50 protein-coding genes (2 of these 50 running past the window's edge) are annotated in these 56097 nt (G+C 73.5%); 25 read left to right on the top strand and 25 right to left on the bottom strand.

Translation table 11 applies throughout. The features are described 5' to 3' along the window. The 4 genes from AB0F01_RS02295 to AB0F01_RS02280 form a co-directional block, all read left to right on the top strand. Positions 1-946, top strand: partial view of an ABC transporter substrate-binding protein gene (locus AB0F01_RS02295; protein ID WP_362089215.1) — the 3' portion only. 44 nt of this gene lie to the left of the window's left edge; the window shows 946 of its 990 coding nt (coding positions 45-990); the start codon falls outside the window, past its left edge; it ends in the stop codon at positions 944-946. Positions 947-1041: 95 nt separating this feature from the next. Continuing rightward, positions 1042-1761: an ABC transporter permease subunit gene (locus tag AB0F01_RS02290; RefSeq protein ID WP_362090190.1), complete on the top strand. Its 720-nt coding sequence runs from the start codon at positions 1042-1044 to the stop codon at positions 1759-1761. Between the two features lie 275 nt (positions 1762-2036). Continuing rightward, a complete protein-coding gene (locus tag AB0F01_RS02285; protein ID WP_362090189.1) occupies positions 2037-2810 on the top strand; it encodes an ABC transporter permease subunit in 774 nt (257 codons plus the stop codon). A 305-nt stretch (positions 2811-3115) separates the two neighbouring features. Beyond that, positions 3116-3994, top strand: a complete 879-nt coding sequence (locus tag AB0F01_RS02280) for an ABC transporter ATP-binding protein (RefSeq protein ID WP_362089214.1) — start codon at positions 3116-3118, stop codon at positions 3992-3994. A gap of 53 nt (positions 3995-4047) precedes the next feature. Here the strand turns inward: AB0F01_RS02280 and AB0F01_RS02275 are convergent, their stop codons facing one another. Continuing rightward, positions 4048-4461, bottom strand: a complete 414-nt coding sequence (locus AB0F01_RS02275) for a MazG-like family protein (protein ID WP_362089213.1) — start codon at positions 4459-4461, stop codon at positions 4048-4050. A 323-nt stretch (positions 4462-4784) separates the two neighbouring features. Continuing rightward, positions 4785-5330, bottom strand: coding sequence for a DoxX family membrane protein (locus AB0F01_RS02270; RefSeq protein ID WP_362089212.1), 546 nt, complete (start codon positions 5328-5330; stop codon positions 4785-4787). Between the two features lie 144 nt (positions 5331-5474). Between AB0F01_RS02270 and AB0F01_RS02265 the strand changes: the two genes are divergently transcribed. Continuing rightward, a complete protein-coding gene (locus AB0F01_RS02265; RefSeq protein ID WP_362089211.1) occupies positions 5475-5801 on the top strand; it encodes a nuclear transport factor 2 family protein in 327 nt (108 codons plus the stop codon). 740 nt (positions 5802-6541) lie between these two features. Here the strand turns inward: AB0F01_RS02265 and AB0F01_RS02260 are convergent. Continuing rightward, on the bottom strand, positions 6542-7543 hold the full coding sequence (locus tag AB0F01_RS02260; RefSeq protein ID WP_362089210.1) for a Gfo/Idh/MocA family oxidoreductase: 1002 nt from the start codon (positions 7541-7543) through the stop codon (positions 6542-6544). A 690-nt stretch (positions 7544-8233) separates the two neighbouring features. Here AB0F01_RS02260 and AB0F01_RS02255 point away from each other — a divergent pair. The 3 genes from AB0F01_RS02255 (at position 8234) to AB0F01_RS02245 (ending at position 12003) form a co-directional block, all read left to right on the top strand. Continuing rightward, a complete protein-coding gene (locus tag AB0F01_RS02255) occupies positions 8234-9721 on the top strand; it encodes a multidrug effflux MFS transporter (RefSeq protein WP_362090187.1) in 1488 nt (495 codons plus the stop codon). Positions 9722-9786: 65 nt separating this feature from the next. Then, the gene (locus tag AB0F01_RS02250; RefSeq protein ID WP_362089209.1) at positions 9787-10851 is read left to right on the top strand and encodes a serine hydrolase domain-containing protein; all 1065 of its coding nucleotides are present in this window, start codon (positions 9787-9789) and stop codon (positions 10849-10851) included. Positions 10852-11004: 153 nt separating this feature from the next. Further along, on the top strand, positions 11005-12003 hold the full coding sequence (locus tag AB0F01_RS02245) for a small ribosomal subunit Rsm22 family protein (RefSeq protein WP_362089208.1): 999 nt from the start codon (positions 11005-11007) through the stop codon (positions 12001-12003). A gap of 274 nt (positions 12004-12277) precedes the next feature. Here the strand turns inward: AB0F01_RS02245 and AB0F01_RS02240 are convergent, their stop codons facing one another. Next, positions 12278-12538: a DUF6243 family protein gene (locus tag AB0F01_RS02240; RefSeq protein ID WP_362089207.1), complete on the bottom strand. Its 261-nt coding sequence runs from the start codon at positions 12536-12538 to the stop codon at positions 12278-12280. 156 nt (positions 12539-12694) lie between these two features. Between AB0F01_RS02240 and AB0F01_RS02235 the strand changes: the two genes are divergently transcribed. Both AB0F01_RS02235 and AB0F01_RS02230 read left to right on the top strand, forming a co-directional pair. Further along, positions 12695-13360 carry a TetR/AcrR family transcriptional regulator gene (locus AB0F01_RS02235; RefSeq protein WP_362089206.1) on the top strand — a complete coding sequence of 222 codons (666 nt, stop codon included), beginning with the start codon at positions 12695-12697 and terminating at the stop codon, positions 13358-13360. A 441-nt stretch (positions 13361-13801) separates the two neighbouring features. Then, a complete protein-coding gene (locus AB0F01_RS02230) occupies positions 13802-14536 on the top strand; it encodes a bifunctional DNA primase/polymerase (protein WP_362089205.1) in 735 nt (244 codons plus the stop codon). Positions 14537-14783: 247 nt separating this feature from the next. Here AB0F01_RS02230 and AB0F01_RS02225 read toward each other — a convergent pair whose 3' ends face one another. From AB0F01_RS02225 to AB0F01_RS02210, 4 genes are all read right to left on the bottom strand, one after another. After that, positions 14784-15785 carry a hypothetical protein gene (locus tag AB0F01_RS02225; protein WP_362089204.1) on the bottom strand — a complete coding sequence of 334 codons (1002 nt, stop codon included), beginning with the start codon at positions 15783-15785 and terminating at the stop codon, positions 14784-14786. A 178-nt stretch (positions 15786-15963) separates the two neighbouring features. Continuing rightward, complete coding sequence (locus tag AB0F01_RS02220) at positions 15964-16785, bottom strand: heme ABC transporter ATP-binding protein (protein ID WP_362089203.1); 822 nt, start codon at positions 16783-16785, stop codon at positions 15964-15966. Then, on the bottom strand, positions 16782-17792 hold the full coding sequence (locus tag AB0F01_RS02215) for an iron ABC transporter permease (RefSeq protein ID WP_362090185.1): 1011 nt from the start codon (positions 17790-17792) through the stop codon (positions 16782-16784). The genes AB0F01_RS02220 and AB0F01_RS02215 overlap by 4 nt, the downstream gene beginning before the upstream one ends. Positions 17793-17875: 83 nt before the next feature. Further along, positions 17876-18886, bottom strand: coding sequence for an ABC transporter substrate-binding protein (locus AB0F01_RS02210; RefSeq protein WP_362089202.1), 1011 nt, complete (start codon positions 18884-18886; stop codon positions 17876-17878). A gap of 111 nt (positions 18887-18997) precedes the next feature. On the opposite strand from AB0F01_RS02210, the gene AB0F01_RS02205 reads away from it, so the two are divergent. The 4 genes from AB0F01_RS02205 (at position 18998) to AB0F01_RS02190 (ending at position 23512) form a co-directional block, all read left to right on the top strand. Beyond that, on the top strand, positions 18998-20422 hold the full coding sequence (locus AB0F01_RS02205) for an HtaA domain-containing protein (RefSeq protein ID WP_362089201.1): 1425 nt from the start codon (positions 18998-19000) through the stop codon (positions 20420-20422). 43 nt (positions 20423-20465) lie between these two features. After that, entirely contained in the window at positions 20466-22010 is a 1545-nt protein-coding gene (locus tag AB0F01_RS02200) for an HtaA domain-containing protein (protein ID WP_362089200.1), read from the top strand. 431 nt (positions 22011-22441) lie between these two features. Continuing rightward, positions 22442-23200, top strand: a complete 759-nt coding sequence (locus AB0F01_RS02195) for a PhzF family phenazine biosynthesis protein (RefSeq protein ID WP_362089199.1) — start codon at positions 22442-22444, stop codon at positions 23198-23200. A gap of 120 nt (positions 23201-23320) precedes the next feature. Continuing rightward, the gene (locus AB0F01_RS02190) at positions 23321-23512 is read left to right on the top strand and encodes a hypothetical protein (RefSeq protein WP_362089198.1); all 192 of its coding nucleotides are present in this window, start codon (positions 23321-23323) and stop codon (positions 23510-23512) included. 85 nt (positions 23513-23597) lie between these two features. Here AB0F01_RS02190 and AB0F01_RS02185 read toward each other — a convergent pair whose 3' ends face one another. Together AB0F01_RS02185 and map are read right to left on the bottom strand one after the other, a co-directional pair. Further along, the gene (locus AB0F01_RS02185) at positions 23598-24245 is read right to left on the bottom strand and encodes a biliverdin-producing heme oxygenase (protein WP_362089197.1); all 648 of its coding nucleotides are present in this window, start codon (positions 24243-24245) and stop codon (positions 23598-23600) included. A gap of 154 nt (positions 24246-24399) precedes the next feature. Next, positions 24400-25257 carry a type I methionyl aminopeptidase gene (gene map / locus AB0F01_RS02180; protein ID WP_362089196.1) on the bottom strand — a complete coding sequence of 286 codons (858 nt, stop codon included), beginning with the start codon at positions 25255-25257 and terminating at the stop codon, positions 24400-24402. Positions 25258-25317: 60 nt separating this feature from the next. Here map and AB0F01_RS02175 point away from each other — a divergent pair, with 60 nt between their 5' ends. Beyond that, positions 25318-25548, top strand: coding sequence for a hypothetical protein (locus tag AB0F01_RS02175; RefSeq protein WP_362089195.1), 231 nt, complete (start codon positions 25318-25320; stop codon positions 25546-25548). A gap of 135 nt (positions 25549-25683) precedes the next feature. Here AB0F01_RS02175 and AB0F01_RS02170 read toward each other — a convergent pair whose 3' ends face one another. Next, entirely contained in the window at positions 25684-26286 is a 603-nt protein-coding gene (locus AB0F01_RS02170; RefSeq protein WP_362089194.1) for a hypothetical protein, read from the bottom strand. A 151-nt stretch (positions 26287-26437) separates the two neighbouring features. Here AB0F01_RS02170 and npdG point away from each other — a divergent pair, with 151 nt between their 5' ends. Together npdG and AB0F01_RS02160 are read left to right on the top strand one after the other, a co-directional pair. After that, a complete protein-coding gene (gene npdG / locus AB0F01_RS02165; protein ID WP_362089193.1) occupies positions 26438-27163 on the top strand; it encodes an NADPH-dependent F420 reductase in 726 nt (241 codons plus the stop codon). A 74-nt stretch (positions 27164-27237) separates the two neighbouring features. Beyond that, positions 27238-27453: a hypothetical protein gene (locus AB0F01_RS02160; protein WP_362089192.1), complete on the top strand. Its 216-nt coding sequence runs from the start codon at positions 27238-27240 to the stop codon at positions 27451-27453. 29 nt (positions 27454-27482) lie between these two features. Here the strand turns inward: AB0F01_RS02160 and AB0F01_RS02155 are convergent, their stop codons facing one another. Then, positions 27483-28283, bottom strand: a complete 801-nt coding sequence (locus AB0F01_RS02155; RefSeq protein WP_362089191.1) for a site-2 protease family protein — start codon at positions 28281-28283, stop codon at positions 27483-27485. A 336-nt stretch (positions 28284-28619) separates the two neighbouring features. On the opposite strand from AB0F01_RS02155, the gene AB0F01_RS02150 reads away from it, so the two are divergent. After that, positions 28620-32120, top strand: a complete 3501-nt coding sequence (locus AB0F01_RS02150; protein ID WP_362089190.1) for a BTAD domain-containing putative transcriptional regulator — start codon at positions 28620-28622, stop codon at positions 32118-32120. A gap of 211 nt (positions 32121-32331) precedes the next feature. Here AB0F01_RS02150 and AB0F01_RS02145 read toward each other — a convergent pair whose 3' ends face one another. From AB0F01_RS02145 to panB, 3 genes are all read right to left on the bottom strand, one after another. Next, entirely contained in the window at positions 32332-33201 is an 870-nt protein-coding gene (locus AB0F01_RS02145) for an ABC transporter permease (protein WP_362089189.1), read from the bottom strand. Next, on the bottom strand, positions 33198-34226 hold the full coding sequence (locus AB0F01_RS02140) for an ATP-binding cassette domain-containing protein (RefSeq protein ID WP_362089188.1): 1029 nt from the start codon (positions 34224-34226) through the stop codon (positions 33198-33200). The genes AB0F01_RS02145 and AB0F01_RS02140 overlap by 4 nt, the downstream gene beginning before the upstream one ends. Positions 34227-34806: 580 nt before the next feature. After that, positions 34807-35682 carry a 3-methyl-2-oxobutanoate hydroxymethyltransferase gene (gene panB, locus AB0F01_RS02135; protein WP_362089187.1) on the bottom strand — a complete coding sequence of 292 codons (876 nt, stop codon included), beginning with the start codon at positions 35680-35682 and terminating at the stop codon, positions 34807-34809. 462 nt (positions 35683-36144) lie between these two features. On the opposite strand from panB, the gene AB0F01_RS02130 reads away from it, so the two are divergent. The 3 genes from AB0F01_RS02130 (at position 36145) to AB0F01_RS02120 (ending at position 39683) form a co-directional block, all read left to right on the top strand. Next, positions 36145-37758: an MFS transporter gene (locus AB0F01_RS02130; RefSeq protein WP_362089186.1), complete on the top strand. Its 1614-nt coding sequence runs from the start codon at positions 36145-36147 to the stop codon at positions 37756-37758. After that, positions 37755-38381: a TetR/AcrR family transcriptional regulator gene (locus tag AB0F01_RS02125; RefSeq protein ID WP_362089185.1), complete on the top strand. Its 627-nt coding sequence runs from the start codon at positions 37755-37757 to the stop codon at positions 38379-38381. The genes AB0F01_RS02130 and AB0F01_RS02125 overlap by 4 nt, the downstream gene beginning before the upstream one ends. Before the next feature lie 246 nt (positions 38382-38627). Continuing rightward, positions 38628-39683, top strand: coding sequence for an endonuclease/exonuclease/phosphatase family protein (locus tag AB0F01_RS02120; protein ID WP_362089184.1), 1056 nt, complete (start codon positions 38628-38630; stop codon positions 39681-39683). A gap of 363 nt (positions 39684-40046) precedes the next feature. Here AB0F01_RS02120 and AB0F01_RS02115 read toward each other — a convergent pair whose 3' ends face one another. The 3 genes from AB0F01_RS02115 to AB0F01_RS02105 all read right to left on the bottom strand — a co-directional run bounded on the left by AB0F01_RS02115 (position 40047) and on the right by AB0F01_RS02105 (position 43458). Next, positions 40047-41813, bottom strand: coding sequence for an NAD+ synthase (locus tag AB0F01_RS02115; RefSeq protein WP_362089183.1), 1767 nt, complete (start codon positions 41811-41813; stop codon positions 40047-40049). A gap of 320 nt (positions 41814-42133) precedes the next feature. Beyond that, a complete protein-coding gene (locus AB0F01_RS02110; protein WP_362089182.1) occupies positions 42134-42769 on the bottom strand; it encodes a DUF305 domain-containing protein in 636 nt (211 codons plus the stop codon). Continuing rightward, positions 42766-43458 (bottom strand): DUF3105 domain-containing protein, encoded by a 693-nt coding sequence (locus AB0F01_RS02105; RefSeq protein ID WP_362089181.1) that lies wholly within the window; start codon positions 43456-43458, stop codon positions 42766-42768. The genes AB0F01_RS02110 and AB0F01_RS02105 overlap by 4 nt, the downstream gene beginning before the upstream one ends. Positions 43459-43938: 480 nt before the next feature. Here AB0F01_RS02105 and AB0F01_RS02100 point away from each other — a divergent pair, with 480 nt between their 5' ends. Further along, complete coding sequence (locus AB0F01_RS02100; RefSeq protein WP_362089180.1) at positions 43939-44397, top strand: Rrf2 family transcriptional regulator; 459 nt, start codon at positions 43939-43941, stop codon at positions 44395-44397. Between the two features lie 114 nt (positions 44398-44511). Here AB0F01_RS02100 and AB0F01_RS02095 read toward each other — a convergent pair whose 3' ends face one another. Continuing rightward, positions 44512-45699, bottom strand: a complete 1188-nt coding sequence (locus AB0F01_RS02095) for a globin domain-containing protein (RefSeq protein WP_362089179.1) — start codon at positions 45697-45699, stop codon at positions 44512-44514. A gap of 457 nt (positions 45700-46156) precedes the next feature. Between AB0F01_RS02095 and glnA the strand changes: the two genes are divergently transcribed. After that, a complete protein-coding gene (glnA, locus tag AB0F01_RS02090) occupies positions 46157-47518 on the top strand; it encodes a type I glutamate--ammonia ligase (protein ID WP_362089178.1) in 1362 nt (453 codons plus the stop codon). A gap of 118 nt (positions 47519-47636) precedes the next feature. Here glnA and AB0F01_RS02085 read toward each other — a convergent pair whose 3' ends face one another. Beyond that, positions 47637-48032 carry an ATP-binding protein gene (locus AB0F01_RS02085; protein WP_362089177.1) on the bottom strand — a complete coding sequence of 132 codons (396 nt, stop codon included), beginning with the start codon at positions 48030-48032 and terminating at the stop codon, positions 47637-47639. A 290-nt stretch (positions 48033-48322) separates the two neighbouring features. Here AB0F01_RS02085 and AB0F01_RS02080 point away from each other — a divergent pair, with 290 nt between their 5' ends. Then, positions 48323-49132: a GntR family transcriptional regulator gene (locus AB0F01_RS02080; protein ID WP_362089176.1), complete on the top strand. Its 810-nt coding sequence runs from the start codon at positions 48323-48325 to the stop codon at positions 49130-49132. A 379-nt stretch (positions 49133-49511) separates the two neighbouring features. Here AB0F01_RS02080 and AB0F01_RS02075 read toward each other — a convergent pair whose 3' ends face one another. The 5 genes from AB0F01_RS02075 to AB0F01_RS02055 form a co-directional block, all read right to left on the bottom strand. Further along, positions 49512-49973: a helix-turn-helix domain-containing protein gene (locus tag AB0F01_RS02075; RefSeq protein WP_362089175.1), complete on the bottom strand. Its 462-nt coding sequence runs from the start codon at positions 49971-49973 to the stop codon at positions 49512-49514. A gap of 613 nt (positions 49974-50586) precedes the next feature. Next, positions 50587-51285: a DUF3618 domain-containing protein gene (locus AB0F01_RS02070; protein ID WP_362089174.1), complete on the bottom strand. Its 699-nt coding sequence runs from the start codon at positions 51283-51285 to the stop codon at positions 50587-50589. Continuing rightward, the gene (locus AB0F01_RS02065; RefSeq protein WP_362089173.1) at positions 51261-51626 is read right to left on the bottom strand and encodes a phage holin family protein; all 366 of its coding nucleotides are present in this window, start codon (positions 51624-51626) and stop codon (positions 51261-51263) included. Before AB0F01_RS02065 ends, AB0F01_RS02070 begins: the two co-directional genes overlap by 25 nt. Positions 51627-51729: 103 nt before the next feature. Continuing rightward, on the bottom strand, positions 51730-52377 hold the full coding sequence (locus tag AB0F01_RS02060) for a hypothetical protein (RefSeq protein WP_362089172.1): 648 nt from the start codon (positions 52375-52377) through the stop codon (positions 51730-51732). A gap of 376 nt (positions 52378-52753) precedes the next feature. Beyond that, a complete protein-coding gene (locus tag AB0F01_RS02055; RefSeq protein WP_362089171.1) occupies positions 52754-53197 on the bottom strand; it encodes a VOC family protein in 444 nt (147 codons plus the stop codon). A 452-nt stretch (positions 53198-53649) separates the two neighbouring features. Here AB0F01_RS02055 and AB0F01_RS02050 point away from each other — a divergent pair, with 452 nt between their 5' ends. Continuing rightward, positions 53650-56097 carry the 5' portion of a bifunctional [glutamine synthetase] adenylyltransferase/[glutamine synthetase]-adenylyl-L-tyrosine phosphorylase gene (locus AB0F01_RS02050; RefSeq protein WP_362089170.1) on the top strand. It continues 555 nt past the right edge of the window, so the window shows 2448 of its 3003 coding nt (coding positions 1-2448); the start codon lies at positions 53650-53652; its stop codon lies beyond the right edge, outside the window.

Raw genomic sequence — 56097 nt, 5'->3', positions numbered from 1 at the left:
CCTCACCGCGACGGCCTGCGGTTCCTCCTCGTCCGACTCCGGTTCCGGCTCCGGTTCCGGTTCGTCCGGCACGTCCTCGGGCGGCCTGACCACCGTGAAGGTCGGCGTGATCCCCATCGTCGACGTGGCCCCGGTCTACCTGGGGGAGAAGCAGGGCTTCTACCGCGAACGCGGGCTCGACCTCACCCTGGAGACCGGCCAGGGCGGAGCGGCGATCGTGCCGGGCGTGGTCAGCGGCCAGTTCCAGTTCGGGTTCAGCAACACGACCTCGCTCATGATCGCCCAGAGCCGGAACGTGCCCGTGCGGGCCGTCGCCAACGGGGTCGCCTCGACCGGGAAGGCCGGGGCGGACTTCGGCGGCGTCGTCGTCAAGGGCGACAGCCCCGTCAAGTCGCCGAAGGATCTGGCCGGCAAGAAGGTCGCGGTCAACACCCTGCAGAACATCGGTGACACCTCGGTGCGGGAATCCGTGCGCAAGGCGGGCGGCGACCCGACGAAGGTCGAGTTCGTGGAACTCGCCTTCGACCGCATGCCCGCCGCCCTCGACGCCGGACAGGTCGACGCCGCCTGGGTCGTCGAACCCTCGCTCGCGGTGGTCAAGGAGCAGGGCGGCCGGGTCGTCGCCTCCAACTTCGTCGACGTCTCGCCCGACCTCACGATCGCCCTCTACTTCACCTCCGACAAGCTGGCCCAGCAGGACCCGGAACTGGTGGAGAAGTTCGCCGAAGCGACCCGCGAATCCCTCGCCTACGCCAACAGTCACCCGGACGAGGTCCGCGACATCCTCACCACCTACACCAAGATCCCCGAGAAGACCCTGGCGGCCATGACCCTCCCCGAGTGGCCCGAGGAACCGGACCGCGCCTCCCTGGAACGTCTGGGCGAACTCGGCCGCGCGGACGGGCTGTTCGAGAAGGCTCCCGACCTGGACGCGCTGCTGCCGTGACCCGGGCACCGGTGCGGACCGGACCGCCGGGCACCCACCGGCGGGGACCGGTCCACGCCCTCCTCGGCCTCGGCGGGCTCTGCGGCCTCCTCGCCCTGGTCGAGGCGGTGCCCCGGCTCGGCCTGGTCTCCGTCGACCACTTACCGCCCACCAGTTCCATCGCCGTCGCGCTGGTCGACGAGGTGTCGGACGCCGCGTTCTGGACCGCGCTCGCCGACACCCTGACCGGCTGGGCCCTCGGGCTGCTCATCGCCACCGCCGCCGGCATCGCAGCGGGCGTACTCATCGGCGTCGTCCCGTACCTGCGCGAGGCGACGGCCGCCACGGTCGAGTTCCTGCGGCCCATCCCGTCCGTGGCCCTGATCCCCCTCGCGGTGCTGCTCTTCGGCACCGATCTCCGCTCCACCCTGCTGCTGGTGGTGTACGCGTCCTTCTGGCAGGTGCTCGTGCAGGTCCTGTACGGCGTCCAGGACGTCGACCCCGTGGCGGACGAGACCGCCCGCTCCTTCGGCCTCGGCACCTGGGCCCGCGTCCGCCACGTGCTGTGGCCGACCGCCCTGCCCTACGTCATGACCGGCGTGCGGCTCGCCGCGGCCGTCGCCCTCGTGCTCGCGATCACCGCCGAACTCGTCATCGGCACGCCCGGCCTCGGCTCCCGCATCGCCGTCGCACAGACCTCCCACGCCGTGCCCGACATGTACGCGCTGGTCGCGGTCACCGGGCTGATCGGCGTCCTGATCAACGTGGGCGCCCGCGCCGTCGAACGCCGTGCGCTGGCCTGGCACCAGTCCGTCCGGGGCGAGGTGGCCACGTGAAACGCCCCCACCCCCCGCGCCCGCCCCGGCGTCCTCCCACCCCGCCGCCCGTCGTCGACGGCCCCGCGGCTCCGGCCCCCGGTGGCCCAGCGGCTCCGGCCTCGGGTGGCGCCGCGGCTCCGGCCTCGGGTGGCCGGGTGGTTCCGTCGACCACCGGCCGTGGGGCTCCCTTCGCCGACAGGCTCACGGGGCCAGGCTCCGCCGGCCCGCCGTCCGGCCCCGCGGCCCGGCGTCCGTGGGTCGCGGCCCGGCGTCTGCGCGCCGCAGCCCGGCGTCTGCGCGTCGCAGTGCTGCGGCTGCTGCTCGTCGCGGGCCTGCCCGTCCTCCTCGCCACCGTCTGGTGGTTCGCCTCCGCCGACAGCACCGACGTCTACTGGCCTCCGCTGAGCACCATCCTGGAGGCCGGCCGCGAGGTGTGGACGGCCGAGCGGATCGCGACCGACGTCGTGCCGAGCGTCACCCGGCTCCTCCTCGGATATGCCGCCGCGGCCGTCATCGGTGTGACTCTCGGCGTCGCCATCGGCTCCTTCCCCCGCGCGCGGGCCACCACGGAACCGGTGCTGGAGTTCCTGCGGGCCGTGCCGCCGCCCGTCCTGGTGCCCGTCATCATGCTCTTCGCCGGGATCGGCGACACCATGAAGGTCGCCGTCATCGCCTCCGGGTGCGTCTGGCCGATGCTGCTCAACACCGTGGAGGGCGTACGGGCCGTCGACGGGGTACTGGCCGAGACGGCCCGCTCGTACGGCATCACGGGCCCCGCGCGCCTCCGCCACCTGGTCCTGCCGTCGGCCGGCCCGCAGATCTTCGCCGGTCTCCGGCAGGCGTTGTCCATCGGCGTCATCCTGATGGTCATCAGCGAGATGTTCGCGGCCAGCAACGGCCTGGGCTTCGCCGTCGTGCAGTTCCAACGCGGCTTCGCGATACCGGAGATGTGGAGCGGCATCCTGCTGCTCGGGCTGCTCGGTGTCCTGCTCGCGGTGGTGTTCCGCGCCGTCGAACGCCGGGCCCTGTCCTGGTACCACGGCCTGCGACGGTCCCGGAGGAGGTGAGGGGTGCGACGGATGCGATGTGGGAGGCCCTGTCGCCTCGGCTGCCCAGTCGCCTCGGTCGCCTTGGTCGCCTCGGTTGTCTCAGCCGCGGGAGTTGCGTGGGCCGCGCACCCGTGGACGAGCGGGGCGACCGGGGCATCAGGTACGGGGCACCGGAGAGGTCCCGAGACGGGACGCGGACAAGGGTGGGCGCGCAGGCGGCAACCGGGGCAGGGGGCAACCGGGGCAGGGGCAGGGATGGGAATGGGGATGGGGATGGGGATGGGGACGAGGAACGCCGACGGGGGCGGGGACGGGGACGGCAGATGCTCGATGTCAGAGGGTTGCGGAAGGTCTACGAGGGGCACGGCCGGCACATCGAGGCGGTGCGCGATCTCACCTTCTCCCTGGACGCCGGCGAACTCGTCTGCGTCGTCGGCCCGTCGGGGTGCGGCAAGACGACGCTCCTCAAGTGCGTCGCCGGCCTGCTCCCCCCCACCTCCGGCGACGTCCTGCTGAATGGTCACCGGGTCACTGGGCCGCCGCCCGGCATGGCCGTGGTCTTCCAGGAGTACGGGCGCAGCCTCTTCCCCTGGCTGCGGGTGCGCGCCAACGTCGAACTGCCGCTGCGTCAGAAGAAGCACCTGTCGAAGGCCCGCCGCCGCGCACTGGTCGACCACGCCCTGCACGCCGTCGGTCTGAGCGACGTCGGGGGCGCCTACCCGTGGCAGTTGTCCGGCGGCATGCAGCAGCGCGTCGCCATCGCGCGGGCCGTCGCCCACGAGCCCGAAGTGCTGCTCATGGACGAGCCGTTCGCCGCCGTCGACGCCCAGACCCGAGCCGATCTGGAGGACCTCGTCCGGCAGCTCTGGCAGGAACTCGGCGTGACCGTCCTGTTCGTCACCCATGACATCGACGAGGCCGTCTACCTGGGGGAACGGGTCGTCGTCCTGTCCTCGTCGCCGACCGTGGTCCAGGAACAGCTGACCATCGACCTCCCCGCCCGCCGCGACCAACTCCGCACGCGGGCGGATCCACGTTTCACCGAGCTCCGTACGCGGGTCTACGAGCAGATCCAGGCGGCGAAACGGGCACCGGGGGTGGCCGTACCGCCCCGGAAGACGAACACGGACGGGGACTCGCCCCCGGAGGTCGCGCAGCCGTCGACTCCGCTTCTCGACAAGGGCTGGTCCGACGGCCGTTAGCCGAGGGTGCGGTCATCGGGGCAACTGGGGCCCGCCGGCAGCTGCTCGCCCCGTCACAGCGCGGACGGGCCGGTTCGGCGGGCTCCGAGCGAGCGGTGTCTGACGTGTTCCAGGTGCCGGGCGAACACCTCGGGAGCGTCGGGGGTGAGCGTGCGCAGGGTGACCAGGGCGGTGAGGGCGACATCGCACACCTCGGAACGGACGTCGTCCCAGGTGTGCGTGGTGCCCTTGCGCGGGTTCTGACCGGTGGCGCCGACGACCGCCTGGGCGACCTCTCCGACCTCCTCCGACAGCTTCAGGATGCGCAACAGCAGCCCTTCCGGGCCGTCGACCGGACGTTCGGCGTCCAGCCAGGCGCACAGGGCGTCGACGGACTCCCACAGGCCCTCAGGAGCGGGCGAGGGACCAGGAGGGGGCGAGGGAGCAGGAGGGGGAGGGGGAGAAGACGGGTGATCACTGTCGCTCATGGGGCGAGCTTGACACGGGGCACTGACAGTGACCGCGGCCCAGGAGCACGGCCGAGCACTCGGCCGGTCGTGCAGTCGGCGGGGTGGGGCTCGGGAGTCGGAGGCGCTCGGGGCGCCGTCCCGCATGGTGAACGATGACGCTGGTGGACCCGTGGACCCGTGGACCCGTGGACCCGTGGACCCGTGGACCCGTGGACCCGTGGACCCGTGGGCCCGTGGACCCGGTGGGGCTCGGTGGATTCGGGTGGGTCTCGGGGAAGCGGACGCGTGGCCTGGGTGGGTCTCGGGGGAGCGGACGCGTGGCCTCGGTGGGCGCCGGCTTGTCAGTCCTCGAACAGCGCTTCCTGCTCGCCCTCCTTGGCCTTGCGCAGACGGCGGCCCCGTGCCCCGATGACCGCCACCGTGGCCGCCGTGGTCACCGCGAACGCGGCCGGGAGCATCCAGCCCCGGTTGACGCTGTGGCCGAGCGCCTCGTCGACGGAGAGGCGGCCGGGGCCCGTCACGGCGAGGCCGGCGGCCATCAGGCCCAGGGTCGCCGCGTACTCGTAGCCGCCCGTCTGGTTGAAGAAGCCGCTCGGTGTGTGCACGGCCGCCGCGCCCGCCATCGCCCCGGCCGCCGCCGCGCCCGCGGCCGGGGTCGCCAGGCCGAGGGCCAGCAGGGTGCCGCCGCCGGTCTCGGCGATGCCCGCGGCGGTCGCGCTCGCCTTTCCGGGCACGTAGCCGATGCTCTCCATGAACCGGCCGGTGCCCTCGATCCCGCCACCGCCGAACCAGCCGAACAGTTTCTGCGCGCCGTGCGCCGCCAGCACGCCACCGGTGCCCAGTCGGAGCAGCAGCAGCCCCAGATCGCGTCGGTCGTAACAGGTCACGTCGTCTCCCGTCGTTTCCCGCGGCAGTGGTCCCGGCCCCCACCCGGTCCACCGTCCCACCCGCCGGGACGGCACGGCCCGCGGCGGACGCCGTTCGGGTGGTGCGGGTGGCGGGGTGCCCGGTTCGGGCCCACGCTGACTGGCATGGCGATTCAGACCACGCGACTCAGCGACCCGGCCGTCCGCGCCTTCGTCACGGCCGTCAACAACCACGACCGCGAGGCCTTCTCGGCGGTTCTCGCGCCGAGCGCGACGATGGCCGACGACGGTTCCGAGCGGGACCTCGCCGACTGGACCGACCGGGAGATCTTCTCCTCCAACGGTCACATGGACGTCGAGAAGGAGGTCGACGGCGGACGCGGCCTCGTCGTCAGCTACCGCAACGACACGTGGGGCGAGATGCGCACCCGCTGGAGCTTCACCGTCGACGACGACGGCCGCATCTCCCGCTTCGAGACCGGACAGGCCTGACCCCGGCCACGGGTGACCCGACCGCCGTACAGGACGGCAGCCGTTCCACGCACCGGTGCGCATCCGCGGTCCCGCGCGGATCCACCCCCCACCCGGTGACGTGGAGCGGCTGCCGTCTCCCCCCAGGAAATGGCCTGCGAAAGGCTGCTGCAGCGGTCTCCCTACGGAAGCCCTCTGCTCCACATGTGAAGCATTTGTGGAGGAGAGTTGAGCATAGATGCGTGGTCTGCCGCAATGGGGCGGACTCAATCAGTCCGTTTGTAGGACATGGATGTGGGTGCGGGTGTGGGGCGCGGTGAGGTGGGCTGCGTCGGCGCGGCGACCCGGCCGGGCCCCGCATCGACCAGGGATAACCTCGATTTGGCCGGGTGCGCGTTGCCACGACGTCGACCCGGCATTCCCCGACCCGGCATTCCCCCGACCCGGCGTTCCCCCGTCCTGCATTCCACCGGCACGGCATCGCCTCGGAGTTGTTGCGGTGCCGAGGCGTCGGTCCGGCCTCCGTCCGACGACGGGTCATGCCGAGCCGCCGCCGGACCGAGGATGTTGTCTGGCCGTGGCGGTCACGGTCTCGACGCTGGTCGGCCCGGCGGTCATACCGCTGCCTGCTGCGGCTGCCGTGCCCGCTGCCGTGACCGCCGCAGCGACGCCGCAGCGACGGCCGTCACTGCCGTGACCGCCGCTGCGACCGGTGCCGTGCCATTGAGCCCGTCGTCGGCGATGTGTCCGTGCCGGCTGGGTCAGCGGGCCTCACCCGGGTAGTGCACCCCGATGACGTCACGGATGGTGTCGAGCGTGCGCATGACGGCGAGTGTGCCGTCGAGCGGTACGAGCGGGGACTCCTTCTCGCCGGCCCGCAGGGCTCGCATCACCTCGGTGGCCTCGTGCCGGAGGCTGTCGCGCGGTCCGTCCGCCGGGTCCCCCGCGAACTCCTCCGGGTCCCGCCCGGTGCGGTGCAGCACGAACCGCTCCGGGGAGAAGAAGCCGTTCGGGATGTCGATGCGCCCCTCCGAGCCGGTGACTGTGGCGGAGGTAGCCGTTCCGCCCACGATGGAGCAGTGCACCGAAGCGAGAGCGCCGCTCTCCCACGAGAACAGTGCACCTGTCTGGAGATCGACGCCCTCCTCCGAGAGCGCTGCTCTCGCGGTGATCTCCGACGGCTCCCCGAGCAGCAGGTGCGCGAACGACACCGGGTACACGCCGAGATCCAGCAGGGCGCCTCCCCCCAGTGCGGGGTCCCGCAGCCGGTGCGCGGGCGGGAACGGCCCGGCGAGCCCGAAGTCCGCGTGCACGCTGCGGACCTCGCCGATCGCCCCGTCGTCGACCAGCGCCTTCAGGCGACGCACCACGGGGTGGCAGTACATCCACATCGCCTCCATCAGGAAGCGTCCGTGCTGCCGCGCCAGCGCGACCAGCTCCTCGGCCTCCCGGAGGTTGAGCGTGAACGGCTTCTCGCACAGCACGTTCCGCCCGGCCTCCAGACACAGCCCGGCCGCCGCCCGGTGCGCGACGTGGGGGGTGGCGACGTAGACGACGTCCACGTCCTCGTCCCGCGCCAGCGACTCCCAGTCGCCGTACGCCCGGGGGATCCCGAAGCGCTCGGCGAACGCCTTCGCCGACTCCTGCGACCGCGACGCCACCGCCACGACCTCAGCGTCCGGCAGATCGACCAGATCCGCCGTGAACGTCGCGGCCATCCCGCCCGTCGCCAGGATGCCCCACCGCACGTTCTGCCCTGTCATCCGTCCACCCTCGTTCGCACTGCCTCGGCGTGGAAGCGCTCCCACAGCGTCGCCGTCGACGCCGAGCACTCCGTATGAGCTGAGAGCATAGGGAGCGGATGACGCGAAAAGGGAGGGGGCCGCATGCCCGAGGGTGGGGCGTCCGCAGCGAACTCGACAGGGGGGACCGCGGCCGGGGACATACCCGGCACGACGGCCGGCGTGCCGGACACCGGGGGGAACTTCGTGACCGACACGGCGGCTGCCGACCCGGCGGCCGCGGAGGATGCGGCTGAGGCGGGGCGTGGAGCGGTGCCCGACAGGGCTTCGACGCCGGGGGACGAGACCACGGCAGGCGCGGCCGGCGCAGCAGGCGCAGCCGGCACGGCAGCGGGCAGGACGGCGACGGCTGCGGACGAGCCGACGGCAGCGGATGCGGTCTCCCGCAAGGTGACGGCATCCGATGCCGCATCAGGCGAGGCGACGGACACCGCGACGCCCACCGCACCCACCGCGGACACCGCGACGCCCACCGCACCCACCGCGGACACCGCGGCGCCCGCCGCTCCCACAGCGGACATCGCACCGACCGCACCCACCGCGACGCCCCCGCCGACGGACGCCGTGACGCCGGTCACGAAGGCCGCCCCCGCTGCGGCCACCGTCACCCGCGCCCCCGACCTCCGCGCCGCCGATCCCCGCGCCGCCGCGCTGGCCGGGCCCGCGGGACGGGCCAGGCTGCTGGTGACGTTCATCCTGGGCAGCCTGACCGCCACCGCCCCGCTGGCGATGGACATGTACCTCCCCGCGCTGCCCGAGGTCACCCGGTCCCTGGACGCCCCGGCCTCCACGGTGCAGTTGACCCTCACCGCCTGCCTGGCGGGCATGGCGCTGGGGCAGTTGCTGGTCGGGCCGTTGAGCGACCGGCTGGGGCGCCGGCGCCCGCTGCTGGTCGGGCTGGTGGCCTACGTCGTGGCCACCGCGGTGTGCGCGTTCGCGCCGACGGTGGAACTCCTCATCGCCTTCCGGCTGGTCCAGGGCCTCGCGGGGGCGGCCGGCATCGTGATCGCGCGGGCGGTGGTCCGCGACCTGTTCGACGGTGTGGCCGTGGCCCGCTTCTTCTCCACCCTGATGTTGATCTCCGGCGTCGCGCCGGTCGTTGCCCCGCTCATCGGCGGGCAGGTGCTGCGGGTGACGGACTGGCGGGGCGTGTTCCTGGTCCTCGCCGTGGTGGGAGCCGTGCTGACGGTGGTGGTCTGGGCGAAGCTGCCGGAGACGCTGGCACCCGCGCAACGGCACACCGGGGGCGTCCGGGAGACGTTCGGTGCGATGCGCCGCCTGCTCGCGGACCGCCCCTTCACCGGCTATCTCCTCGCCGGGGGCTTCGCGTTCGCGGCCCTGTTCGCCTACATCTCGGCCTCCCCGTTCGTCGTGCAGGAGATCCACGGGGCCTCTCCGCAGACGTTCAGCCTGCTGTTCGGGGTGAACTCGCTGGGACTCGTGATCGTCGGGCAGATCAACGGCAAGGTGCTGGTCGGCCGGGTGAGCCTCGACAAGGTGCTGGGCCTCGGCCTCACCGTCGTGATCCTCGCGGCGACCGCGCTGCTGCTGATGTCGCTCGGTGTCTTCGGCGAGGTCGGCCTCGGGCCGGTGGCCGTCGCACTGTTCGTGCTGATGTCCGCGATGGGCATCACCCTGCCCAACACCCAGGCCCTCGCCCTGATGCGCACCCGGTACGCCGCCGGCTCCGCGTCCGCGCTGCTCGGCACGGCCTCCTTCCTCATCGGTGCCGTCGCCTCGCCCCTGGTCGGGATCGCCGGTGAGGACACCGCCGTTCCCATGGCGGTCGTCCAACTGGGCGCCGCGGTGGTGGCGCTGGCCTGCTTCGTGACACTGTGCCGCCCGGGACGGGGACGCGGACGCGCCCTCGCGGACACCGACGGAACCGGCAGCTCCGGCAGCTCCGAGGGAACCGGCAGCTCCGGTGGAACCAGCGGAACCGGTGCCCCCGACGGGGTGGGCGGCACGGATGGGACGGGTACCCTCCGCACGGGCGAGGGGCACGGACCCGGACGCGGCCACGGACGCGGACACGAGCACGGGCATGGACACGGGCGAGGGCAAGGGCAAGGGCAAGGGCGCGGTCACGGGGACGGGCACGGGCCGAGGCAGGAGCAGAGGGTGGGGGAGGAGCACTGAGCGCACCGAGACTGCGCCACGGCGCGGCGGAGCGGGCCGGGCTCGACCCCGGGCAACTGCGGCACATGGTCCGGGAGATCCACGAGGCGACCACCGGCGAACGTCCCTGGGCGGCGGGCGCCGTCGTGTTCGCGGGCCGCGGCCCGGTGCTCGTCGTCCGGGAGGCCGCAGGCTGGGCCGTGCGTTACGCGGCCCACGACGAGGAGACCGGCACCGGCGTCGAACTGCCCCCGGCCGAACGCGTCCCGATGACCGTGGACACCCCGTTCGACCTCGCGTCCCTCACCAAGCTGTTCACCTCCGTGGCCGCCGTGCAGCAGATCGAGCGCGGCACCCTGGGCATCGACGCCCGCGTCGGCGCCTACCTCCCGGACTTCACGGCCGCCGCCCGGCACGGCCTCACCGTCCGCCACCTGCTCACCCACACCTCCGGGCTGCGTCCCGAACTCCCGCTGTACGACTGCGCGGACGACGCGGAACGGCTGGCGCTCCTCCGCGCGGAGGAGCCCGTCGGCCCGCCCGGTACGTACCGCTACTCCGACCTGAACATGCTGCTGCTCCAGCACCTCCTGGAACGCCTCACCGGCCGCACGCTCGACGTCCTCGTCCATGACGGCATCACTCGCCCCCTGGGCATGACGGCCACGGACTTCGGTCCCTGCCCCGGCGCGGCGGCCACCGAGGACCAGCGGCGTCCATGGGCGAAGGCGGACCGGGGACTCGTGCGGGGTGAGGTGCACGACGAGAACGCCTGGGCGCTCGGCGGGGTCGCGGGGCACGCCGGACTGTTCTCCACCGGTCACGACCTGGCCGTGTTCTGCCGGGCCCTGCTGGCGGGCGGCTCCCACGGTCCCGCGCGCATCCTCGGCCCCGACTTCGTGGACCTGCTGTTCACCCCACCGGGCCTGGGGTTCGCCCTGGACCAGCGGTGGTTCATGGGCGACCTCGCCGGCCGGGGCGCGGCGGGCCACACCGGCTTCACCGGGACGTCCCTCGTCCTGGACCGCGCGACGGACACCTTCCTGGTCCTGCTCGCCAACACCGTCCACCCGCGCCGCCGGCCCACCCCGGACAACGGCCCCCGGGCCCGTGCGGCCACCCGACTGGCGCGGGCGGTGCGGGGGCGGTAGCGAGGTGGCGGGGGCGCCGAGCAGTGCGGAGGCGGTGGCGATGGTGGCAGGGGACCGCGGGGCGGGGCTCGGGGCGGGGTGCCGAGCCGCGTGCGGGACGGTGGGGTGCGGAGCCCTCGCCGTCCGGCCGGCACCGCCGCATAGACTCGCCGGGTGAACGCCCCCGCCCCCGTGACCCCCGCCGACACCCTGCGCTCCGCCCTCGCCGGGCTGCTGGACGGGCTGCCTCCCCGGCAGGCCGCGCAGGCCGTCGAGCGGCTGATCGCCACCTACCGGGGCGCTACCCCCACCGGTGCCCCCATCCTGCGGGACCGGACCGATGTGGCGGCCTACGCCGCGTACCGGATGCCCGCGACGTTCGAGGCCGTGCGGTCGGCGCTGGAGGCGTTCGCGGACACCGTGCCCGACTGGGAGCCGGGCGACCACCTGGACGTCGGCGGCGGCACCGGCGCGGCGGCCTGGGCGGTGAACGCCACCTGGGGTGGACGGCGGCCGGTGACCGTCCTGGACTGGGCCGAGGTCGCCCTCGAGGTCGGACGGGAACTCGCCGAGACGCATCCCGCGCTCAGGGACGTCCGATGGCAGCGCTCGCGTATCGGATCGGCGCTCACACTCGAGAGCAGTGATCTCGTCACCGTCTCCTACGTCCTCAACGAACTGACCGAGGCCGACCGCGCGGCCCTCGTGGACGCCGCCGCCGACGCCGCCCGCACCGTGGTGATCGTCGAGCCCGGCACCCCCGACGGCTACGCCCGGGTGATCGAGGCCCGGGACCGGCTGGTCGCGGCCGGACTCCGGGTCGCCGCCCCCTGCCCGCACAGCGACGCCTGCCCCATCGTGCCCGGCGCGGACTGGTGCCACTTCTCGGCGCGGGTGAGCCGCTCCTCACTGCACCGCCAGGTCAAGGGCGGTTCCCTCGCCTACGAGGACGAGAAGTTCAGCTACGTCGCCGCGACCCGGTTGCCGGCCGCCCCGGCCGCCGCCCGGGTGGTCCGCAAACCGCAGATTCGCAAGGGACAGGTCCTGCTCGACCTGTGCGAGACGCCTCCCTCCCTGCGCCGTACCACGGTCACCAAGCGCCACGGTGACCAGTACCGGGCGGCCCGGGACACCGACTGGGGCGACCCCTGGCCGCCCGGCTCCCCTGCCTAGCCGTGATCCTCGCTCGCGCCGTGGCTCGGGCCGGCATCGTGCCCGGGGCTCCCGCCCTCGCCCTCTCCCGGGGCCGTCCGGCGGCGTGAGGCGGAGCGGGCATGGCGACCTGCGGGAGCGCGGGCTGGACCGAGGCGTCCCGGGCGACCGAAGGGACGCCCGCACCCCACCGCGTCGCAGGTGCACCCGGATCGCCGGATCGCCGGATCGCGGCGCCCCGCTTCCGCGCCCCGCTTCCGCGCCCCGCTCCCGCGCCCCGCCCCCGCGCTGCGCCTCACTCCTCCGTCTGCTGCGCGCCCGGCTCCTCGACGCTGCTCTCCGGTGGGCTCTGGCCGTTCACGGTGTTCCGCCGATCCGGCGCCGACCGCTGCCCCTGACGTTGCTCCCGCAGGGTGCGCAGGAGTTCGCGCTTCTGGGCCTGCGGGTCCAGGCCACCGCCGATGCGGGCACCGTTCCCGGTGCCGCGCAGGGCCTTGCGGCCCAGGTGACGGCGGGTCCCTCCGACGCCCAGCATGTTTCCTCCGCCTCGACTCACGGCGTTGTCCTTTCGCTCGCTTGACTCGCCCTTCGCAGGCCGCGCGGTCGGCCCGACCACGGCACCCCACTCCGCAACGAGACGTATCGTCTCGAGTTGTTGTGGTGGCCACTGTCCGCGAGACGGAGCGTCTTGTCAACCTGTTAGATTCGCTGCATGTCCCCGAACCAGACACCGCGCCCCGTTCAGCGTCCCGCCCAGACACCGCGTACCGCCCCGGACTCCGCCCGCCGCAGTCAGCGCTCCCGGCGGGCCATCTACGACGCTGCCCTCGCCCTGGTCGTCGAGGTCGGTTACCCCCGCACCACGATCGAGGGCATCGCCGCCCGCGCCGGCGTCGGGAAGCAGACGATCTACCGTTGGTGGCCCTCAAAGGCGGACGTGCTCCTGGAAGCCTTCCTGGACCTGGCCGAACAGGCCGCCCAGGCCGCCGCCTCCGACGGGCAGCAGCCGCAGGGCATCCCGGACACCGGGGACCTCGCCGCCGACCTCAGGCTGGTCCTGCGCGCCACCGTCGACGAACTGCGCGACCCCGCCTTCGAGGCGCCGTCCCGGGCCCTGGCCGCCGAAGGGGTCGTGAACGAGGAGCTGGGGCGCCGGTTCGTCGCCCAGTTGCTCGAACCGCAGCTCCAGCTCTACGTGGAGCGGCTGCGGTCCGCCCAGGAGGCCGGAGAGGTCCGGCCCGACGTCGACCCGCGCATCGCCCTCGAACTCTTCGTCGCCCCGCTGGCCCAGCGTTGGCTCCAGTACAGCGGACCGATCAGCTACGAGTACACCGACACCCTCGTCGACTACGCCCTCCACGGCATCGCCCCGCGCTGATCCGAGCCCAGGATCCGCGCTGCCCGACCCCGATCCAGCCCCGACCCGACCGCGATCCGGACCCCAACCCTCGACCCTGACCCGGCCCGGTCCGGCCCCGCATGGCCCCGCCCGGTCCAGCCCCGCATGGCCCCGCCCGGTCCAGACTCGCGGGGCGCCCCGCCCCCACTCCGCGCTCCGAGGCCCACCGGCCGCCCCGGCGCACCCGGGGGCGCAGTCCGGCCTGCGGACGCGCCCGCGCATGAGGGCGGCCGGGCGGGGTGGGGGCGGCCGGGTGTGGGGGGAACGGCCGAGCGCGCTCCGGCGCACTCCGGATCGTGCCGGTCCGGTACGGCACCCCTCGTCCCACCTGCGCAGATTGTGGGCTCCGGCCCCCCGATGCGCCGGAAGGTGCGACCATAGGGCATGCTGTGGAAACAGGACGGCGAGGCGAGGGGATAGATGAGCGCGGAGTTCGGCGGTCGGACCGGCCGGCAGGGCAAACTCTCCCAGTGGCTGCGCGGACGCCGCCCGAAACCGGCCGCGGACGAAGACGGCCGGGAGGCGCTGCTGCTCGCCGCGGCCGGTGCGGGCCTGCCCCTCGCGCCCGCCGCCCACCCGGCCGGATACCGCTGTTCCTGCGACCGTGTCGGCTGTCCCACCCCGGCCCGGCACCCGGTGTCCTTCGCCTGGCAGACGCAGTCCACGACGGACCGCTCCCAGATCGAACGCTGGGCCCGCCATCAGCCCCAGGCCAACTTCATCACCGCGACCGGCATGGTGCACGACGTCCTCGACGTGCCCCTGGATGCCGGTCGCGAGGCGTTGGAGCGGCTGCTCGCCGCCGGCGTCGAGGTCGGTCCCGTCGCCGAGAGCGACGACGGCCGCATGCTCTTCTTCACCCTCACCCGTGGCACCCCCGAGGACGAGGACGAGTGGTGGCCGTGCGAGCTGGACTGCCACCCCGAGACCATGGACGAGCATCCCGGCCTGCGCTGGCACTGCCGTGGTTCCTACGTCCTGGTCCCGCCCGCCCGGCTTCCCGGGGACGACGGCCGGTCCGTGCACTGGGTCCGTGGTCCGGAGCATCCGTTGCCGGAGCCGCTGAGCCTGCTGGAGACGCTCACGGACGCCTGCGCCCGCCATGTCGGCGAGCAGCCCGACCAGGTCAACTCCGCCTGGCCCCTGCGTCGCTGAACCAGTTCCGCCCGGCACCTGTGTCCCTGAACCGACCCCGCCCGGCCCCTGCGTCGCTGAACCGACTCGGCCCGGCCCCTGTGCGCTGAGCCTCGTACCCAGCAACGCAGCATCGCAGCACCGCAGCGCCCCCCCCGGTCCACCACAGCGAGTGACACCGCCCGGCAGGTCACCCCCGGGGACCCTCCGGCGCAGGGCACCGCAGCTCCTCGCGCCGCGACGCGCTCCCCACCTCCGCCCCCGCCGGCTACTCCCCCTTGCCCGACGTCAGCCCCTGCGTCCGCCCGATGACGCGCACCGCGTCCGAGGCCGCGCCCGAGGCCGGGGTCAGGGCGGCCCCGTTGGAGAGGAACTCCATGGTGAGGGACTGCCCGATGTCACCGGTGGTCAGGGCCAGGACGTCCTTGTTCGGCGTCGGTACGGTCGTCCCGGCCGCGGCCGTCTGCTTCTCGAAGTGCCGCGTGGTGAAGAAGACCAGCGCCCCGCCGTCACGGGTGCGCAGGGCCAGCGGCGCGTAGTCGCCGTTGGTCACGGACTCGTCGATGTACTGCGTGGCCAGCCCCGGGCGGGCCGACTGCTTGGACCGCACGGCGCGCCACCCACTGGTGTGCGGGCCCTCCTCGAAGGCGTCCCCGCCGTCCTTCAGGTAGGTGGCGTAGGCCCGGCCCAACTCGCCGGGCGGCACGGCCAGATCGGTGGAGTTGGCGGGGACGGGCTCGGCCCAGCCGTCGGCGTCGGTCTTGAACTCGGGTACGGCGTCCGGGGGGACGAGGGTGAGGTAGGCGACCTCCCAGGTGTCGTCCACGCCGTCCCGGGTGAACACCAGCAGCCAGCGGTTCTGTCCGCCCTTGTTGCCGGCCGCGTCGGCGACGAACCAGCGGGGCCAGCCGGCCTTCTTGGGGATGGTGAACCTGGCGTCGGACAGTTTCAGCGGCGTGTGCCGGGGGTTGCCCTCCGGGCTGTTGGTCCGCTTCGCCTTCAACCGTGCCGCGTCGATGTCGGCCAGCGCGCCGGTGGTGAACTCGGCGTCCAGGGAGGCGTCGTACGCCTTGTCGGCCGCGTTGTAGGCGGTGGTGAAATCCTGGAGGGCCTTCGCGGCCTCGTCCGCCGTGGTGGCGGGGCGCACCTCCCGCTCGCCGTGCACGACGACGCATCCGCTCGCCGTCAGCGACAGCACGGTCACCGAAGCCGCCAGCAGCACGCTCCGGTTCAGTCCGCGGAGCCTTCGAAGGCCGAGATCCCTGCTCATCCGGTTCCTTCACCTTCCCCTTCCCGGAGGCGAACCCTACCGGGGTGACGGGGGTCGCGGACGCGGGGGAGCGGGGACAGCGGCCACACCGTGACATCCCGCCCCGGAAGGTGTAGGGGAGCCGGGGCGGGCCGCCGTCACCCGTCGCCCCGCTCCCCGTCCCTGCCTCCGCCGGGGCTCACCCCTCGCGCGCCGGGAGGACCAGCACGGCCCTGGTGCGCGGGTGCGGGAAGACCTCGACGGGCTGGTCGTACACCTCCGACAACAGCCGCTCGGAGAAGACCGTCGACGGCGGGCCGTCCGCCGCGACCCGGCCCCCGCGCAGCACCGCCACCCGGTGGGCGTACGCCGCGGCCAGTCCCAGGTCGTGCAGGACGACGACCACCGCGTCACCCGACCGGGCCCGCTCCCGGCACAGCCGCAGCACCAGCTCCTGGTGCCGGATGTCGAGGGCGGCGGTCGGCTCGTCCAGCAGCAGCACGGGGGTGTGCTGGGCGAGCACCCGGGCCAGCGCGACCCGGGCGCGTTCGCCGCCGCTGAGGGCGGAGAACGGGCGGGCGGCGAAGGGGGTCACCTCGGTGGCGGCCATCGCGGCGGCCACGGCCGCGTCGTCCTCGTCGAGGGCGGAGCCGGTCCAGGGGGCGCGGCCCATGCGTACCACCTCCTCGACCGTGAACGGGAAGGACAGTGAGGCGGACTGGGGCAGGACGGCCCGGCGCAGGGCGAGTTCGGGCGCCGACCAGGCGGAGGCGGGACGGCCGTGGATCCGCACCGTCCCGGCCGTCGGGGCCAGGTCGGCGGCGAGGGCGCTCAACAGGGTGGACTTCCCCGCCCCGTTGGGGCCGACGAGGGCGAGCACCTCGCCGGCCCGCGCGGTGACGTCGACGCCGGCGAGGACGTCCCGGCCACCGAGCCGGACTGTGACCCGCTCGGCCTCGACGAGGACGTCGCCGGGCTCCGCGGCCGGCGGCGGGGCGGGACGGTGACGCAGCCGGATCATGCCCAGCCTCCCTGCTTGCGGCGGGTGCGGCGCAGCAGCCAGAAGAAGAACGGGCTGCCGATCAGCGCGGTGAGGACCCCGAGCGGCAGCTCGGCGGGTTCGGCGACGGTACGGGCCGTCAGGTCGGCGGCCAGCAGCACCAGCGCGCCGAGCAGCGCGCTGCCGGGCAGCAGGAACCGGTGGCCCGGTCCGGCCGCCATCCGCAGCAGGTGCGGGACGACCAGGCCGACGAAGCCGATGATGCCGGAGACACTCACCGCCGCCGCTGTCAGCAGCGCGATGATCAGCACCAGCACGACGCGCAGCCGCTCCACGTCCACGCCCAGGTGCCGGGCGGGCCGTTCGCCCAGCGACAGCAGGTCCAGGCGGCGTGCGTAGAGGGGAGCGACGACGAGGCCGAGGACCGCGCACGGCAGCACGGCGAGCACCTTCGGCCAGGTCGCCTGGGACAGCGAACCGAGCTGCCAGAAGGTGATCTGGTTGACGGCCGCGGTGTCCGCGAAGAACAGGAACAGGCCGATGAGCGCGCCCGCGAAGGCGTTGACGGCGATGCCGGTGAGGATCAGGGTCACCACCTCCGTCCGGCCGTTCGCGCGGGACATCACGTACACCAGCAGGACGGTGACCAGGCCCGCGAAGAACGCGAGCACCGACACCGTCCAGTTGCCGAGGAAGTCCAGTCCCAGCGCGATGGCGGCGACCGCGCCGACGGCGGCGCCGGAGGACACCCCGATGACGCCCGGTTCGGCGAGCGGGTTGCCGAACACGCCCTGCATCAGGGCGCCGGCGCAGCCGAGCGAGGCGCCGACGAGCAGGGCGAGCACGATGCGGGGGAAGCGGACGTTCCACAGCACGGACTCGGCGACCCGGTCCAGTTCGGCACCGCCCAGGCCCGTGCGGTGCTGCACGGAGGCGAGGACGTCGCCGACGGGCACCGGATAGGCGCCCGTGCCGGCGGTGACCGGTATCAGGACGAGCAGGGCGGCGACCAGTCCGACGGTCAACAGCCAGGCGGTGGTGCGGTGTTGCCGGGACGGGGTCGCGGGGCCGGGCGCGGTGGCCGGCTTCGGCGCGGCCTTCTCCAGGACGCTCACGCGGCACCGCCGCCGGCGTAGAGCTGCTCCACGACCGAGGTGAGCACCTGGTCGGTGCGCGGCCCGTAGTTGAGCAGGATGCCGTCCTCCACGGACACGATGCGCCGGTCCATCCCGGCCGGGGTCTGCGCGACGCCCGGGATCTTCACCAGGCCGTCCACGCCGCCGACGGATTCCAGGCCCTTCGCCATCACGAGGATCGCGTCGGGGGCCGCCTTGACCAGGGCCTCGCTGGTGATGGCGGTGAAGTCCTTCGTCAGGCCCGAGGCGGCGCCCGCGTCGACCGCGCCGGCCGCCTCGATCAGCGAGGTGGCGCCGGAGCCCTTGCCGCCGATGAGGTAGACGGAGGCGGAGCCGCGCAGGTAGAGGAACGCGACGCGGGGGCGCGGCCGTTCGTCGGGGACGGTGTCGGTGACGGCGGCGATGCGCTGTTCGGTGCGGCGGGTGAGGTCCCGTCCGGCGTCCGGGACGCCGAGCGCCTTCGCGACGGCCGCGATCCGCGGGCCCACGTCGTCGAGTCCGGCGGCCGGGTCGACGACCAGGACGGGTATGCCGGCCGCGCGGATCTGGTCCATGGCCTCAGCGGGTCCGCTGGTGGCCTCGGCGAGCACCAGGTCGGGGCGCAGCGACAGCACGCTCTCCGCCGACACGTCGTGGCCCCGGGTGACGACGGGCAGCTTCTCCGCCTGGGCGAAGGTGGCGGTGACGTCGCGGGCGACGACCCGGTCGCCGAGGCCGAGGGTGAACACGATCTCGCTGAGGCTGCCCGACAGCGGCACCAGGCGTTCCGCCTTGTCCACCGTCACCTTCCGCCCGTCGGCGGACCGGACGGTGACCGGGAGGTCGGGCGCGGGTGTCTTCGCGAGCGGTTCGACGCGGTCGGCGGCCGGGCTCGCGGAGCCGCCGGTCCGCTCGGGCGCGGACGCCTCCGAAGGGCCGCCGCAGGCGGTCGAGGTGAGGGTGAGGGCGAGCACGGACAGCAGTGCTCCCGCCAGTCGGGTGCGCAAGCGTCGCACGGTTCCGTCCGTTCCTTCCGTCCACTGCCGATGTTGATCGGTCGTAGCTTAGGTTAGCCTTACCTTCGTTCGCTACCGGTCGTCGCCTCCGGAGGACCCGTCATGCCCACCCGTCTACGTGCTCTCCTCACCGTGTTGTGCGCGGTCGTCCTGGGAGCCTTCCTGCCGGCCGCCACCGCGCACGCCGAGAACCGCGCCGTGCAGGGCGGACGCCTGGACTGGGGCATCAAGTCGTCCTTCCAGAGCTACGTCACCGGGCCCGTCGCCCAGGGCGGCTTCTCCCTCACCGGCGGCGCGGCCACCGTCGGCGGCAGCGGCTTCCGCTTCCACTCGGCGACCGGCACCTACGACGCCGACACCGGCACCTTCCGCGCGGCCTTCTCCGGCGGGGTGCGCTTCGTCGGCCACCGCTCGGCCGACGGATCGCACGAGCTCGACCTCACCCTCAGCCGTCCCACCGTGAGCATCTCCGGGTCCTCCGGCACGCTCCACGTGGACGTCGTCAGCAAGGCGAGGGGCACCGGGACGGTCACGACGTCCCGTCAGGTGCCCTTCGCCTCCCTCTCCCTGGGCGGCATCGACATGCGCGGCGGCGGCACCTCCGTCGTCCTGAACAACCTCCCCGCCACCCTCACCGCCCAGGGGGCCAGGTCCTTCGCCGGGTACTACACCGCCGGGACCGCCCTGGACCCGGTCAGCCTCGCGGCCGACGTCCGGCCCGCCGCCGAGCAGCCGTCCACCGCGCCGGACTCCGAGTCGCCCCGGCCGAAGAAGGACGCGAAGAAGAAGCCGGACGCCCAGGGGAAGCTGACCGACGGCGCCGTCGACTGGGGCGTGCGCCGCACCTTCCGCGAGTACGTCACCGGCGACATCGCCCGCGGCACGTGGACCCTGTCCGCCGGCGCCCTTGACGGCGGCGCCCTCTACCGCTTCCCCGGCGGCTCCGGGACCTTCCGCGACGGCGACCTGACCGCCGCCTTCGACGGCACCGTCCGCTTCACCGGCGACGACGGCCTCGACCTCGCGCTGAGCGGTGTCCGCGTCACCGTCGAGGACGGCCGCGGCACCCTGTACGCCGACGTCAGGAGCCCGGAGTCCACCGGGAAGAAGGTCCCGCTGGTCACCTTCGCCGCCAAGGGCCTGGAACCCCGCAAGGGTCTGGTCACGGTGACCGAGGCACCCGCGAAGCTCACCGCCGAGGGTGCCGAGGCCCTCGGCGGGATGTACCCGAAGGGCACCGCGATGGACCCGGTGTCCGTGGCCGTCGCCCTCACCGACGACGCCGAACTCCCCGCCCTGCCCGACCTCGGCAGCACCGCCCCCTCGCCGTCCCCGTCCCCGTCCACGTCGGACGGTGCCTCCACCGAGCCCGTGGCCGCCGAGGCCCCGGACGACGCGGGCGGCCTCCCCGTCCTTCCCCTCACCCTCGCCACGGGATCCCTGCTGGCGCTGGCCGCGGTGGCCGCGGTCACCGTCCGCAGGCGCCGCGCCCGCCCGGCCCCCGCGGACACCCCGCAGGCCGACTGATCACCCGACTCGCTGCACCCGACTCCCGAGGAGACACCCGACCATGCCCGCCAGACGCCGCCGTTCCACCGCCCTCGCCGCCGCCGTGGCGACGGCCGCCGCCCTCGGCGCCACCGCCCTGATCGGCGCACCCGCCGCCTCCGCGGCCGAAACCCCGCTCGCCGGCTACGAGTTGACCTGGGGCATCAAGGAGACCTACCGCACCTACGTCACCGGCATGGCGAAGGGCACCTTCACGCCCTCCGGCGGCGCCGTCCAGGCCGACGGCAACGGAGCCTTCACCTTCGTGGACGGCGCCGGCGGCTACGACTCCACCGACCACACGGTCTCCCTCGGCTTCCAGGGCAGCCTCCGGATCGCCTCCGCGGCGCACCGCTTCGACATCACCCTGTCCGACCTCAAGTTCGACAGCCGGGACGCCGAGATCACCGCGGACGTCACCCGCGACGGCACGACCACCGACGACGTCCCGCTCGCCAAGGTCACCGTGACCCGCGGCATGAAGGACATGGCGACCGAGCTGACGAAGGAGGCCGGCGAGGTCCTCGGCAGCGCGAGCTACGAGGGCGCGGCGGGCGACCCGCTGACGGTGCAGAAGACCGAGCCCGCCCCCGCGCCCGACCCGGAGCCGTCGGACAAGCCGAGCGACAAGCCCTCGGACAAGCCGAGCGACAAGCCCTCGGACAAGCCGAGCGACAAGCCCTCGGACAAGCCTTCGGACAAGCCGAGCGACAAGCCCTCCGACGAGCCGTCGGACAAGCCGTCCGACAAGCCCGCGACCCCCGGTGAGCCGGCCGCGCCCGCCACCCGGGGCCAGATAGCCGACGGCACCCTCGGCTGGGGCGTGAAGGACTCCTTCCGTGCCTACGTGGTGGGCTTGGTGGCGAAGGGCGAGGTCACCGTCTCGGCGGGCGCGAAGCAGGCCGCGGGCAACGGCGCCTTCACCTTCCCGGACGCCTCCGGGACGTACGACACCGAGGCGGGCAGCCTCCAGGCCGCCTTCAAGGGCGCCGTGAACTTCAAGGGCCACGAGTCCGGCGGCAGCCACTCCCTGGACCTCACCCTGACCGACCTCAAGGCCGGCCTGAAGGGCGGCACCGGCACGCTCTCCGCCGACGTCACCAGCCTCGGCAAGACCTCCCAGGACGTGGTGCTGGCCGAGCTGAAGGCCAAGTCGCCCCGGCTGACCGCCCAGAGCGACGTCATCACGGTCAACGACATCGCGGCGACCCTCACCAAGGCCGGTGCCACCGCCTTCGGCGACTTCTACCCCGCTGGCACCGCGCTCGACCCGGTCGACCTCTCCGTCGCGCTGAAGGACGGCGCGGTCCTGCCCGGCGGCAACGGCTCGGGCGGCGGCACCGGTGGCTCCGGTGACGGCGCCGGCTCGGGCTCCGCGGGCGGTGCCGGCCCCAGCGGCTCCACGACCGGCGGCCTGGGCGCGACCACGGGCGGTCTGTCCGGCGGCCTCGCCAACACCGGCGCCGAGGTCCCGGCCGCCGCGCTGGGCACGGCTGCCGCGGTGGCCGTCGCGGCGGGCGCGGGCGTGATGGTCGCGGTGCGCAGGCGCCGCACGGCGGCCGAGTAGCCGCGCCCACGGCGAAGGGGTGCCCCGGTACGGCCCCGGGGCACTCCTTCCGCCGTCTCGTTCCGGTGTCCGCGCCGACGCCGTGCTCCCGCGCCGACGCCGTGCTCCTCGCGGTGCCGCGTCGCCGCGTTGCCGTGCTCCCCGCGTCCCTGCCTTCCGGCTCCCGAGTGTCCGCGGGGGAGGGCCTCAGCTGTCGAAGGCCGGCAGGGCGAAGCGGGCGACGAGGGGAGGTCGTCTGGTGATCACCGCAGACCGCGGGATCCTGCGCGGTGACGAGAGCCGACCCCGACGGCCCCCTGAAGCCCCGCCCCGCCTTCTCGGGGTCATCCCCGGCACGCGACCCCGGGGGATGCGGGCACGCGGCCCCGAGGGCAGGGCGGTGCGGCGGACCGGGGAGAGGGCGGGAGGCGACCGGTGCTTGAATGCCTCGCGTGACTGACTACGACGTGCTGCGTGTCTTCTGCGGGCCCCGTGGCGAGTACGGCGACGAGGTCGGCGTCGTGCGCAACGGATCGGTGCTGCCCGAGGACGGTGAGAGGCAGGCGCTCGCCGTGAAACTCGGCTTCGGCCGGACCGTGTTCGTCGACGACCCCGAGCGCGGGGTGATCGACATCCGGACACCGGCCGGGCGCCCGTCCTTCGCGGGCACGCCCTGCGTCGGCGCCGCCTGGCTGCTCGACGTACCCGAACTCACCACGGACGCCGGAGTGATGGGCGCGCGGCAGGACGGGGAGTTCTGCTGGATCGAGGCGCGGGCCGAGTGGGCGCCCCGGTACACCCTGCGCCAGTACGCGTCCGCCGCCGAGGTCGACGGGCTGGCGGTGCCGTCGCTCGGGGCGGACGAACCGCCGCTCTACGCCTGGGCCTGGGAGGACGAGCCGGGCGGCCGGGTCCGGGCCCGCGCCTTCACCCACCGCGACGCGGGACCGGACCCCGATCCGGCTGCCCGGCTCGGGGACCCGGAAGGAGCCGCCGACGCGGGGGATCCGGAGGGGGCCGAGGACGCGGGGGGCACCGGGGGTGCCCCGACGGCCGTGGAGGAGGAGGCGACGGGCGCGGCGGCGATGCTGCTCACGGAGCGGCTGGGGCGGGCCCTGAACATCACCCAGGGGACCGGCTCCCAGCTCCTGACCGCACCGCAGCCGCACGGCTGGACGGAGGTCGGCGGACGGGTCCTGCTGGAGCGCTGACCCGCCAGGACCCGGCCGGTCGGGGCACACGGGCGCGTCCGTACGGGTGGAACGGTGTGTGTGGACACCGGTGAACGGGGACCACTGGGCGTGATCACTCACCCTCCCGAGAGGAACCCCATGCGCATCCGATCCGCCCTGGCCGTGGCCGTCCTGGCCGCCGCGCTGACCACCGGTGGCGTGGCCACGGCGAACGCGTCCGACCACCGCTCCGGCGACGACCACGCCACGTGCAGCCCGTACTTCGGCGAAATCGAGACGGACACGGCCGAGCTGGAGTGGGGCGGCGCGAACTGCCACGGCTTCTTCTGAGCCGCGCCCCGACGGGCCCCCGCGCACGGCTGGTGCGCGGGGGCCCGTCGGCGTTCCGGACGCGTGGCACCGCCGCCCGCGCGGGCTACGCGGACAGCGGGAACTCCTCGCCCAGGGCCCGGAACACGTCCGTGTTCAGGGCGAAGGCGCGCTTGCACTCGGTGACGATGCGCTGCTTCTCCAGCTCGTCCACCGGTACGGCGTCCAGCAGCTCGCGGTAGGACCGCTTGAAGGCGGCGGGGTTGCCGATCTCCTCGAAGACGTAGAACCGGACCCCGTCGCCCTTCTTGGCGAAGCCCCAGGTCTTCTCGGCCTTGTCGCGGATGATCTGGCCGCCGGAGAGGTCGCCCAGGTAGCGGGTGTAGTGGTGGGCGACGTAGCCCGCCGGCCAGTCCCGCACGCAGCCGGCGACCCGCTCCGCGTACGCCCGGGTGGCGGGCAGGGCGGTGAGGCCGGAACGCCAGTCGGGGCCGCGCAGGTGCGCCAGGTCCCGCTCCAGCGACGGCAGCCGCATCAGCTCCGGACGTATGAAGGGTCCGGCCACCGGGTCCGACGCGAGCCCGGGGGCGCCGGACTCCAGGGCCTCGTAGACGAACCAGAGCTGTTCGGTGTAGCGCGCGTACGCGTCCACGCCCAGGCGGCCGCCCAGCAGGTCGCTCATGAACGTGGAGGTCTCCGCCTCCACGTGCTGCTCGTGCGACGCGGTGCGGATCAGGGTCGAGAAGGAGTCCATGAGTCCCGATCTTCTATGGTTAGGCTTACCTAAGTCAATACCTTGCCGACAGGTTGTCGGCATCTGCCGCCGACCACCTCCTACCCACCCCGGACACGAAAGAAGCCCGCCCTCCGAAGAGGGCGGGCTTCCGGGTCCCAGCGGTCTCGGGCGGCTACGGCAGCGTCAGGATGTCCGCGCCGGTGCCGGTCACCACCAGGGTGTGCTCGAACTGTGCGGTGCGCTTACGGTCCTTGGTCACGACCGTCCAGCCGTCGTCCCACAGGTCGTACTCGTGGGTCCCCAGCGTCAGCATCGGCTCGATGGTGAACGTCATCCCCGGCTGCATGACCGTCGTCGCGTGCGGGCTGTCGTAGTGCGGGACGATCAGGCCCGAGTGGAACGCGGTGTTGATGCCGTGCCCGGTGAAGTCCCGCACCACGCCGTAGCCGAACCGCTTGGCGTAGGACTCGATCACCCGGCCGATGATGTTGATCTGCCGGCCCGGCTTGACCGCCTTGATCGCCCGGTTCAGCGCCTCCCGCGTGCGCTCCACCAGCAGCCGGCTCTCCTCGTCGACGTCGCCCACCAGGTACGTGGCGTTGTTGTCGCCGTGCACCCCGCCGATGTACGCCGTCACGTCGAGGTTGACGATGTCGCCGTCGCGCAGCACCGTCGAGTCCGGGATGCCGTGGCAGATCACCTCGTTGACCGACGTGCACAGCGACTTCGGGAAGCCGCGGTAGCCCAGCGTCGACGGGTAGGCGCCGTGGTCGCACAGGAACTCGTGCGCCACCCGGTCCAGCTCGTCCGTGGTCACCCCGGGCGCGATGTGCCGGGCCGCCTCCGCCATGGCCTGCGCGGCGATCCGCCCGGCGGTCCGCATCGCCTCGACCGTCTCGGGCGTCTGCACCTCCGGCCCGGTGTACGGCGTCGGGGCGGGCTTGCCGACGTACTCGGGACGACGGATGTTTCCGGGTACGGAACGGGTGGGAGACAGCTCCCCTGGGACGAGCAGTGACTGGCCAGACATGCCGGCGAGTCTAATTCAGCGCCGACGGGGGACCATCTTCCGAGGCGAAAGGAGCCGGTCATGCCCCTGTTCAAGAAGCGGACCGTCGGAAAACCGGGCGAGTGGTACTACTGCCTGGAGCACGGGAAGGTCGAGGAGGGCCCCGACTGCCCCGGCAAGGACCGCTTCGGTCCCTATGCCAGTCCCGACGAGGCCCGGCGGGCCATGGAGACCGCCCGCGAGCGCAACCTCGAGTGGGAGAACGACCCGAGGTGGCACGACGCCGAGGAGCGCGAGCGCGACACCGAGTGAGGCGGGCGGGACGGACGCGGCGGGACGGACCGGCGGGACGTACGGTCCGGAGCCGGCGGCTCGGACGGCAGGGACGGCGGGCCGGTGTCCGCCTCCCGCGCCGGAACGGCCCGCGGAACCGGCGCCGCCCCACCGTCACCACCGGGGCGGTGGGGGAGCCGTCAGCAGGTCCGCCAGCCGCGACAGCCGGTCGCGGAAGCGGCGCCGTCCGCGCGGGGCCGGCAGCGCGTTCTCCCCGGCCGCCGCGCTGACCAGGTGCTGCACGGTGTCCAGGTCCAGCTCCGCCCCCTCCGGGACGGCCAGCGTCTCGTGCGCGGTCCCCGGCAGCTCACCGCCGTCGGGGCCCAGCGCCAGCACCGTCGCCCCGGCCCGCCGGGCGTCCGACACACGCTCCAGCAGCGGAGCGCCCGGCTCCCCCGGGGCCACCACCAGCACCGTCTCGCCCCGGCGGGCCGCCGACAGCCGGCCCGGCCCCACCGCCAGGTGGGCCGGGTCCGTGGGCCGCGCGCCGTGCCGGACCAGCGTGGGCGCCAGCTCCGGGGTGCCCGACCAGGCCGCCTCGTCCACCAGGTGCGCCGCCAGGTGCCACGGCTCGTACGTCCGCGTCCCCACCAGCAGCAGCCCGCCCCCGTGGGACACCACCGACCCCCGCAGGACCCCCGCGAAGCGCCGGGTGGCGCCCAGCCACTCGGTCCCGGCGAGCACTTCCCGCAGCAGCGCGACCCGTACCGCATCCATGCTGCGCATCCTGCGCCAACCCGGCCGCCGCCGCCCGGTGTTCGGCACGGGTTCACCCGACCGGGCAGGCCGGGCCGGTTCCGTCCGTCCCCTCCCGTGACGGCGCTCACGTGCGTCCGGTGCGGCCCCGCCTCGGACGTAGAGTCGGCCCATGACCTCTACCGACAGCGCACAGCAGCCCGCCGGGGGCACCGCGAAGGCCCCGGCCAAGGACCCCTGGGACCTGCCCGACGTCTCCGGACTCGTCGTCGGCGTGCTCGGCGGCACCGGGCCGCAGGGCAAGGGCCTCGCGTACCGCCTCGCCAAGGCCGGCCAGAAGGTGATCCTCGGCTCCCGCGCCGCCGAGCGTGCCGTGGCCGCCGCCGAGGAGCTCGGCCACGGCATCGAGGGCGCCGACAACGCCGAGACGGCCCGCCGCAGCGACATCGTGATCGTCGCCGTGCCCTGGGACGGCCACGGCAAGACGCTGGAGTCCCTGCGCGAGGAACTCTCCGGCAAGCTGGTCGTGGACTGCGTCAACCCGCTCGGCTTCGACAAGAAGGGCGCCTACGCGCTGAAGCCGGAGGAGGGCAGCGCCGCCGAGCAGGCCGCCGCGCTGCTCCCGGACTCCCGCGTCACCGCCGCCTTCCACCACCTGTCCGCCGTGCTCCTGCAGGACCCGGAGATCGACGCCATCGACACCGACGTGATGGTGCTCGGCGAGGTCCGCGCCGACGTGGAGATCGTCCAGGCGCTGGCCGGCCGCATCCCCGGCATGCGGGGCATCTACGCCGGTCGGCTGCGCAACGCCCACCAGGTCGAGTCCCTGGTCGCCAACCTGATCTCCGTCAACCGGCGCTACAAGGCACACGCGGGGCTCCGCGTCACCGACGTGTGACCCGATGGGGGACACTGGACGGCGCAGGCAGTGCCTGTGTACGCCGCAGTGTCCCCCGACAGGAGCCCACTCCCATGCCCCGTCTCGCCCTCTACGCCCTCGCCGTCTGTGTGCTCGCCACCGTCGCGGCCGTCGTCTCCTTCGTGCGCGGCGGCGTCTTCGTGGGCGTCGTGTGGGTGCTGCTCATGGGCCTGTCGTCCAACATGGCCTGGTACTACCTCAAGCGCGGCCGGGCCGGCCAGAAGGACGCCCGGGAGGACGCCCGGGAGGACGGTCCCGTCACCGGCTGACGGAACACATCACCGGCTGACGGAAGAGATCACCGGCTGACGGAACAGAACGTGTTCGTCTCCTGCCAGAACCGGTAGAGGTTCTGACCGCAGTACGTCTCCAGGTCGGTGACGCCCAGGGCCGACAGGATCGCGTCGACGCCGTCGAAGAAGGCCCCGTTCAGCGCGGGCAGCCACAGCAGCGCGAACACGAACAGCAGACCGAACGGCGCGAACGGTTCCACCTGCCGGCGCACCTGGTGCGACAGCCACGGCTCGATCACGCCGTAGCCGTCCAGTCCCGGCACCGGCAGGAAGTTCAGGATCGCGGCCGTGACCTGCAACAGCGCGAGGAAGGCGAGCGCGAACCGGAAGTCGGCCGGGACGCCGTCCAGCGCGTCCAGCCAGAACGGCGCCGTGCAGACCACCGCGAACAGCACGTTCGTCAGCGGCCCGACCGCCGAGATCAGACTGTGCCGCCAGCGCCCCCGGATCCGCCCCCGCTCGATGAAGACCGCCCCGCCGGGCAGACCGATCCCGCCCATGATCACGAACACCACCGGGAGCACGATGCTCAGCAGGGCGTGGGTGTACTTCACCGGGTTCAGCGTGAGGTAGCCCTTGGCGGCGATCGAGATGTCGCCGCTGTGCAGGGCGGTGCGGGCGTGCGCGTACTCGTGCAGGCACAGCGAGACGATCCACGCGGCCGTCACGAAGAGGAAGACGGCGATCCCGGGCTGCGCGGCGAACCCCGCCCAGGTGGCCCAGCCCGCCACCGCGGTCACGGCCAGGATGCCCAGGAAGACGGGACTGATCCGCCGGTCGCGGGGGCGGATGCTGGTGGCGGTCATGGAACTCCCTGGACTGGCCGGACCGGCGGACGGGCGGGGGTGAGAAGGGGACGGGGCGGGCGGGTCGGCCGGGCGACCGGTCGGCTCCCGCGGCAGGCGGGCAGGCGGGCAGGTGCGGCGCGGTGACCGCGGCGGTGCCGGGTGCCGAGCGCCCGGGCGCCCCGGCGCCGCGGGCGCCCGGGTGTCGGGCCCGGCTCGCGCGCACCACGCCCGGCCCGCACGCCGTACCGGAGGCCGACCGTACCCCGTCGCACCGGGAAAACGTCTCGCGCGGGCCGCCGGTTCCGGGAAGGGTGGGACAGGGTCACCGCATCACGGCCGGAACGACCGGAGACAATGAACCCCGTGCGCTACCGCATCCTCGGCACCACCCAGGCAGTCCACGCCGACGGCACCGCCGTCCCGGTCGGCGGGGCACGCCTGCGCGCCCTGCTGACCGTGCTGGCCCTCCGCGCCGGGCGGACCGTCCCGGTGGGCGAGTTGGTCGACGAGGTGTGGGACGGCGATCCGCCCGCCGACGCCACCGGGGCGCTCCAGGCCCTGGTCGGGCGGTTGCGCCGGGTCCTCGGCGCCGACACGGTGGCCTCCGCCGACGGCGGCTACCGGCTCGCCGCCGCGCCCGACGACGTCGACCTGCACCGGTTCGAGCGGCTCGCCGCGGAGGGTCTGAGGGCGCTGGCCGACGGCGACCCGGCCAAGGCGGGGACGGTCCTCGACGACGCCCTGGCCCTGTGGCACGGCCCCGCCCTCGCCGACCTGCCCGACCGCACGGCCCAGGCGGCCCGCGCCGAAACCCGGCGCCTGGACGCGCTGCGGGCCCGGCACACCGCCGCGCTGGCCGTCGGCGAAGCCGAGCGCTCCCTGCCCGAGTTGATCGCCCTCTGCGACGCCCACCCCCTGGACGAGCCCCTCCAGGCCCTGCGGCTGCGCGCTCTGCGCGACGCCGGCCGCACCGCCGAGGCGCTGGCCGCCTACGAGGACGTGCGACGCCTGCTCGCCGACCGGCTCGGCACCGACCCGGGAGCGGAACTGCGGTCCCTGCACGCACGGTTGCTGAACCCGGAACAGGACGGAGCGCCGGGCCGGGGCCCGAAGGGGCCGACCGGGCCGCCTCCCTCCGGTGATCCCTCCGGTACTCCCGCCGGTGATCCCTCCGGTACCCCGGCCCCCCGTCCCGCCCGCGCCCCGGCCCTGTCACCTGCCTCGTCGCCGTCGCCGTCGCCGTCGCCGTCACCTGTACCGGTCAACGGGGCGGGTCCGGCCGCCGACCGGGACCGGGAGGCGCGGCAGGGGGCTGCCGCGGCGGACCGGGCGGCGCGCCCCGGCAACTTGCGGGCCCGGCTCACCTCCTTCGTCGGCCGGGAGGCCGACATCGAGGCCATCCGCCACGACCTGGGGGCCGCCCGGCTGGTCACCCTGCTCGGACCGGGCGGCTCGGGCAAGACGCGCCTGTCCCAGGAGGCCGCCGAGACCGTGCGGCCGACCGTCCCGGACGGCGTGTGGCTGGCCGAACTCGCCCCCGTGGACGACCCCGCCACGGTCCCCGAGGCCGTGCTCACCGCCGTCGGCGCCCGGGAGACCGTCCTGTTCGGGGCCGGGGCGGAGGGAATGCGGGCGGTGTCCGACCGGCCCGACGACCCGGTGCAGCGCCTCTCCGAGCACTGCGGCCGGCGCCGCATGCTGCTGATCCTGGACAACTGCGAGCACGTCGTGGCGGCGGCGGCCCGGCTCGCCGAGACGCTGCTGGAACGCTGCCCCGGACTCACCGTGCTCGCCACCAGCCGCGAACCCCTCGGTGTGCCCGGGGAGTTGATCCGTCCGGTGGAGCCGCTCCCGGAACCGGTGGCGCTGCGGCTGCTCGCCGACCGCGGAGCGGCGGCCCGCCCCGGGTTCCGGGTGTCGGACGACCCCGACGCCTGCGCCGAGATCTGCCGACGGCTCGACGGCATGCCGCTCGCCGTCGAACTCGCCGCCGCCCGGCTGCGGATGCTCACCCCGCGCCAGATCGCCGACCGGCTCGACGACCGCTTCCGCCTGCTCACCTCCGGCAGCCGGACCGTGCGCCCCCGCCAGCAGACCCTGCGGGCCGTCGTCGACTGGTCCTGGGAGCTGCTCGACGCTGACGAACGGGACGTCCTGGGACGGCTGTCGGTGTTCGCGGGCGGCTGTGACCTGACCGCCGCCGAGGCGGTGTGCGGGCCGGTCGCCCTGGAGGCGCTCGGCTCCCTCGTCGACAAGTCCCTCGTGGTGGCCGCCCCGGCGGGTGACGGCGAGATGCGCTACCGGCTGCTGGAGACCGTCGCCGAGTACGCGCGCGAACGCCTCGACGAGAGCGGCGCGCGCGCCGACGCCGAACGCGCCCACCTGACGTACTACCGCGAACTCGCGCGCACCACCGACCTGTTGCTGCGCGGCTCGCAGCAACTCACCGCCGTCGCACGGCTGGAACGGGAGTACGAGAACGTCCGCACAGCCCTGCGCCACGCCCTCACCCTGCGCGACGAACAGGAGGCGCTGTGCCTGCTGCTGTCCCTGGTCTGGTACTGGCAGATGCGCGACCTGCGCATCGAGGCCCGCACCTGGTGCCGCGAGGTCATGGCGCTCGGCCCGGACCCGTTCACCGAACCGGTGCGCCCCGCCGAGGCGGTGTGGGAGCGCCCCACCGACGCGCCCCCGCCGATGAGCGGCGAACTCCTCGCCGAGGCCCGGCGCGGCGTCCACCTGGCGCATCTCGCCTGCATGGACACCGAGCTGGACGACTGGCAGAGCCCGCAGGCCCGGCGCCGGCTGCGGATCGTCGCCGCGACCTACCGGCCGGGCCTGCCGCAGGTCTGCCGCCTGCCCGGCATCTTCTGGTCCTTCGCGGTGATGCTCACCGGTGACATGGACCGCCTCCACGAGGTCGTCGACGCGGCGGTGGAGACCTGCCGGACGACGCCCGGCTTCGAGTGGGAGCTCGCCGCCAACCTCCAGATGCGGGCCAACCTGCTCGCCAACCGCCGGGACCATGCGGACGAGGCACGGGCCGACGCGGAGGAGGCACTGGCGATCACCGACCGCCTGGGCGACACCTGGGGCGTGGCCGAGGCCCTCGCCGCGCGCGGTGAGGCGTACGAGTGCTCCGGTGCCTTCCGGGAGGCCGCGGCGGACTTCGAGGCGGCGATCGAGCGGGCCGAGCGCCTCGGCGCGCCCGCGCAGATGGCGGTGCTGACCGCCCGGCTGGGGCACGTCCTGCTGGAGGCGGGTGACGCCGAACGCGGTGAGCGGCTGCTGCGCGGGGTCATCGCGGACAGGCAGCACTGCGGCCACAACGAGGCGATGCCCGCGGCCCGGCTGTTCCTGGCCGCCTGGCTCGGCATGACCGGTCGCACGGCGGAGGCGCGGGAGCACCTGCGCGCGATGCGCGAGGAGTTCCGCATCGCGCACTACGTGGTGTTCGACGCGATCATCCTCGGCGCCGAGGCCTGGCTGGAGGAGGCCGACGGCCGGTACCGGGAGGCCCTCACCGCGACCCGCAGGGCGATGGAGCGGGCCGGCGACCCGCTGTCCACGGCGATGGCCCCGCACCTGCGGCCGGCCCAGCTGACCACGGGCGCCGCCGCGCTGGCGGGCGCCCACGGCGTCAGCCGGGCTCGGGACGCCGCCCGCTGCCTCGGGGCCGCCGACGCCGGGCTGCCGTCCGGTCACATGACCTCCGGTGCGGACCGCATGATGCGCGAGCGGGCGGAGCGGCGCATCCGGGCCCTCCTCGCCGACGACGACGTGTACGCCGCGGCGTACACGGAGGGCGGCGGCCTCACGCTGGACGAGGCCGCCGCCCTGCTGGGGCCGGGGTGACCGGTGCCGCGCCCGGGACCGGACGCCGGTCGCGCGGGCGCCGCCCGGGCTGCCACCGGGTACCGGCCCTCCGTCCGCCACCGTGCCACCCCGGCTGCTCGTGCGCGGGCTGCCCGACTGCCGGCCCTGCGAGGCCTCACCGGGCCCCGCAGGGCGCCCCTCGGCGTCCCGTGCGTGCTGTGCGTCCTGTGCGTGCCGTGCGTGCCGAACGTCAGGTCTTCGTACGGAACTTGTGGATGGCGACCGGTGCCATCACCGCCGTGATGCCCACGGACCAGGCGAGCGTCAACCACAGGTCGTGCGCGACCGGGCCGCCCACCATCAGCCCGCGGGCCGCGTCCGCCAGGGAGGACAGCGGGTTGTAGGCGGTGAAGTTCTGCAGCCAGCCCGGCATGGACTCCACCGGCGCGAAGATCGACGAGCCGAACTGGAGCGGCATCAGCACCAGGAAGCCCATGGCCTGCACCGACTGGGCGTTCTTCATCACCACGCCCAGCGTGAGGAAGATCCACATCAGGGCCGAGCCGAACACCACGGACAGCCCCACCGCGGCGAACAGCCCCGCCCAGCGGGTGATGTCGAACCCGACGAGCACCCCGACGAGCAGGAGGATGGTGGTCGCGATCAGCATCCGCACCAGCTCGACCGCGATCTTGGCGAACAGCACGGACCCCCGGCCGATCGGCAGGGAACGGAACCGGTCCATCACCCCGGTGTTGAAGTCCTGGTTGAAGCCGGTGCCCACTCCCTGAGCCATGTTCATGCCCATCATGGCCATGAGGCCGGGCACGATGTACTGCACGTAGGCGTCCTGCCCGCCGCCCAGCGACTGCCCGATCGACCCGCCGAAGACGTAGACGAACAGCAGCGTGAAGACGATCGGGAACAGCACCGCGTCGAACATCGACTCCGGGTCCTGCCGGATCCACAGCAGGTTGCGGCGCACCAGGGCACCGGTGTGCCGCAGATGGGCCCGCAACGGGATGCGCGCGTCGGCGCCGGCGGGGGCCGCCTCGGCGGCGTCGGCGGCTTCCGTGGCGTCGGCGGTTTCCGCGGAGGGGGCAACGGTGGTGGTACTCATACGGCGACGGCCTCCTCGGGCGTCTCGGCGGGCGCGGAGTCCTGTCCCTCACCGGCCCGGTGACCGGTGAGGGACAGGAACACCTCGTCCAGCCTGGGCAGTTCGGTGGTGAGGGAGCTGAGCGTGATGCCGCGCGCGGTGACCGCGCCCACCACGGCGGTCAGTTGCTCGTCGCTGAGCACGGGGACGAGGACGGCCCCGCCCTCGGTGTCCACGGACGTGCCCGCCAGGCCGGTGATGCCCATCTCGTCCAGCGCGTCGGCCAGTGGACGCGACTGCAGCGGGTCGGCCGGCCGGATGCGCAGCGTCCGGCCGCCCACCCGGGCCTTCAGCCGCTCGATCCCGCCGCTCGCGATGACCTTGCCCCGGTCCACCACGGTCAGCTCGTGGGCGAGCTGCTCGGCCTCCTCCATGTACTGGGTGGTGAGCAGCACCGTCACCCCGTCCGTGACCAGCCGCCGCACCTCGTCCCACACCTCGTTGCGGGTGCGCGGATCCAGTCCGGTGGTCGGCTCGTCCAGGAACAGCACCGTCGGCCGGCCGATCATCGAGGCGGCCAGGTCCAGCCGCCGCCGCATGCCGCCGGAGTAGGTGGCCGCCGGACGGCGGGCCGCCTCCGTGAGGGAGAACCGCTCCAGCAGGGCGTCCGCGCGGCCCCGCGCCTCCTTACGGGGCAGGTCGAGCAGCCGGCCGATCAGGTAGAGGTTCTCCCGGCCGGAGAGCTTCTCGTCCACCGAGGCGTACTGCCCGGTCAGCCCGATCATCCGGCGCAGCTGCCGTGGGTGCCGGACCACGTCGAACCCGGCGACCGTGGCGCGGCCGGAGGTCGGGGCGAGCAGGGTGGAGAGGATGCGGACCAGGGTGGTCTTGCCCGCGCCGTTCGGCCCGAGCACCCCCATCACGGTGCCCTCGCGCACGTCCAGGTCGACGCCGTCCAGCGCCTTCGTCGCGCCGTAGTGCTTGACCAGCCCCCGTACCGTGACGGCGCTGCCCGCGCCTGCCGGGGCGTTGTCGATTCGCTTCATGCCTCCGACGCTGTCAGCCGCCACCGACATATCGCCGACAGTCCACCGACAGCCGGCCGCCGCCGGTGGCGGACGCCGACACTCCGCCTACAGATCGCCCGTTCCCCTCGCTTCCCCCCGCCGGCCGTGGGGTGCGCTCGCCGTCCTCGACCGGCCGGGCCGCCGTGGGGGCGTTCGCCGTCCCCGACCGGTCGCGCGGTGCGCTCGCCGTCCACCGCGCGGCTCTCCGGCCGTTCCCTGCCGTCCCTCGGTGTCTTCCACCGCCCCCGGTCGCCCGTCCCGCCCCTTCCGGGCGACGAAAGGCGGCAGCCCGCCGACGGGGGACGATCGGCGGGCTGCCGCGGTGGTGCCGGAATGGATCGGGGGTCCGGCAGGAGGGCCGGACGGCGGCGACGGGCGGTCGGTGAGCGGACGGTCAGTGAGCGGACGGTCGGTGAGCGGACGGAGATGCCGGGCCGGACCGCCGGTCGCGGCGGGGGCACGGCGACGGGGGCGGAGGTCGCGGCGATCTCGCTGCGGCCGAACCCCCCCCACGGTTCCGGCGGGGATCACCGGGACCGTGGGCGGGCCCGGTGGCGGGTCAGTGGACGGAGTGCTCCTCCTGCGGGAACGTTCCGCCGACCACGTCCTCGGCGAACGCCTTGGCCGCGCCGGTCATCACCGCGCGCAGGTCGGCGTACTGCTTCACGAACTTCGGCACCCGGCCGCCGGTCAGCCCCATCATGTCCGTCCACACCAGCACCTGTGCGTCCGTCTCCGGGCCGGCGCCGATCCCGACGGTGGGGATGTGCAGCGTCCGCGTCACCTCGGCGGCCAGCTCGGCCGGCACCAGCTCCAGCACCACCGCGAAGGCACCGGCGTCCTGCACGGCCTTGGCGTCCCGCAGCAGCTGCTGCGCCGCCTCCTCACCGCGGCCCTGCACCCGGTAGCCCATCGCGTTCACGGACTGCGGGGTCAGGCCGATGTGCGCCATCACCGGGATGCCCGACTCGACCAGCAGCTCGATCTGCCGGTGCGAGCGCTCGCCGCCCTCCAGCTTCACGGCGCCGACCCCGGCCTCCTTCACCAGCCGGGTGGCCGAGCGCAGCGCCTGCACCGGGCCTTCCTGGTACGAGCCGAAGGGCAGGTCGGCCACGATCAGCGCACGGCTCGTGCCGCGCACCACGGCGGCGGACAGCATGGTCATCTGGTCGAGCGTGACCGGCACCGTGGTGTCGTAGCCCAGGTGGCAGTTGCCCGCCGAGTCGCCGACCAGCATGACGGGGATGCCGGCCTCGTCGAAGACGGAGGCGGTCATCGCGTCGTAGGCGGTGAGCATGGGCCACTTCTCGCCGCGTTCCTTGGCGAGGGCGATGTCGCGGACGGTGACCCGGCGGGTGCTCTTGCCCCCGTACAGCGCTTTGCTCCCGCCGGAGGGTCCCGCCTCAGGCGTCTGGGCAGCCGGAAGCTGCGTCATGGTGATGTCTCCCAACACGTCGTCTCGAGGCGCCCTGACGGCGTCCCCGGATCGTTTTCCATGGTGGCACTTCGACCGGAGCGGCACCAGGGGAGGCACGGTGCGTTTCCGCCGACCCGCCCGGAGCCGACCCGCCCGGAGCCGGCCCGTCCGGAGCCGGCCGCGCGTAGTCGGGCCGACTGGGCTCGGGTCGGCTGGGGGCGCCCGGAGCCGGAGGGCTGGGGCCGGGGCGGTCGAGGGCCGGGTCGGCGACGGAGGCGGGGCGGCGATGGGACGGCCACCGGGCCGGGTCGGCGACGGAGGCGGGCCGGCTACGGGACGGGGCGGCCACCGGGCCGGGCGGCGATGGGACGGCCACCGGGCCGGGGCAGCGACGGGGGACGCGCAATGTTCCGGCAAGGACACGGCAAAGGCTTTCCGATACGAGACGGTGCCGTATCGAAAATCGTTAGACTGTGCCGCATGACTTCTCCCGCCGCCACCGGTCGGGTCCCCGACGCCGTGCACCGGCGGCGCTGGGTGATTCTCGGCGTCCTCATGCTCAGCCTGCTGATCGTCGTGCTGGACAACTCGATCCTGAACGTCGCCATCAAGACGATCTCCACGCCCGCGCCGACCGGCCTCGGCGCCACGCAGAGCGAGCTGGAGTGGGCGATCAACGCCTACACCCTCGTCTTCGCCGGCCTGCTGTTCACGGCCGGGCTGCTCGGCGACCGGCTCGGCCGCAAGAAGGTGCTGCTCGGCGGCCTCGCCGTGTTCGGCATCGGCTCGGCCCTGGCCGCCTTCTCGGGCTCACCGGGGGAGCTGATCGCCTTCCGGGCGGTCATGGGGCTGGGCGCCGCCTTCGTCATGCCGGCCACGCTCGCCGTCCTGATGAACGTCTTCGAGCGGGACGAGCAGCCCAAGGCCATCGGCATCTGGGCGGGCGGCGTCGGCCTGGCCATCGCCATCGGCCCGATCACCGGCGGGCTGCTCCTGGACCACTTCTGGTGGGGTTCCGTCTTCCTCGTCAACGTGCCGATCGTGCTGCTCGCCCTCGGCCTCATGCTGTGGCTGGTCCCCGACTCCCGCGACCCCCGCCCGGGCCGCATCGACCCCGTCGGCGTCCTGCTCTCCGTGGTCGGTCTGGTCCTGCTGGTCTACGGCATCATCCATGGCGGCCGGCTCGCCGACTTCACCGATCCGACCGTCCTGGCGACCTCGGGTGCCGGGCTCGCCGTCCTGGTCGCCTTCGTCGTCCACGAGAAGCGCAGCGACCACCCCTCCATCGACATGGCGTACTTCCGGAACAAGGTGTTCTCGGCCTCGATCGTCGCCATCGCGCTGGTCTTCTTCGCCCTGATGGGCGTCACCTTCTTCGCCGTCTTCTACCTCCAGAGCGTGCGCGGCTACAGCCCTCTGGAGACCGGCCTGCTGCTCCTGCCGCTGGCCGTGGCCCAGCTGATCTTCGCGCCGCGGGCCCGGCTGGTCGTGGACCGCTTCGGCACCCGGGTCACCACCACCGGCGGCCTGCTGCTGCTCGCCGCGATGCTGGGTGGCTTCGCCGTCCTGGACCGCGACACCCCGTTGTGGCTGCTGGAGATCCTGTTCTTCCTGATGGGCACGGGCATGGCCCACGTCATGACGCCGGTGAGCGTCGTCATCATGCAGGCCCTGCCCCGCGAGAAGGCGGGATCGGCGTCCGCGCTCAGCAACACCTTCCGCCAGGTCGGCGGCGCCCTCGGCATCGCCGTCCTCGGGTCGGTGCTGTCCGCCGCGTACCGCACGGGCATCGAGGACCGGCTCGACGTGCTGCCGCCCGCCGCCCGGCACGCGGCCGGTGAGTCCATCGAGGCCACGCTCGCCGTCTCCGCCCGGCTCGGCCCGCGCGGAGACGCCCTGGTCGCCCCGGCGGGTGACGCGTTCCTGCACGCCATGCACGTCACCGCGCTGTGCGGCGCGGCCGTCGCGGTGCTCGGCGCCGTCGTCACGGCCCTGTTCCTGCCGGGCCGTACCCCGGCGGCCACCCCGCCCCGTTCCGCCCACCCCGACCCGACCCAGCCCGCCCCACCCCACGGAAAGGACGCAGCGACGTGAGCCTCGCCGAGCCCGGCCCCCGGCAGGACGGCCCCGCCCGCGGACGCCCGCGGAGCGAGGCGGTCGAACGCGCCATCATCGAGGGCGTGATGAAGCTCCTCGAGGACGGGGTGCCCCTGGCCGAACTGTCCATCGAGCGCATCGCGCGCACCGCGGGCGTCGGCAAGGCCACCATCTACCGACGCTGGGACGGCAAGGAGCAGCTGTTCGTCGACGTCGTGCGGGCCGCCGAGCCACCGGACCCCGAACTGCCCGGTGTCTCGGTCCGTGACGACCTCGTCGCCCTCCTGGAAGCGCTGCGGCTGCGCGGGCTGGCCGGCCGGACCTCGGCGATCCTGCACCACGTCCGCGCCCAGATGAAGAGCAGCCCCAAGCTGTGGGCCGCTTATCACGCGACCGTCGTCGCCCCGCGCCGGCAGCTCGGCCTCGAGGTGCTCCGGCGCGGTCAGGCCACCGGCGAACTCCGTGACGACCTCGACCTGGACCTGCTCAGCGACATCATCGTCGGCCCGCTGCTGGTCCGCACGGTCCTGCACCCCGACGCCGACCTCCCGGACGGCCTCGCCGAACAGGTCGTCGACACCCTGCTGGAGGGACTGCGCCCGGTGGACCGCCGCGGCTGAGGGTCGCGGTTCCGGTTCCGGCACCGGGCCTGTGCGGTGATGCAGCGCACGGACGGCCGACGGGTGGATGTGCGCGTTCGGTCACAGAGCGCGCCGTTCGTGCCCCTGCTGGAACTCCCGGAGCGGGCGCGTACGTCCTCGCCCCCGTACGGCCGTCGCAGGACGGCGGGAAAGGAACCGAACATCCCCTAGGGTTCGTACGGACACGGGGGAGTCGGTGTGCACAGCGGGTTGTGAGGCGACGGTATGGCGCAGCAGGCGTACATGACGGAGACGGACCACGGCGGCTCGGGGCCCGAGCGCCGGACGACCCGGCTTCAGCGTCTGTTCGCCCGGCTGACCAGAGGCTGGCGGGGGGATCCCCGCATCTGGCGCCGGGGTGTCGTCCTCGCCGTCTGCGCGGTGCTGATGGCCCTGGTCATGGTGGCCCACGCACAGATCCCGAACCGGATCGGCAACTTCGGCAGCCTGGTGGAGACCTTCCTGCCGTGGGTGGGGCTGTTCATCCCCGTACTGCTGGTGCTCGCCCTGATCCGCAGGTCGGCGACGGCGCTCATCGCGGTGCTGCTGCCCGCCGTCGTCTGGCTGAACCTCTTCGGCGGCCTCGTCACCGACAAGACCACCGGGGGCGGTGACCTCACGGTCGCCACCCACAACGTCAACGCCCAGAACCCGGACCCGGAGGGCACCGCCCGGGACGTGGCCGCGGCGGGCGCGGACATCCTGGCGCTGGAGGAGCTGAAGGCCTCGGCGGTGCCGGTCTACGAGAAGGCGCTGGCGTCGACGTACCGGTACCACGAGGTGGTCGGCACGGTCGGGCTGTGGAGCAAGTACCCGCTGAGCGACGTGCGGGCCGTCGACATCCGGCTGGGCTGGCAGCGCGCGATGCGCGCGACGGTGGACTCCTCCGCCGGGCCGGTCGCCGTCTACGTCGCCCATCTGCCGTCCGTCCGGGTCAAGATGGAGGCCGGCTTCACCGCGCACCAGCGCGACCGGAGCGCCGACGCGCTGGGCGAGGCCATCTCCCGCGAGCCCCTGGAGAACGTCGTCCTGCTCGGCGACCTGAACGGCACCATGAACGACCGCGCCCTCAACGCCGTGACCTCGCAGATGCGTTCCACCCAGGGCGCCGTCGGCAGCGGCTTCGGGTTCAGCTGGCCGGCGTCCTTCCCGATGGCGCGCATCGACCAGATCATGGTCAAGGGCGCCGAACCGACCACCTCCTGGACCCTGCCCAGGACGGCGAGCGACCACCTCCCGATCGCGGCCCGCGTGAAGCTGGCACCGTCGTCCGGGAACTGAACCCGGCGTACTGTCCGGATGCGTCCGACGACCCGCCTTCGGTGCACTGTGCAATGTGCACGGCGGACGGCGACGGCGGACGGCGGATGGCGGACGAAGGATGGCGGATGGCGGACCACGGACTTCGAACCGTGAACTTCGAGCCGCGAGCCGCGAGCCGCGAACCGGGAGCCGCGAGCCGCGAGCCGCGAACGGTCCGCCCCGGTGAGGCGGACCGTTGGGTCACGGCTGACGGCTGACGGCTGATGCTGACGGCTCACGGCAAGCAGCGCGGGTGCGTGCGGCCGACCGGGGCCCGCACCCGCGCCCGGGCCGAGCCCGCTGCGGGCCGGAGGGCAGGCCGCGGGCGCGGTCGGTGGACGCTCAGCCCGCCTCGGGTGCCTGCTCGCGCCAGCCGCTCGTCAGGGGCAGACGGCGGTCCTTGCCGAAGCCCTTCGGCGAGATCTTCGTGCCCGGCGGGTACTGGCGGCGCTTGTACTCCGCCCGGTCCACCATCCGCAGGGTCCTGGCCACCAGCTCCGCGTCGTATCCGGCCGCCACGATCTCGTCGGCGCCCCGGTCGCGGTCCACGTACAGCTCCAGGATCGCGTCCAGCACCGGGTAGTCCGGCAGGGAGTCGGTGTCGACCTGCCCCGGCCGCAGCTCCGCGCTGGGCGGCTTGGAGATGGAGTTCTCCGGGATGGGCGGGGTCTGGCCGCGCTCCAGGGCCGCCCGGTTGCGCCACTCGGCCAGCCGGAACGCCGACGTCTTGTACACGTCCTTGATGGGGCCGAACGCCCCCACCGAGTCGCCGTACAGCGTCGAATACCCCACCGCCAGCTCCGACTTGTTGCCCGGCGCGAGCACGATGTGGCCCTCCTGGTTGGAGACCGCCATCAGCAGCGTGCCGCGCAGCCGCGACTGCAGGTTCTCCTCGGCGACCCCGGTCAGCTCCAGCGACCCCATGTAGGCGTCGAACATCGACTCGATGGAGACCGTGCGGTAGTGGCAGCCGGTCCGCCGCGCCAGTTCCGCGGCGTCGTCGCGGGAGTGCTCGGAGGAGTACTTCGACGGCATCGACAGGCCGTACACGTTCTCCGCGCCCACCGCGTCGCACGCGATCGCCGCGACGAGCGCCGAGTCGATGCCGCCGGACAGCCCGATCACCACGGACCGGAAGCCGTTCTTGACGACGTACGCCCGCAGCCCCACGACCAGCGCTGAGTACACCTCCTCGTCGTCGTCCAGCCGGGCCGCCTGCGAGCCGGTGTGCTCCGGCTCGTACGCGGGCAGCGGCTCCTCGGACAGGACGACCCGGTCGATCCGCAGCCCGTCGTCGACGACCCCGGTGGGCGCCCCGGCGTCCGCCGCGGGCAGGTCCAGGTCGATGACGACACAGCCCTCGGTGAACTGCGGCGCGCGGGCCAGGACTTCGCCGTCACGGTCGACGACGATGGAGTCCCCGTCGAAGACCAGGTCGTCCTGGCCGCCCGTCAACGCCAGGTAGGCGGTGGTGCACCCGGCCTCCTGGGCGCGCTTGCGCACCAGTTCCAGCCGCGTGTCGTCCTTGTTCCGCTCGTACGGCGAGGCGTTGACGGAGAGCAGCAGCCCGGCCCGCGCCGACCGGGCGGCCGGCACCCGGCCGCCGTCCTGCCACAGGTCCTCGCAGATGGCGAGGGCGACGTCCACACCGTGCAGCCGCAGCACGGGCAGGGTGTCACCGGGCACGAAGTAGCGGAACTCGTCGAAGACGCCGTAGTTCGGCAGGTGGTGCTTGGCGAAGCTCAGCACGACCTCCCCGCGGTGCAGCACCGCGGCGGCGTTCTGCGGCGCACCGGCCGGCTGCCCGTACTTCGGCTGCGCGACGGGGCTGCGGTCGAGATAGCCGACCACCACCGGGAGTTCGCCGAAGCCCTCCTCGGCGAGGCGCGCGGCGAGGGAGCGCAGGGCCGTGCGCGAGGCCTCGACGAAGGACGACCGGAGGGCGAGATCCTCGACGGGGTACCCGGTCAGCGCCATCTCCGGGAACGCCACCAGGTGCGCTCCCTGCTCGGCGGAGTGCCGGGTCCAGCGGACGATCGTTTCGGCGTTGCCGGTGAGGTCACCGACACGGGAGTCGATCTGATTCATGGCGAGGCGTAGTTGAGGCACGCCGCCCAGTGTAATCGTCAGAGAGACGCGATGTGGAGAAGGACGGCCCGGCGGCGCTGCCCCACGGCGGTCGGGCGGCGGTCGGGCAGCGGTCCGATGTCGGCCCCACGGCGGTCGGGCGGCAGTCCGATGTCGGCCCCACGGCGGTCGGGCGGCAGACCGGCGTCGGCCCCACGGCGGCCGGGCGGGGGTCCGACGGCGGCCGGGCGGGGGCCCCACGGCGGCCGGGCGGGGGTCCGATGGCGGCCCCAAGGCGGTCGGGCGGCGACGCCCGGGGCCGGGGCCGGGGCAGGGGCCGGGGCCGTCCGTGGCACGCGCGGTCAGCGGGGTGCCGCTCCCCGCTCCCGCAGCATCCGCGCCATCAGGTCGATCTCCGACCGCTGCGCCTCCACCATCCCTTCGGCCAGGCGCTTCTCCACCGGGACCGTGCACCGGGCGACACAGCCCTCGGCCATGTGGACCCCGCCCTCGTGGTGGTCCGTCATGAGCTGGAGGAAGAAGATCTCCGCCTGCTTGCCGTTCAGCTTCCCGAGCCGCTCCATCTCCGCGCGGGTTGCCATGCCGGGCATCAGCGCCCCGTCCTCGCCGTCCTCGCCGTCCGCCGCCCGGTCGCCCATGCCCATCCAGGTCATCGGCGGGTCGGCGGACACCTTCGGCAGCTCCCACAGGTCCAGCCAGCCCAGCATCATGCCGCGCTGGTTGGCCTGGGTCTGGGCGATGTCGTAGGCGAGCCGGCGGACCTCCTCGTCGTCCGTGCGGTCCCGGACGACGTACGCCATCTCGACGGCCTGCTGGTGGTGCACGGCCATGTCCCGGGCGAACCCGGCGTCCGCGGAGCCGGCGGACGGGACCCGGTCCCGGTCCGCTCCTTCGCCGCCGGCCACCGCGTACGTCAGCGCCCCGGTCCCGGCGAGCGCGAGCGCCGAGGCCGCCGCGATCAGGCCGTACTTCCTCACCGGCCGATCCCGCCCGTGCAGGCGGCTCCCGGCTCCGGGGTCTGCGCACCCTGCACGAACTTCTCGAAGAACGCGTCGACGGCGGGGTCGTCCGCCCCGGTCACGGTGCGCTGGTGACCCCACGCCGAGAGCATGATCGGGTCCTTCTGGTCGTCGACCGGGCTCATCAGCGTGTACGGGGTCTTCCGCACCTTGGCCGCCAGCGCCTTCACCTCGGCGTCGTCGGCGGTGGCGTTGTAGGTGACCCAGACCGCGCCGTGCTCCAGCGAGTGGACGGCATTGGTGTCCCGGATCTCCTGGTCGTAGACGTCGCCGTTGCAGTTCATCCACACCGGGTTGTGGTCACCGCCGACCGGGGGACGGACGGGGTAGTCGACCGCCTGGGTGACGTGGTTGCGGCCCAGCGTCCCCTCCCAGGTCTTCACGCCGTCCTCGCCGGTGACGAACCGGCCGGACTGCTTCCCGTCGCCGCCACCGGCGGTGGCGCCACCGTCGTCGTCGGACTGCGACCGGAGCACGAACACCCCGCCGACGACCAGTCCCGCGACGACCACCGCACTGGCCACGACCGTCAGGACGCGGTTGCGCCGCGCGCGGGCCTGCTCCGCCCGGCGCATCTCCTCTATGCGTGCCGTGCGTGCCGTGCGTGCCGCGTTGCTCTTCTCGGCGCTCTTCTTGGCGGAGCCCATGGGACGTGTCCTTCGGTGTGTGGGGACCAGCAGGGGGTGAACGGGGTGGAGCGAGCGAGCGGGGCGGAACAGGGGTCGGATCAGGGGGTGGGACAAACGGGTGAGCAGATCGTAATGGTGCGGAGCGAGGAGACGTAGCGCGTCACCGGGTCCGTTGGGTACGGCGGGCGCAGGGGTCGGCAGGCGCACGGGGTTGCCCGCCCGGTGGATCCCGCCACTGGTCGACTCATCGAGTCATCGAGTCATCGACTCATCGACTGGTCGTCCGGACCGGCCGCGAGGGACGGTGGGGCGCTGGGGGAGATGGAGGCGCTGGGGCGCCGGAGGAGATGAGGGGCTTAGATGGCTCGGGGCTCAGTCGGCCCAGTCGACCCAGTCGGCTCGGCGCCCCGTCGGCTCGGGCGGCTCGGGAGGCTCGGCCGCCAAGGAGTCCTGTCCGAATAGTTGAATGCCTGATGCACATTATCTAGGGTCGGCCTCATGCGGCTGCTGCGCTCCACCGACCTGGCCCTGCGGGTCCTCATGCGCCTCGCCTTGGCCGGCTCCACCACTCCCACGACCCGTGAGGTCGCGGAGGCCATGGGCGTGCCCTACACGCACGCCGCGAAGGTCGTCGCCGAACTCCAGCACATGGGTCTGCTCACCGCCCGCCGCGGCCGGGGCGGCGGACTGGCCGTCACCGAACGGGGCCGCACGGCCTCGGTCGGCGCCCTGGTGCGCGCCTTCGAGGGTGAGGGCGAGGTCGTCGACTGCGAGGGTGTCGCGAACGGCGCGCCCTGCCCGCTGAGCTCCGCCTGCGGACTCCGCGGCGCGCTGCGGCGGGCCCAGGAGGCGTTCTTCGCCACCCTGGACCCGCTCACCGTCGTGGACCTGGTCGCCGGCCCGACGGGACCCCTCCTGCTGGACATCACCCCGAAGCCCCGCCAGGGACCCGCCTGAGCCCGACCGGGCCACCGCGCGCCGTTCCCGCCGCTCCCCGCCGCTCCCGCCGGCCCCGGCACCCGGGTCCGCACCGGCGGACGCCGCCCGGGGACGTCCTGATGCCGGCCGGTGCTACGCAGCCGCCGCCAGCCACAGGTCCGGCCCGAACACCTCGTAGTGGATGTCGGCCGGGGCGACCCCCTTGCGGATCAGCTGCTCCCGCACCGTCCGCATGAAGGGCAGCGGCCCGCACAGGTACGCGCGCGTCCCCGACGCGACCGGCACCCGGCTGAGGTCGACGTAGCCGGTGCCCGCCCCGGCCGGGGCGTCCTGCTCGTACCAGAAGTGCACCGCCGCGTCCGGCAGCTTCGCCGCGTACGCCTCGTGGTCGGTGCGCAGGGCGTGGTCGGCGGGGGAGCGGTCGCCGTGCACCACGGTGACCGGGGCGCGGTGCCCCGTCTCGGCCAGGTGGGCGAGCATCGCGGTCATCGGCGTGACCCCGATCCCGGCGGAGGCGAGCAGCAGGGGCGTGTCACCGTCGGCGTCCAGCACCAGGTCGCCGTACGCCTCGGACAGTTCGACGACGTCACCGGCCCGGACGTGCGCGTACAGGTGACCGGAGACCTCCCCGTCGGGCGCCGAGCCGTCCCGGACGCGCTTGACGCTGAACTGCCGCTCGTCGGGGGCGGGCGCGCCGGACAGGCTGTACTGGCGTATCTGCCGCGCGCCGTCGGACAGGGGCACCCGCACCGAGACGTACTGACCGGGGCGGAAGGGGCGGACCGGACCGCCGTCCGCCGGCCGCAGCCGGAAGGTGACCACGTCGGCGGTCTCGGCGACCCGCGAGACGACCTCCCACGGCCGCCATCCCGGCCCGCCCTGCTCCTCGTACAGCCGCTTCTCGATGGCGATGAGGGCGTGCGCCATCAGCCAGTACACCTCGTCCCACGCCGCCGCGACCTCCGGCGTGACCGCGTCGCCCAGCACGTCGGCGATGGCCGCGAACAGGTGCTCGTGGACGATCCCGTACTGGTCCGGGGTGACCCCGAGGGAGGCGTGCTTGTGCGCGATGCGCCCGAGCATCGCGTCCGGTCGCTCGTCGGGGTGCTCCAGCAGGTGCGTGGCGAACGCCGCGATGGACCCGGCCAGGGCCTGGCGCTGGGTCCCGGCGGCCTGGTTGCCCCGGTTGAACAGGTCGCGCAGCAGTTCCGGACGGGCGGCGAACATCCCGGCGTAGAACCGCTCGGTGATCTCGTCGAGGGCGGCGCCCACGGCAGGAAGCGTGGCACGGATGGTGGCAGCGGACTGCACGGACAGCATCGGGTCTCCTCTGGATCGACTGTCTGCACGTCTCATTAAACTTGCATCAGAAATACCAATTAACAGGGGGGTGCCTGTTGAACGGCCCGGGTGCCTTGACCAGGCGGTTCGACGGTTCGGCGGTTCGGCGGTTCGGCGGTTCGGCGGTTCGGCGGTTCGGCGGGTAGGCGGGTGGCGCACAGACCGAGCCGCAAGCCCGAGCCGGGCACCCACAACCGGCACCCACAACCGGCCCCTACGGGCATTGCCCACTGGCGCCCTCGGGGCAGGCCTGACCGGCACCCCTACGGCCTCCCGCGCGGGCGTACGGCCGTCCTGCCGCGCACGGGTCCGCAGGGTGATCCAGGTCGGCAACGTGCATGAAACGCTGATGTGGTGTGATGCTCGGGTTACCCGTCCGTCTCCCGTACGAGGGGCGGGGTGGGCGGCCGGACCGGCAAGGATGGGGAAGCGGAAGATGGACAAGCAGCAGGAGTTCGTGCTCCGGACCCTGGAGGAGCGGGACATCCGGTTCGTACGCCTGTGGTTCACGGACGTCCTGGGCTTCCTGAAGTCCGTCGCCGTGGCCCCGGCCGAGCTGGAGCAGGCCTTCGACGAGGGCATCGGCTTCGACGGCTCCGCCATCGAGGGCTTCGCCCGGGTGTACGAGTCGGACATGATCGCCAAGCCGGACCCGGCGACCTTCCAGGTCCTGCCCTGGCGCGCCGAGGCCCCCGGCACCGCGCGCATGTTCTGCGACATCCTGATGCCCGACGGCTCGCCGTCCTTCGCCGACCCGCGCTACGTCCTCAAGCGGGCCCTGGCCCACACCTCCGACCTGGGCTTCACCTTCTACACCCACCCGGAGATCGAGTTCTTCCTGCTGAAGGACAAGCCGGTCGACGGCAGCCGTCCCACCCCCGCCGACAACTCCGGCTACTTCGACCACACCCCGCAGAACGTCGGCATGGACTTCCGCCGCCAGGCCATCACCATGCTGGAGTCGATGGGCATCTCGGTCGAGTTCTCGCACCACGAGGGCGCCCCCGGCCAGCAGGAGATCGACCTGCGCTACGCGGACGCGCTCTCCACCGCCGACAACATCATGACGTTCCGCCTGATCATGAAGCAGGTGGCGCTGGAACAGGGCGTCCAGGCGACGTTCATGCCCAAGCCGTTCTCCGAATACCCCGGCTCCGGCATGCACACCCACCTCTCCCTCTTCGAGGGCGACCGCAACGCCTTCTACGAGTCCGGCGCCGAGTACCAGCTCTCCAAGGTCGGCCGTTCCTTCATCGCGGGCCTGCTGCGGCACGCCGCCGAGATCTCCGCGATCACCAACCAGTGGGTCAACTCCTACAAGCGCATCTGGGGCGGCTCGGAACGCACCGCCGGCGCGGGCGGCGAGGCCCCGTCCTACATCTGCTGGGGCCACAACAACCGCTCGGCGCTGGTGCGCGTCCCGATGTACAAGCCCGGCAAGACCGGTTCCGCCCGCGTCGAGGTCCGCTCCATCGACTCCGGCGCCAACCCCTACCTCACCTACGCCGTCCTCCTGGCGGCCGGGCTCAAGGGCGTCGAGGAGGGCTACGCACTCCCCCCCGGCGCCGAGGACGACGTCTGGGCCCTCTCCGACGCCGAACGCCGCGCCCTGGGCATCGAGCCCCTCCCGCAGAACCTCGGCGAGGCCCTCACCCTGATGGAACGCAGCGACCTGGTCGCCGAGACCCTCGGGGAGCACGTCTTCGACTTCTTCCTGCGCAACAAGAAGCAGGAGTGGGAGGAGTACCGCTCCGAGGTCACGGCCTTCGAGCTGCGGAAGAACCTGCCGGTGCTGTAGAGGCAGGAGGTCGACGCCCTCGTCGTGGACCTCGCCGCGTTTCTCTCCCTGGCCCGTCCGGCGCCGCGCAATCGCGGAAGTCCCTTGCGCTCCACAGGGGGACGCCCACGTGCCGCCTTCACTCGCGTCGACGTGAGGGCCAGGCGTCTGCCAGCTCGAAGCAGACGACGGTTCCGCCGAAGCGGCTGGGTCCGGACTGCCAGGACGAGGCGATGGCGTCGACCAGGAGCAGTCCGCGTCCGTGAGCGTCATCGGCGCCCGGTTGCCGCAGGCGCACGCCCGCAGGGTGCCCCGGGTTGTGCACCTCGACGCGCAGAGACGAGCCGCTCCGGAACCACTCGACCCGTACGACCCCCTCCTCGTCGCGCCGCCCGTGAAGAATCGCGTTGGTGACCAGCTCGGAGATCAGCAGGGCACAGTCGTCGACCGAACAGGTCGGCCGGTACGGCGCGATGAGCTCCCGGAACCAGCGCCGAGCCTGGGGAACGGACTCCGGCAACGGCTCCAGAGTCATCGAGCCGAGTCTCGGCGAACCCTCGCACGGGCACCTGTCGACCACAACGTCGGCCATCCGCACTGTCTCCTCACGCTGAAAGGGGAGTCACAAGGACTGCGTGGAGACGCCTCATCCCGACTGCAGCCACGAGCGACGTCTCTAGACATCCCGACCTTTCCGAGATGTCTCTAGAGATGTCAAGCGTCAGGCTCCGAATCCGCCGGAACGGGCGGACGCACGGCTACGCACTGCGAGCGCGTGCCCGACCTATGGCCTAAGGTGTCTAGAGAAGCGAGGAGGGTTCCGGAATGGCTGCTACCGACGACCGTCGGCCCAAGTACCAGCGGATCGCGGACTCTTTGAGAGAGGCGATTCGGTCGGGCGAGTACGGTCCCGGTGATCGGCTTCCCGGAGAGAACGACCTGATGGCCACCCATGGCGTGGCTCGCATGACGGCCCGGCAGGCGCTCGGTGTCCTGCGGGACGAGGGCATCGCCGAATCGCGGAAGGGTGCCGGTGTCTTCGTCCGGGCGTTCCGTCCGCTGCGTCGACGCGGCATCCAGCGACTGGCCCGCGATCAGTGGGGCAACGGCCGGTCCATCTGGTCGGCGGACATCGAGGCCAGGGATCTCCGGGTCGATCAGGTCTCGGTGGGTGAGGAGACGGCTCCCAAGGACATCAGCGCGGTTCTGGGCCTGGCTGCCGAAGACGCCGCGTGCGTGAGGCGTCGGCGTTTCGTCCTGGACGGCAAGCCGGTGTTGCTTGCGACGAGTTATCTGCCTCTGTCCCTGGTGGCCGGATCCGCCATCACTCGAGAGGACACCGGACCGGGCGGTACCTACGCCCGACTTGCCGAACTCGGTCAGGAGCCGGTGCACTTTCGCGAGGAGATCCGCTCACGCATGCCGTCGCCGGGTGAGGTGACACAACTGAGCCTTGCCCCGGGCACCCCGGTCATCCTCATCTGCCGCACCGCCTACACCGTCCAGGGCCGCCCTGTCGAGGTCAACGAAATGATCCTGGACGCCGCCTCCTACGTCCTGGAGTACGACTTCGACGCGGACCCCAAGCCCGCCTTCGCCGGCGCCGACGACACAACGCCCGCAGGGCCGGCCTGACGCGGTTCTGCCGGGAGCGAGGCCGCGCGGTGCAGTCGGAAAGGGGAGCGGCCGGTCCATGGGAAAGCAGGGGCGAACCCGTGGCTTACCGGCATCGACACCCCGGGTGGCTACCGCTGGGCGCCGATGACCATGCACGCCTTCGGATCCGGGCGTGAGGACTCAGCGCCACGCGAGCCCTGCTCCGGCCCGCCACGCGGTCGCGGAGCAGGGCTCGCCCGGTGTCTCCGGCTCGCCCAGGAGGGCCCTCAGGCCGTGCCCGAGCGGTCGCGGGTCTCGTCCTGGGTGGCCCGGGCGGCCTCGCCACGCGGATGAGTACGTCGCGCAGGGTGCTCGGGTACAGCACATGGGCGTCGTAGACGGCGATGAAAGCCATGGTCTAGAACTTTCCCATCTCCTGGCCGAGTTGGGTGAGCTCATCGGCCATGAGTCGGCGACGGCGGTCGTCCTCACGTTGGTACTCCAACAAGGACGACGCAGTGATTCTGCGGTGGGTGCCGACGGTCCGGTACTCGATCTCCCCCGCCTCCAGGAGGCCGATGAGGAAGGGGCGGGACACGTTGAGCATGTCAGCGGCTTGCTGCGTGGTGAGTTCGGCGTCGGACGGAACGATGGAGACGCCGCGGCCGGCTCCCAGGTGAGCGAGCAGCGATGCGAAGAGCTCTACGACCTCGCGAGGTAGTTCCAGGGGCTCACGGTCGCCTCCGTCTTGCACGGTGACACGGATCTGGGATGCGTTCTGGTGCTCGGCCAGGTAGGTCCGTACACGTGCGAGGGCGTGGTTCGCTGATGCCTGTTTGTCGTCCGGGAGCTTCACCGGGCGGATGTCGGTCTTGGTCATTGCGCGCCCCTAGCTGCTGTGGGGTGGGCGCCCGAGGCCCGTCGCTCGGCGGTCGACGGACCGGTCACGGCAGTGACTCCCCGCTGACGGCGCGACCGGGGGCACTGCCGTGAGGGCATGGAGGTCTACCGCTGCTCGACGGTGCGGCGGTTTCTGGCTGTGGCTCGGGACCCGTGGTCGCCGGCGCGGAAGAGGGGTCCACTGCCGTGAGGAGGGTGGCGGATGGTGGTCTTCGGGATGGGTGGTCAGCGCTGCCTTGCCACGAGTATCCGCAATAATCGAAGCAAACGCAACAAGTGTCGATGGGACAGGTCTGCGGTCCGAAGGAGACCGACGGTTCCGTCGAAGCGGCGGTCCGCTCACGCCGTCGTCGGAGGAGAGGGCGCAGCCGGACCCGGCTCCGCGTCCCGGTCATGCTCATCTGCCGCACCGCGCGCACCGACCGTGGCCGCCCCTCGGAGGTCAACGACATGATCCGGGGGCTGCCTCCCACGTCCCGGCAGGGGACCTGTCGACGACGCTGCGAACGCCTGCTGCAGCCGACAGCGTGGGCCTGCTCCGATCGCTCGGGGCCGGAGCAGGCCCAGGCGGCCCGCTCACACAGGTGGGTGTGTCAGGACCGGCCCGAGCGGTCGCGGGTCTCGTCCTTGAGGTGTCCGCCCGACTCCCGTGCCTGCTCCCGCACCTCGCCGGTGCGGTCGCGGGCCTCGTCCTGGGTGGTCCGGGCGGCCTCGGCCGCGGTGTCCTTGACCTCCGCGGCGGCGCTCTGCGTCACCTCCCGGGCGCCCTCCTTGAGGTGCTGCGCGGACTCGGCGGCGGCCTGCTTCACCGGTTCCAGCGCCTCACCGCCTCGTTCCATCAGCTCGGCGGCCTTCTCCTGCTCGGCCGTCGAGGCCGGCACCACCGAGGCGGCCAGCAGTCCCACGCCGAAGGCAACCAGGCCGGCGGCCAGGGGGTTGCCGCGGGTCTGCTCACGGGCCATGTCGGGGGCCTGTTGCACGGCCTGGCCGGCCTGGCCGGCCGTCTCCCTGGCCGACTCGGCCGCGCGGCCGGTGCCCTCCTGTACCGAACCGGCCGCCGACCGGGCGGAGTCGGCCACCCCGTGTGCGGTGCCGGTGACGCCGTGGGCGGTGTGCGAGGCGGTGCCCATCACGCGGTCCCGGAGACCTCCCACCGCGCCGCGCACGCGTGCCTTGCGGCGCCGCGCCACGCGCTTCGGGCTCGTGCGGTCGGCGAGCCGGTCCACGTCCGCGGACAGCTGGTGGCGAGTGGCCTCGATCTCGGCCCTCACCTGGTCGGGTGACGTGCCCATGCCGCATTCTCCTTCAGGGTCTCGACGGTCTGCTCGGGCGTGGGGGAGACGGTGCGCATCCGCGCCCGCCCCTTCAGGAAGAGCACGCCCGCCACCACGGCCCACACCCCGGTGACGATCAGGGCGGCCCAGCCCCCGTCCATGACGTTGGACAGGCCCAGAACGGCTGCCAGTGAAAGGAACAGCAGCACCATGTAGCCGGCGAACCCGGCCCCGCCGAACATCCCGGCGGCCTTGCCGGCGTTGCTCGCCTCCTGCTTGACCTCGGCCTTGGCCAGCTCGATCTCCTGACGGAAGAGCGTCTGGAGGTCCGAGGTCACCCGTGACAGCAACTGACCCACGGACGGGTCCTCGAGTCCTTGCCGCTCGGTACCGGCCGGTACCCGCGCCCGGGTGGCCCCGGAGGCGGGCGGCGGCGCGTACGTGCGGGACGGTGACGTCATGTCACACCCCCGGATGCGGGCGGCTCGGCGCACCGTTCGGCGGCGCCCCGGTCGGCAGGGAGCCCACGCCCGGCGGCACCGCCGGCGGGGGTCCCGACGGCAGGGCGGCCGGGGCGGACGCCTCCGCGCCGTCCGCGGAGGTCTCCGGTCCTGCCTGCGCGGAGTTCCCCGACGCCTTGACCAGCCGGCCCACCACGAGCCCGGCCAGCAGCGCGCCGCCGAGGAAGGTCCCGGGTCGCCGCCGGGCGAAGCCCTGGAGGTCGGCGACGAGCCCCTCGACGCCCTGCTGCTCCAGGTAGTCGGCGGCGCGGTGGCTGCGGCCCGCCGCCTCGGCGGCCAGACCGCGGGCGGCGGAGTCGTGACGGGCGTGGTCGGCCAGGTCGGACAGGTCGCCCGCCCACTGCCGCAGCGTGCCGGCGGCCCGCCGGGCCTGCCCGTCCGCCTCCTCCACGGCCCGGCCACGCAGGTCCCGCACGGCCGAACCGGCCTGCCGACGCGCCTCCCCGGCCACCGTCCGCGCCTGTTCCGCCGCGGTGCCCGCGACCTGGCCGGCGGCCTCCTTGGCGTGACCGGCCGTCGCGGAGGCCTCTGCCTTGATTTTCTCCCGGGTGTCCGCGGCTCCGGTCCCGGTGTCTACGGACTCGCTCATCGGCGACTTCCCCTCATCGGATGTCCTGCGTGAGGTCCCGTGTCCCGGACGACCCGGCGCCGTGCCGGAGGGCCGTGCACCAGGCATCCCACGTGACCGTCCGTCCTGGCACGAGTGGCCGGTTGGTGTGGATCGACACCTTTTGAGGGGAAATATCGCAATCGACTGCGCAGGCGCTTCGCCGTGGGGCTGTCGTGTCGGCCCGTGCCCGGGGTGGTGGCCGACGGCGGTGCCCGTGCCTGGGCCTGGGGGCGGTGGCCGGCGGCGGCGATGCCCGTGCCGGTGGCCGGGGCGGGCGCTGCGCGCAGCGAGGACCGCGGGAGACCGCAGGAGACCACGGGGGACCACGGGGAACGGCGAGTACCGAGCGAACTCCCTAGGAGTCAGCCGCCTGCTGCGTCAGCAGCTTGTGCAGCGGTTCCGTCGCCCGGCGCCGGTACTCCTGCACCGCCCAGCCGTTGCCGTCCGGGTCCTTGAAGTACATGAACGTCGCGCCGTCGTCCGGGGCGTACTGCTGCGGCTCACTCACCTCCAGCCCCCGTGCGGTCAGTTCGGCGTGGGCCGCCTTGATGTCGGCGACGCACAGCTGCAGCCCCTGGTAGGAACCGGCGGCGGGGGTCGGCCCGGGCGTCGACTCCCAGAGCGTGTCGCCCAGGGCGATCGAGCAGCCGGAGCCGGGCGGGGTCAGCTGGACGATGCGCATGCCCGGCATGACCTCCTGGTCGATGTCGACGTGGAAGCCGACCTTGTCGCGGTAGAAGTCGCGGGCCCGGTCGATGTCGCTCACCGGCAGCGGGATCACTTCGAGGGTGAAGTCCATGGAACGTGGCTCCTTCGTCGAGTCGTCGAGTCGTCGGGTCGTCGAGTCGAGTGGCTGTGTCTGGGCGCTTCGTGTGGTTGCCCGGTCGCGTCGCCCGGTCGCGTCGGCGCGGGCCGGGAGGCACCTCCCACCGAATCCGAAAACGGGGCGCTCCGCCACCGAAACGCCGCACCGGGGCCGGAGTCGGTGCGAGCCGGCCGCCGTCCCGGGCCGGGGCCCCTTCCTGCGGATAGGCTCGTGGCCGTACGAGACGTCTCCGCGACGTTTCCCGAGCACGAGCCGGGCAGCCCGCTCCCGAGCACGAGCCGTGGAGCCCGCTCCCGCGCGCGAGCCGGGGCGCAGGTGCCGGAGCGCCCACGGGCGGTCCGGGACGTACGGGGGCGGCTCGTGACGCACGGGGCACGGGGCACGGGGTACGCGGGGCAGGGCACGAGGCATGAAGGAGGCCGGGGATGACGTCGGCGCCGGGGCGCAGGAGCAGTACCTTCACGCGGCTGCTGCGGCACGGCTTCACGGACCCCTCCGCGTCCGAGCGCCTGCTGGACGGCCCCGAGCTCACCCCCCTGCGCGACGACCCCGTGCTGCTCGACGCCCTCGGCGCCACCGCCGACCCCGATCTGGCGCTGCTCGGCCTGGTCCGCCTGCTGGAGGCGCAGCCGGACCCCACCGCCCGCCGGGAACTCCTGGACACGGTCATCGCGGCCAAGCCGCTGCGGGACCGGCTGCTGGGCGTGCTCGGGGCCTCCGCGGCCCTCGCCGACCACCTCGCCCGGCACCCCGGTGACTGGCAGGCCCTGGTCACCTACGAGCCGCGGGACCTGCACCCGGGCGTCGAGGAGTTCGAGAGCGGCCTGGCCGGGGTCACCGACGCCGTGACGCTCCGGGTCGCCTACCGGCGCTGCCTGCTCTCCATCGCCGCCCGTGACGTCTGCGACACCATCGACGTCGCCGAGACCGCCGCCGAACTGGCGGACCTGGCCACCGCCACCCTGCGCGCCGCCCTCCGGCTCGCCCGGGAGGCCGCGCCCGAGGACGCCGCGCTGTGCCGGCTCGCGGTGATCGCGCTGGGCAAGTGCGGCGGACACGAGCTGAACTACGTCTCGGACGTCGACGTCGTCTTCGTCGGCGAGGCCGCCGAGGGGGCCGACGAGGACAAGGCGCTGCGGGCCGCCACCCGGCTCGCCTCGCACATGATGCGGCTCTGCTCCGAGACGACCGTCGAGGGCACCATCTGGCCCGTCGACGCCAACCTGCGGCCCGAGGGGCGCAACGGCCCGCTGGTGCGCACCCTGGCCTCGCACCTCGCCTACTACCAGCGCTGGGCCAAGACCTGGGAGTTCCAGGCGCTGCTCAAGGCCCGCCCGGTGGCCGGCGACGCGGACCTGGGCGAGGCGTACGTGGCCGCGCTCCACCCCCTGGTGTGGCAGGCGGCCGAGCGGGACAACTTCGTCGCGGACGTGCAGAAGATGCGCCGCCGGGTGGTGGAGAACATCCCCGTCGCCGAGGTCGACCGCCAGCTCAAGCTGGGGCCCGGCGGACTGCGGGACGTCGAGTTCGCCGTGCAGCTGCTCCAGCTCGTGCACGGACGCACCGACGCCTCCCTGCGCAGCGGCACCACCCTGGACGCCCTCAAGGCGCTCGCCGCCGGCGGCTACGTCGGGCGCACGGACGCCGCCCGGCTCGACGAGGCGTACCGCTTCCTGCGCTCCATGGAGCACCGCATCCAGCTGCACCGGCTGCGCCGCACCCACCTGGTCCCCGACGACGAGAGCGACCTGCGCCGCCTCGGCCGCTCGCTGGGCCTGCGCACCGACCCCGTCGCGAGTCTGACCCGGGAGTGGAAGCGGCACGCCTCCGCCGTGCGGCGGCTGCACGAGAAGCTGTTCTACCGGCCGCTGCTCGACGCGGTCGCCCAGCTCGCGCCCGGCGAGGCCCGGCTCAGCGCGGAGGCGGCCCGGGAACGCCTGGTCGCCCTCGGCTACGCCGACCCCGCCGCCGCCCTGCGCCACCTGGAGGCCCTCGCCAGCGGCGTCACCCGCAAGGCCGCCATCCAGCGCACCCTGCTGCCCGTCCTGCTGGGCTGGTTCGCCGACTCCGCCGACCCGGACGCGGGACTGCTCAACTTCCGCAAGGTCTCCGACGCCCTCGGCAAGACCCCCTGGTACCTCAGGCTGCTGCGCGACGAGGGCGCGGCGGCCGAGAACCTGGCGCGGGTGCTGTCCGCCGGGCGGCTCGCGCCCGACCTGCTGATGCGCGCCCCCGAGGCGGTGGCGCTGCTCGGGGACGGCGACGGGGGAGGGCTCCGGCCGCGCCCCCGCGCCCACCTGGAGCAGGAGATCCTCGCCGCCGTCCGGCGCGCCGACAACGCCGCCCAGGGCGTCACCGCGGCCCGTGGCGTGCGCCGCCGGGAGCTGTTCCGGACGGCCGCCGCCGACATCGTCGGCTCCTACGGCACCGAGTCGCAGCCCGCCGAGGCCGACCAGGGCGCGCTGGTCGACCTGGTCGGCGCCGCCGTGTCCGACCTGACGGCCGCCACCCTCGCCGGGACCCTGCGCGCCGTCGTCCGGGAGGGCTGGGGGGACGACCTCCCCACCCGGTTCGCGATCATCGGCATGGGCCGCTTCGGCGGCCACGAGCTGGGCTACGGGTCCGACGCCGACGTCCTGTTCGTGCACGAGCCCCGCGAGGGCGTGGACGAGCACGAGGCCGCCAGGGCGGCCGCCAAGGTCGTCGCGGAGATGCGCCGCCTGCTCCAGATCCCCAGCTCCGACCCGCCCCTGCTGGTCGACGCCGACCTCCGCCCGGAGGGCAGGAACGGGCCGCTCGTGCGCACCCTCAGCTCGTACGAGGCGTACTACCGGCGCTGGTCGCTGGTGTGGGAGCGGCACGCCCTGCTGCGC

Origin of the sequence: Streptomyces sp. NPDC029526 (assembly GCF_040637405.1) — a bacterium.
In the GTDB taxonomy this organism is placed as follows: Bacteria; Actinomycetota; Actinomycetes; order Streptomycetales; family Streptomycetaceae; genus Streptomyces.
The sequence above is the reverse complement of the archived record's forward strand: the minus strand, read 5'-3'. Positions and strand labels throughout refer to the sequence as shown.

Bases quoted from the DNA above. Each gene is read 5' to 3' on its own strand.
- AB0F01_RS02280 (WP_362089214.1), top strand. From the start codon at position 3,116: ATGCTCGATGTCAGAGGGTTGCGGAAGGTCTACGAGGGGCACGGCCGG.
- AB0F01_RS02275 (WP_362089213.1), bottom strand. From the start codon at position 4,461: ATGAGCGACAGTGATCACCCGTCTTCTCCCCCTCCCCCTCCTGCTCCC.
- AB0F01_RS02265 (WP_362089211.1), top strand. From the start codon at position 5,475: ATGGCGATTCAGACCACGCGACTCAGCGACCCGGCCGTCCGCGCCTTC.
- AB0F01_RS02260 (WP_362089210.1), bottom strand. From the start codon at position 7,543: ATGACAGGGCAGAACGTGCGGTGGGGCATCCTGGCGACGGGCGGGATG.
- AB0F01_RS02250 (WP_362089209.1), top strand. From the start codon at position 9,787: ATGGTCCGGGAGATCCACGAGGCGACCACCGGCGAACGTCCCTGGGCG.
- AB0F01_RS02235 (WP_362089206.1), top strand. From the start codon at position 12,695: ATGTCCCCGAACCAGACACCGCGCCCCGTTCAGCGTCCCGCCCAGACA.
- AB0F01_RS02230 (WP_362089205.1), top strand. From the start codon at position 13,802: ATGAGCGCGGAGTTCGGCGGTCGGACCGGCCGGCAGGGCAAACTCTCC.
- AB0F01_RS02225 (WP_362089204.1), bottom strand. From the start codon at position 15,785: ATGAGCAGGGATCTCGGCCTTCGAAGGCTCCGCGGACTGAACCGGAGC.
- AB0F01_RS02220 (WP_362089203.1), bottom strand. From the start codon at position 16,785: ATGATCCGGCTGCGTCACCGTCCCGCCCCGCCGCCGGCCGCGGAGCCC.
- AB0F01_RS02205 (WP_362089201.1), top strand. From the start codon at position 18,998: ATGCCCACCCGTCTACGTGCTCTCCTCACCGTGTTGTGCGCGGTCGTC.
- AB0F01_RS02200 (WP_362089200.1), top strand. From the start codon at position 20,466: ATGCCCGCCAGACGCCGCCGTTCCACCGCCCTCGCCGCCGCCGTGGCG.
- AB0F01_RS02190 (WP_362089198.1), top strand. From the start codon at position 23,321: ATGCGCATCCGATCCGCCCTGGCCGTGGCCGTCCTGGCCGCCGCGCTG.
- AB0F01_RS02185 (WP_362089197.1), bottom strand. From the start codon at position 24,245: ATGGACTCCTTCTCGACCCTGATCCGCACCGCGTCGCACGAGCAGCAC.
- map (WP_362089196.1), bottom strand. From the start codon at position 25,257: ATGTCTGGCCAGTCACTGCTCGTCCCAGGGGAGCTGTCTCCCACCCGT.
- AB0F01_RS02175 (WP_362089195.1), top strand. From the start codon at position 25,318: ATGCCCCTGTTCAAGAAGCGGACCGTCGGAAAACCGGGCGAGTGGTAC.
- AB0F01_RS02170 (WP_362089194.1), bottom strand. From the start codon at position 26,286: ATGGATGCGGTACGGGTCGCGCTGCTGCGGGAAGTGCTCGCCGGGACC.
- npdG (WP_362089193.1), top strand. From the start codon at position 26,438: ATGACCTCTACCGACAGCGCACAGCAGCCCGCCGGGGGCACCGCGAAG.
- AB0F01_RS02160 (WP_362089192.1), top strand. From the start codon at position 27,238: ATGCCCCGTCTCGCCCTCTACGCCCTCGCCGTCTGTGTGCTCGCCACC.
- AB0F01_RS02155 (WP_362089191.1), bottom strand. From the start codon at position 28,283: ATGACCGCCACCAGCATCCGCCCCCGCGACCGGCGGATCAGTCCCGTC.
- AB0F01_RS02150 (WP_362089190.1), top strand. From the start codon at position 28,620: ATGAACCCCGTGCGCTACCGCATCCTCGGCACCACCCAGGCAGTCCAC.
- AB0F01_RS02145 (WP_362089189.1), bottom strand. From the start codon at position 33,201: ATGAGTACCACCACCGTTGCCCCCTCCGCGGAAACCGCCGACGCCACG.
- AB0F01_RS02140 (WP_362089188.1), bottom strand. From the start codon at position 34,226: ATGAAGCGAATCGACAACGCCCCGGCAGGCGCGGGCAGCGCCGTCACG.
- panB (WP_362089187.1), bottom strand. From the start codon at position 35,682: ATGACGCAGCTTCCGGCTGCCCAGACGCCTGAGGCGGGACCCTCCGGC.
- AB0F01_RS02130 (WP_362089186.1), top strand. From the start codon at position 36,145: ATGACTTCTCCCGCCGCCACCGGTCGGGTCCCCGACGCCGTGCACCGG.
- AB0F01_RS02120 (WP_362089184.1), top strand. From the start codon at position 38,628: ATGGCGCAGCAGGCGTACATGACGGAGACGGACCACGGCGGCTCGGGG.
- AB0F01_RS02105 (WP_362089181.1), bottom strand. From the start codon at position 43,458: ATGGGCTCCGCCAAGAAGAGCGCCGAGAAGAGCAACGCGGCACGCACG.
- AB0F01_RS02100 (WP_362089180.1), top strand. From the start codon at position 43,939: ATGCGGCTGCTGCGCTCCACCGACCTGGCCCTGCGGGTCCTCATGCGC.
- AB0F01_RS02095 (WP_362089179.1), bottom strand. From the start codon at position 45,699: ATGCTGTCCGTGCAGTCCGCTGCCACCATCCGTGCCACGCTTCCTGCC.
- glnA (WP_362089178.1), top strand. From the start codon at position 46,157: ATGGACAAGCAGCAGGAGTTCGTGCTCCGGACCCTGGAGGAGCGGGAC.
- AB0F01_RS02085 (WP_362089177.1), bottom strand. From the start codon at position 48,032: ATGACTCTGGAGCCGTTGCCGGAGTCCGTTCCCCAGGCTCGGCGCTGG.
- AB0F01_RS02080 (WP_362089176.1), top strand. From the start codon at position 48,323: ATGGCTGCTACCGACGACCGTCGGCCCAAGTACCAGCGGATCGCGGAC.
- AB0F01_RS02075 (WP_362089175.1), bottom strand. From the start codon at position 49,973: ATGACCAAGACCGACATCCGCCCGGTGAAGCTCCCGGACGACAAACAG.
- AB0F01_RS02070 (WP_362089174.1), bottom strand. From the start codon at position 51,285: ATGGGCACGTCACCCGACCAGGTGAGGGCCGAGATCGAGGCCACTCGC.
- AB0F01_RS02060 (WP_362089172.1), bottom strand. From the start codon at position 52,377: ATGAGCGAGTCCGTAGACACCGGGACCGGAGCCGCGGACACCCGGGAG.
- AB0F01_RS02055 (WP_362089171.1), bottom strand. From the start codon at position 53,197: ATGGACTTCACCCTCGAAGTGATCCCGCTGCCGGTGAGCGACATCGAC.